Genomic DNA, 56,478 nt, shown 5'->3' on the forward strand with positions numbered 1-56,478 from the left:
GAATTAAATGGGAAAGACTCTAATGACGTTGGTGCTACTTACCCTGCCGGGTATGGCGTTAGCTGCAACCTCAAATAACACTATCAAGTTTCAGGGAGAGGTAGCCGAACAAACTTGCATGGTGGATATCAATGGCACAGCTAACACCCCGGTAGTTTTGTTACCAACAGTTTCGACCAGCAACCTGAATCAAGTTAATGCAGTTGCAGGTAAAACCAATTTTACGATTAACCTAACCGGCTGCAATATTGCCATTCAAGACACCAAGATTAGTTCGGTTTTTCAGGGGATGAACGTCACTTCGGCGGGTAATTTGGGCAATGTGGGTACAGCTCAAAATGTTGCTATTCAGTTACTTGATACCAATGGTGCCCCAATTCGCATGTCTGGTGGCAGTGTTGAAGTACCGGGAATCACCTTGGTCGCCGGTGCAACCTCAGCATCACAGGATCTGGCAGCTCAATATATTACGGAAGAAGGTCGTGCGACCGCCGGGAGCGTTATTGCTTCCGCACAATACGCGATCACCTATCCCTGACTATTCATGAGATCCAAGCCATATCATGAATACGTTGCCAATCGGTAACGAAGTCGAAACAAACCAGAAGTATCAAGGATAAGTAATTGCTATGACACTGATTGCCCACAGAATGATCGCCTGCTCGTTGTTGCTGCTCAGCGGCGTACCCTTATGGACGCAAGCCAGTGTTGTCATGACCGGTACTCGTATTATTTATCCCGAAGGTACGCGGGAAAAAGTAATACAGCTCAGTAACAAAGATGACCATCCGAATTTAGTCCAATTATGGATGGACGACGGTAATAACCAGTCTTCGCCATCAAAAAGTGATGTCCCTTTCACACTGACACCACAGATATTCCGTATGGAAGCCCAAAGTGGGCAAGTGGTACGGTTGTCATATGTTGAGCGCCATTTACCTAAAGATCGTGAATCAGTTTTCTATCTTAACTTCTTGCAGATCCCCGCGTTAAAAGCAGATAAGCAGACCGAAAACAAACTGGTTTTGATCGTTAATAACCGAATGAAAGTTTTTTACCGCCCTGCGGCATTAAAAGAAAATGTCGATACATTAGGTGAAAAGATACGCGTTACTCTGGATGGCACTAGCGGTGATAAAATCAAGATAAGTAACCCGACGGGTTATTATATCAGCCTGCGTGATGCCAAATTGGTCAGTGATGGGAAAACGATTTCGTTCGCCACCAGTGAGATGTTCTCGCCCAATTCGACCACTGATTTAGCCTTACCCGCTGGGGTTAAGGCCAAAAAGGGCGAAGTGCTGACGCTGAACGTGGTTAATGATTATGGCACCAACATTTCCACGAATTATCATTTGTAGTCCAGCCGTGATGATAATCCAGACTGTGCCCAGTTATAGAGATAACCAGTGAGGTTTGCTCCCTGGTTATCCTATTTGCTAACGCACGGTTTACTGGCGAGCCATTTCGTGTCAGCAGCAGAACAGAGTAATCAAGACGAATATGTATTTGAGGATGCGTTAGTCCGCGGCTCAGCGCTCGGCTTAGGCTCCATCTCCCGCTTTAATAAAAAAGACACCTATCAAGAAGGCAAATATCAAGTTGATCTCTATATGAACAACAATTTTGTTGATCGTATAGAAATGATATTTATTGCAAAAAATGATGCGGTTATTCCCTGTTTGTCAGTCGCACTACTGCAACAAGCCGGCGTCACTGAGGAGGCGCTGAAAAACAGCGACCCAAAAGATGACTGTTTGGATTTTAAAACCACCTTGCCGGCCAGTGACTATCGCTTTGATTACGCCAAGTTGCGCTTCGACTTGTCGGTACCACAGCTGTTCGTTAAAAAAGTGCCGCGTGGCTATGTTGACCCCCATAATTTAACCTCTGGGGATACCATTGGTTTCAGCAATTACAACTTGAACCAATATCACGTGGGCTATAACAAAGATGGAATTAAGCGTTCAACCAACTCAACTTATCTCAGCCTAACCAATGGTATCAATGCTGGCATGTGGCGTTTGCGTCAACAGGGTTCATTGCGCTATGACCCTACCCGAGGAGCCAACTGGACCTCTAACCGGCTATACAGCCAACGCGCGCTGCCCGCCATAGGCAGTGAAGTGACCTTGGGCCAAACGTTCAGCGCGGGTCAGTTTTTCTCCAGTCTGGGCTTTAACGGCATCGCATTGGCCACTGATGACCGCATGTTGCCTGAATCGCAACGCGGCTATGCCCCTATTGTGCGAGGGATTGCCAGAACCAATGCCAAAGTCACGGTTTATCAAAACAATCGGTCTATTTACCAAACCACTGTGTCACCAGGACCGTTTGAATTTAATGATTTATCAGCCACCAATTTCGGCGGTGACCTGACGGTAGAAATTCAGGAAGCGGATGGCAGCGTAAGCACCTTTCAGGTGCCATTCTCTTCCGTGCCGGAGTCGTTGCGCCCCGGTTATTCCCGCTATAGCTTCGCCGCTGGGCAAGTGCGGGATCTGAGCAGTAGTGAAGTGTTCAGTGAACTGACTTATCAACGAGGGGTCAGTAACGCCATTACCGCCAATACCGGGCTACGCGTGGCGTCAGGTTATCAGGCCATCATGCTGGGGGGCGTCTTTACCCACTATATTGGTGCCTTAGGGCTGGATGCTACCTATTCGAATGCCAGCCTAGCGGATGACAACAGTTATGGTGATGAACGGCAGCAGGGCTGGATGGCGCGAGCCTCCTTCAGCCGCACGTTCGAAGCTACCAATACCACATTATCCGTGGCGGGTTACCGCTATTCTACCGAGGGTTATCGCGATTTAAGTGATGTTTTGGGGGTACGTGCAGCCCGTAATGGCAAAGTCTGGAATTCAGATACTTACCGGCAACGCAGCCGGGCAGAAATATCGATGAATCAGAGTTTTAACAGCTACGGTTCTCTGTATTTGACCGCGTCTTCACAGGATTATCGCAATGACCGCAAGCGGGATACACAGTTGCAATTAGGCTATGCCAATACTCTGTGGCGCGATACCAGTTTCAATATTGCGGTCTCACGACAAAAAACCGGAGGCGGCAGCAACGAAACCTACTTTGTCGACCCCGGTAGCGGCATGCCAGCGGCCAATGGCGCAAATATTCTTGGCATCAGCGAGACTGTGGTGCAGATGTCGGTCTCATTCCCATTAGGTGGTAGTGCGCATGCGCCGTATATCTCCGCCGGTGCTGTCAACAGTAAGCTCAGTGGCGCCAGCTATCAGACCTCATTATCCGGTGTGATGGGCGAGGACCAATCCGCCAGTTACAGTATGGATTTTGCCCGCAGTGAACAAACGAAAGAAAACACCTTTAGTGGCAGTTTACAAAAACGGCTTCCTGTCACTAGTCTGAGCGGCAGTGCGTCCAGCAGCCCTGGTTATTGGCAAGGTTCAGCCAGCGCCCGTGGGGCGGTGGCCTTCCATAGTGGCGGTGTGACACTGGGACCTTATCTGAGTGATACTTTTGCCCTGATCGAGGCCAAAGGCGCCAGTGGTGCCAAAGTGATGTATGGCCAAGGTTCAAGTATTGACAGATTTGGCTATGCACTGGTGCCAACACTCACCCCGTATCGCTACAACACCATTACGCTCAATCCTGATGGCATGGATTTCAATACAGAGCTTCAGGATGGTGAGCGGCAAGTTGCTCCCTTTGCCGGCTCAGCAGTGAAAGTCACTTTCCGCACCCTCAGCGGTTACCCGGTACTCATTACCGTCCGGCTGGCTGATGGTAGTCAGTTACCTATGGGCACCGTGGTATACAGCACGACGGCCGACGGCGACAACAGTGCTCCGCAGCAAAAGAACGAGGTTGGTATGGTTGGTCAGGCCAGCCAGGCTTATGTTCGGGCTGAAGGAACCCGAGGCACACTCATTTTGGTATGGGGCGATGCCGCCGATGAACGCTGCCAGTTAAATTACGACTTAGGCACACCCAATAACGATAAACAGTTATATAAACTCGATGCCTTGTGTGTCGTTACCCAGCATTGAATCAGAGAAACAGTATGAATCCTATAACGACTCACTACGCCAGGTTATACCGATACAAGCCCCTATTCTCACACTATATGGGGTTATTCTTTTCACTCGCATTACTGAGCATCAGCTTACCCAGTTATGCACAATGTGTTTGGAAAGGCGCCAATATCGGTGGTGATAACTACGGTGCGTCTTTGCAATTAGGCAATATCAATATAACCAGTAATTACATTCAGCCTGTCGATTCAATCCTGGCCTCCAGCATTATCAGCTTGGTACCCGCCCGTTTCTGGTCAGACCCGGAAGCGGTTATCTATGAATGTGATGTGGCCGATAAAGACAGTTTATTTGAAGTTTTTGCGACTAATGGCGACAGTAATGTCGGCGGCTACAGCAATATGGGTGATAACTATTTTCAGACTTTCTTCCCCTATACCGCATTGAAACTGACTCATGTTGATACTGGCGTCGAATTTACTCGCATCTGGCAGCAGGTCCCGTTGAGAAAGTACGACGTAGTCGGGAATAAAATTCAAATTAAGGGTAAACATTTCAGCCAAATCCGTGCTGAGCTAAAAAAAGTAGGTTCTGTAGACCGCACGCCCGGCCCTTCCAGTTGGGGATGTTCTGGTCCTGCGGCTGATAACTATTCGGGTAGCTATTCCTGCAATCAACCCAACGGTTACGTGGTATTCAAAGGGCCCGGCATGCCAGTACCGGAAACCGGCTATGACTCAGCAACCAATTACCAAACATGGGGAAGTGGCCGCTATATGGCATTTGGTATGAATACCTCTCCGGTCTCTGTCCTGACACGCAAAAATACCTGCGTAGTACGTAACGTCACACCTTATGTGGTTTTCCCTATTATCACCGTGAACGAACTTAATGATAATCAATCACGCAGCGCGGATATCACTGTCGATATCGAATGCCAGTCGGGTACGGAATCTGGCATTAATAGTGGGCAAACTGCGCTGGGCATCCAAACTTCATTACCCGGTTATCTGAAAGCACAAGGACTCGGGTTAGTAAACGCAGCCGGCGGCGTGAGTTATCTTTTATCAGACCACTATGGTACTGACAAAAATATAGCCACCGGCGTGGGAATCAGCCTGAGTGACAGCAGCGGCGCGGCAATGAATTTTGTTGGTTGGGGAGGATGTGTCAGTAATTGCAATGCCAATACCAACGCGGGTTGGTACCCGGTACTCACGGGTGCCAGTGCTAATGGCAGCAATGGGGCTGGTTATGATAACTATTCACATCACTTTGTCGCCACCTTGAAAAAATTACCTAACGGCACGCCTACTGCTGGCAAAGTCGATGCGACCGCTTACGTTTTGGTGAAGATACAATGAGACTCCTCTGCCTATTTTTACTGATGTTGAGCATCAGCCAACACACCATGGCCGGTTTAGTGGCCGGTTCAACCCGCATGATTTATCAGCCTGAATCACGTGAGCGCACCCTGATGTTGGCTAATACCAATGATTATCCGGTCGTGGTGCAGACCTGGATTGATGATGGCGATGTGGACAGCACTCCCGATCAGAGCAAAGCGCCTTTCATTGTCTTACCTGCTGTTTTCAAAATGCAGGCAGGAGCGGCTCAAGGGCTGCGCATTATCAATAAAGGTGACAATCTGCCGACAGATCGAGAGTCTGTTTATTGGCTCAATCTGTATGAAATTCCGCCTAAATCCCGGCGTAACACCGATGCTCAGGCCCAGGTTGCTATGGCGATGAATACCCAAATGAAAATATTCTATCGGCCTGATGGGCTAACGCCGAAACCGGCTGAGGCAATGAAAAAAGTCAGTTTTACCCTTAAGAAGAAAAACAAAGAATATATTCTCACTGCCCATAACCCCACACCATACCATGTCTCTTTTGGTCAGATTCAGCTAGAAAACCAACAACAACGCTTTCTGATAGCACAAGAGATGGACATGATGGTCACACCCTTTGCTGAGCGCCAATATCATTTTGAACAGCAGCCTACCTCACTCAATGGTGAAGTAACCTTGAACTATGTTTATTTTGATGATGCTGGCAATCAGCTAAAAAACAGCCAGTTAATAAAAGTGACATTGTAACAAATTACTGTTTTCACGGTTAATCGCAGAGGAATTGCAGCGCTCATGTAATTCCTCTGACAATTCTGGCTACCCGCTACGAAATTATTACCCTATTGAATTTAGGGGATATTTTACACATGTCCCACTTATGTTGCTTATGTCACTAAAACACACGGCTAAAAGTGTCTTTCCTACTGATTAGCGGGTTTAAATACATAACCTCGGCGTGTAATGGGCGCTTTTCGGTCACTACCGAGCCAATCACCTTCCCCAATACAAACGCGCCTCTCAGCCTTATTAAAAATAACCTCATTTGGCGGGATAACTCACGAGAAAATAAACAAGTTTGCTGAAAAACAAGCCAATAAGCTCATTCTCTCAGCAAACGCACATTTTTAGTGTTTTTCTACTTTGACAAACGTCACCACCCTCGCTATTATTCGCCTCGTTCACACGATTCCTCTGTAGTTCAGTCGGTAGAACGGCGGACTGTTAATCCGTATGTCACTGGTTCGAGTCCAGTCAGAGGAGCCACTTTCTATTCCAAGGATGTTTACTGATGTCCATGGAAGCAGTAAGATCAATAAGTTATACGTAAATGTGGTTACACTGAGTTCCACATTGTTACGTTGACTGCCACAACTTTTGGGGGCTTTATTAGGGGCCTGTTCGGTTCGATAATATCGAGGCCCCCAAATGTCAATTTCTGATGTTGTAATCCGAAACACCAAGCCCCAAGACAAACCCTTCAAGCTGAGTGATAGCGCCGGTCTATACCTTCTGGTCAAACCCAACGGTTCAAAACTCTGGTATCTCAAGTACCGCTATGGCGGAAAGGAAAGGAAGCTGGCCTTTGGTGCCTACCCTGCCGTCTCCTTAGTGCTGGCCAGAAAATTACGCGACAACTCACGCTCCGAATTGGCTCAAGATAAAGACCCAGGACAAACTCGGCGTCATGAAAAACAGGCCAGAAAGGTAGGCATTACTCTGGAAGAAGTAGCTCGCACCTGGCACAAGAGCAACCGCACCTGGTCTGAAAATCACTCAAACCGTATATTACGAAGCCTTGAAATGTATCTGTTCCCGCCTCTGGGAAAACAAACTATTTCCGATATCAGCACGGCTGACTTGCTGTATGTCCTCAAAGCCATCGAAGACAAAGGATTTCTGGAGGTTGCCATGCGGCTGCAGCAGCGCATCGTCAACATTATGCGCTACGCCATTCAGAATCAGATGATCAAATATAACCCGGCGCTCGACTTGAGCGGAGCCATTGCCGTACCGAAAAAACGTCACCATGCTGCCCTTCCACTCTCTCGTCTGCCCGATTTCTTTGCCAGACTAAATCAGGATAATGGACGGCTTCTGACCCGTTTGGCACTGCGCTTTAACTTGTATGTCTTTGTCCGTTCCAGCGAGTTACGTTTTGCCCGCTGGGAAGAGATTGATTTTGATAATGCACTCTGGACCATTCCTGATACCCGAGATCCTGTTCCCGGTATCCGCTATTCCGAGCGAGGCGCCAAGATGAAAACTCCACATCTGGTGCCACTTTCTACCCAGTCCATTACAATCCTCAAGCAAATACAGCAGCTATCAGGACACGGTCAATTCATTTTCCCCAATGACCACGATATGTTTAAAGTCATGAGTGAGAACACCATAAATAAAGTACTGCGGCGTCTGGGATACGACACGAAATCTGAAATATGTGCGCATGGCCTAAGAGCCATGGCCTGCAGTTCCCTCATTGAGTCAGGAAAGTGGTCGCGGGATGCTATTGAACTTCAGATGAGCCATCAGGAAAGAAACTCTGTCAGAGCTGCCTATAACCATCTGGCTGAGCACCTTGAGATCAGATATCAGATGATGCAGTGGTGGGCTGACTATCTTGACGCGAATCAGTCAAATTATGTTGCCCCTTACCATTTCTTTCAAAAACAACAAAGAAAGAAAAACATCAAACAGCTCCTCCCGTGTTAGGGATTGAGTGACGATATCGTGGTCAGTGATTTATCTGGGAGTGCGGTCGCGCTGGGTCGAGGACGTAACGCTGATTTATTGGTAGGGACCTGGGTAACAGGAAATGTCTACAGCTTTCGGCCCTAAGTGATGGGTTATGGGGCTGCGACAGCGCCACGGGCTGTTAAGGGACACAGCCAAATTTCCCTCCATTCTTTTATGGTTAGTCAGAGAATTCGATCGCATGTTCTGCTCTAAACTCAGAGATTTGTAGACTTTATAGCTGGCCATCTTTTCCCTCTTCAGGAGGGGTGAGCCGCTATGATGTTTCATCCAGCAGTGCGCTTATGGCGAATTGCCAGGTTCCAGTTGTTGTTTCAGCCATTCAAATGAACGCTTGATCAGCTCAGACCTGTTTCTGATGTAATGGTCCATATCTTCCATGCTTCAATAGATCACATCCACACCGGCCTGCTTTGCTTTTATAAAAATCATCGCTTGATTGAATCAGTGTGTCTTTCACACCAGTCACCATTAGGAGTTTCCCCTGTATATTTTTATGATCTGGCCCAAAGTGGACTTAAAACTATCCAAGAAAATCGGTGCGGTTCAATCTCAGATTTCATTACATTCCGGGCAGGTTCCGAAGTATCTGTAAAGTACAGCGCTTGCACATGACTCGGAGCAATGAAGTGGTTAAAAACGGAGCGCCATAATTTGTCTCAAATAGATAATTTGGCTTACAGCCTTTTGAACCAAAACACCCCCACTTTTCCACGTGAAGTTACCCCCCTAAACCTGTAAGGTGTCTTTGTTTTTACCTATAAATGATAGCTGAGATACCCTATTTTCAGCTCTTGCCAGGCGGTTTTGAATTTATTGATCGGGTACTGATATCGACTCGTTCAGCCAGAAAATCCAGAAAAGCCCGCACACGCAACGGCAGATGACCCCCCTGCCCGACATACACGGCATGAATTTCCTCGATATAGCCAGGATCGCAATCCTCAAGTACGGGTATCAATCGGCCAGCACCGATATCCTCACGTACCTGAAAGGCAGCAAGACGCGCCAATCCTAGCCCAGCCAAGGCTAGACGATGCAATGCCTCACCATCATTGACTTGAGCGTTGCCACTAATGGGTATCACGATATTCTTGTCACCCTGACGCAATAACCAGCCAGGTTGGGCACGCACGTAATTCGTTCCCAGACGATTGTGCTGGTATAAATCCTCTGGCGTCACTGGGACACCATGGCGAACCAGATAATCAGGCGACCCGACAATTATCTTGCATGTCTGACCCAATTTACGCGCCATCAGGTTAGAGCTTTTGAGCGGCCCCGCCCGCACGGCCACATCGGTACGTTCTTCCAGAAGATCGATGACCTCATCGGTCAGCATAATATCCAGCATGACCTCAGGATAACGCTCCAAAAATTCAGGTATCAACGGCAGCAGGAAGTGATGCCCAAAGGGCACATTGGCATTGACCCTTAACCGACCACGTGGCGCAGCGTTTTCACTGGCACAGCGATCTGCCTCGTCCAAATCAGCAAGGATACGCACTACGCGCTCGTAGTAGGCACAGCCTTCTGGTGTCAGTTGCAGTTGTCGTGTGGAACGATTCACTAGCCGTGTACCCAGCCGTTTCTCTAGTCGTGCGACCAACTTGCTGACAGCTGAGGGTGTCATGCCACAGGCGCGGGCGGCGGTAGAAAAGCCGCCTAGCTCAATCACACGCACGAACACTTCTAATTCGCCGGAGCGGTTGACTTCTTGGCGGGCCATATCTGCCTCCTTGATGAGTTTAATTCACAAATGCTATTCCGCTGAACAGTCTATCGTGATTGTGTCTTTGAATTCATAATTAATACACGATTTATTTTTGAGTTCACTAATATGAAAAAGCAATTCAAATCATTTTTAACGACTTCATCTAGAAAAATTATAACTTGGGCCCTTGCAGTGGGTACTGCCATGGTAACCACCACTGCGGTAGCTGCCACACCGTCTTGGGTTGCAACGTGGGGGGCCAGCCCACAGCCTGTATGGGGTTCGAGTTTTCCGCTTCCCACAAATATACCAACCGAACTGCATGATCAAACAGTTCGCCAAGTGGCGCGTATCAGCCTGGGTGGAGAGCGTTTTCGTATCGTGCTATCCAATACCCATGGCAGTCAGCCACTCACCGTGGGCAAAGTAACGTTTGCACAGACACAGAACAACCACAGCATTGCGGCTGATAGCTTACGCACTGTGACATTTGGTGGCCAGGAAGCAGCGACGATCCTCCCTGGCGCTTTGTTGGTCAGCGATCCTGTAACATCACACATACCTGCATTGACTCAGGTTGCCGTGAGTTTCTATCTACCGAAGGCTACCACTATGAGCACCTTCCACTGGGATGGCCGTCAGACTAGCTGGATTGTTCCAGGAGATCAGACCTCAGCCCTGGAGCTTAAGGTGACAGATGCTTCCATTCAGAGCACGACGACACGTCCGCTGCTGGTGGGGGTTCATGTTGAAACTGAACAGGCAGCGCAGACAGTTGTGGTTCTCGGAGATTCCATTACTGATGGTAATGCTGCAAGTCTGGACAAGAATAGCCGCTGGCCAGACTTCCTGGCTACTCGCCTTGCCTCGCGGGGTATCAGTGTTATCAACTCTGGCATCTCCGGTGCCCGGCTTCTCTCTGACGGTATGGGTGTCAATGCATTGGCACGGTTGGACCGTGACGTGTTGGCTCAACCAGGAGTGCAAAGCGTTATTGTCATGATAGGGATTAACGACATTGCCTGGCCGGGTACCATTTTCGCTCCACAGAGCCCAAGACCCACACTCGAGGCGTTAACAGCTGGCTATCGCCAACTGGCTGAGCAGGTTCATGCTCGCGGTCTGCGTGTTATCGGTGCAACACTGACACCATTCGAAGGGGCATTGCCTGGTACACCGATGGACAATTATTACCAACCAGAGAAAGAAGCATTACGCCAGCAGGTGAATACTTGGATACGCCAGAGTGACACCTTTGATGCCGTTATTGATTTTGATACGGTGTTACGTGACCCTGAGCATCGTACCCGCCTGCTGTCGCGTTTTGACTCAGGTGACCGACTCCATCCCAGCGATGAAGGTAACCGTGCGATGGCTGAATCGGTTGATCTTAAAATCTTATTTCCCGGCAACAATGCCTTATTGAAACCCAGCCACTAACAGGAACACCAAACTATGCTTTTACCCTCTATCGGCTGGGCAATCTGGAATTGCTCAACCACATCGTTAACCGTCCATAATATGTGCGGGTGCGGGTAACGTTACTACCGTGATAATGAACGGAGATCATGCACCATGCGCCTCGGGTACCTACACCACTTAGACAAACCTTCGTAACATACACGGATAAAAAGCATCAGATTGGGTTTTTTGTTGGCTATATTCATTTTTTGAATACCTGAAATGAACAGTTTTGTTTTTTAGAATTATAGCGAATCGCCTAAGCTGACAGCCAGTTCATGATTCATGCGCTGCGGCGCTCAACGGAGAAAATGATGAAAATCCTGATGGTATTAACTTCTCATGACAAGCTGGGTAGTACAGGTCATAAAACTGGCTTTTGGCTGGAGGAATTTGCATCACCTTATTACGTTTTCCTCGATGCCGGAGCGGAGATCACCCTGGCTTCCCCCAAAGGTGGCCAACCGCCGCTTGATCCGAAAAGCAGCCAGCCGGATGCCCAAACTGCGTCCACCCATCGGTTCGCATTGGACAACACTGTGCAGCAAGCACTGGCAAAAACTCTGAGACTACAGGAGGTTAGCGCTGATGATTTTGATGCACTGTTTTACCCCGGTGGCCACGGCCCGCTATGGGATTTGGCGGAAGACCCCTATTCAATAGCCCTAATAGAGCAATTCCAGGCGCAGAGCAAACCGGTCGCTGCGGTGTGCCACGCGCCTGCGGTACTGCGCCATGCCAAGAATACGTCAGGCAAACCGCTGGTGATGGGGAAACAAGTTACGGGTTTTAGTAATAGTGAGGAAGACGCCGTAGAACTGACTCAGACAGTGCCGTTCCTGGTTGAAGAAATGCTCAAGGCCAACGGTGGGCTCTACAGCCGTGGCGAAAACTGGCAAAGCCACATTGCGGTAGATGGTTTGTTGATTACCGGACAAAACCCGGCGTCTTCAGACGCTACTGCTGAAGCCATGCTAAAGCTGTTGTAAATCACGGCAGCCAATATAACACCCTAATAACCTGGATGTTTGTTATGCGATTAACTAAATATGTGATTGCCCTGCTGCTTTGCCTGGGTATGGGTGCCACTGCTTTGGCAGCGGAAACCCATGGACGGATACTGGTACTGCTCTCTGGTGAAAACCAGTTACCGCTTAAAGAGGGAAAAACCTATCCGACCGGGTATTATCTCAATGAATTCGGTGTGCCTGCAGATGGCCTGCAAAAAGCGGGATATGAACTGGTGCTGGTTACGCCAAACGGCCAGGCACCGAGCGTTGACCAGCTTTCGGTTGATCCGCTCTATTTTGGCGGTAACAGTACGGAAATGCTGCGTATTCAATCGGTGGTAGCAAATATGCCAGGGATTAATAAGCCGCACAAACTGGCAGAAGTACTGGCTGGTGATCTCTCTCAATATGCCGGTCTATTGATCCCTGGTGGCCATGCGCCGTTGATTGACCTTGCCAATAACCCACAGGTGGGGGAGTTGCTGAAGCATTTCCATTCTGCAGGCAAGCCTACCGCCGCCATCTGCCATGGTCCGATTACCCTACTGTCAGCACAAGACGATCCGCAGGATTTTGAAGCAGGACTGATCCAAGGCAAAACGTCACAGGCAAAGAACTGGATATATCAGGGATATCGCATGACTATTTTTGCGGATGAAGAGGAACAGGTTTTTGAGGATTCACTGAAGGGGGGGAAGATCCGGTATTACCCAGCCAAAGCCATGGCGACAGCAGGCGGCGAGTTGACACAGGCAAAAGCCTGGACCCCGAATGTAGTTGTTGATCGTGAGTTGATCACCGGTCAAAACCCATTCTCTGACCATGCTCTTACCAAAGCGTTGTTAGCGCAGTTGCAAAACGGGCATTAATCCCTGCTTGCGCTGATCAGGTTGCCGCCAATAAGTATCCCCCGTCACAGCCGGGGGTTTTTCATATGCGCCTCTATCTCCGTTGAGCGCCACAACGCGTGGATCAGCAAACTGGCTATCAGCCTGGATGGCTCGCTATAATTCTAAAAATAAAAAGCGATCATTTCAGGCATTCAAAAAATGAATATAGCCAACAAAGACCTCAACCTGCTGCTGTTCTTTCACGTACTGTATCAGGAGCGTAATGCTTCTCAGGCTGCGATCAGGATGTCACTCAGCCAGCCCGCAATGAGTCATAAGCTTAACAAGTTACGGCATGAATTTGGCGATCCGCTGTTTGTCAGGGCACCGCGAGGCCTGGCCCCCACGCCACGTGCCCATCAGCTTGCGACTCAGGTTCAAAAGCTGGTTGAAGATATCGAGACGTTTTACGATCAATGTGAAGGGCGCGATTTTCTTGCACGGGCTGAGCGGATACATATCTATACAACTGACTACATGGAGCAGATCCTGCTGCCGGGTTTATTACCCATCTTGCGGCAGGAGGCTCCCAATCTGGTGTTGATAACCCATAACACGCGTGGAATGCTACCGCGTGACGAGCTTGAAAAAGGTACCTGTGACCTGGCTATTGCCGGTTTTTACGAGCAGCTTCCAGAGACTTTTCATCAGCAGCGTTTGCTGAGCGAGGATTTTGTCGTGCTGGCAGCGGCAGATCATCCTCTGCTGTTACAGGGGCTGGATCTGAACAGCTATCTGGCTTGCGAGCATGTTCTGACAACCTTGACCGGCGATCTGAACGGGCTGGTTGATCGTGACCTTCAACGTCAGGGACTGGCTCGTAAAGTCGTTGCCGGGTTGTCCAGTTTTCTTGCGCCAAGCCGTTTAATCAGAGGTAGTGACTTGTTACTTACCTGCCTGCGTTCGGTGGGGGAAGAGGCCGTTGCCCGCGATCCTGAATTGCGCCTGTACCCGTTACCTTTGGCACTGCCGCGCATCGACATGATGCAGATCTGGCATGAGCGGACACATAGCGATCGGTTACGCCGCTGGTTGCGTTTAAAAATTTACCAACATGCTCAGGCTCTGGCTGAAAGCCGGATTATGCTTGAAATATCGAGCCATCGAACGACTTAACTGTTATTGATTTTCAGCATGACCACCGCGTCCGTGGCCGGCATGTGGAACCGGTGCCGAGCCGCCATATCGAGCTTCTCAATATTCGCGGCCTGGAAATACTTACACGCCCATTTATCATTCACGGAGTAGCTTTACTGTTGTAAATGCGTTTCCATATAGTGTTCTGGAAGGTCTTCGCGCCAGCAAGCAAACCCCGGTGCTGATGTTATCTGCTCGCGGTTCGGTTGATGAACGTGTCAAGGGTCTGCGTCAGGGTGCAGACGACTATCTGCCTAAACCTTTTTCGCTGATTGAACTGGTTGCCCGTATCCAGGCGTTGTTGCGGCGGCGTCCGAGTGATGGCGTAGATGTCACTCAATTGCACATTAACGATCTGCATCTGGACCTGCTGGCAAGGCGTGTCACAAGAGCCGGTGAACGTCTTGAACTGACCGCAAAAGAGTTCGCCCTGTTAAGCCTGTTAGCCAGACATCAGGGAGAGATCCTGTCAAAAATGATGATTGCAGAGCAGGTCTGGGACATGAATTTTGACAGCGATGCCAATGTGGTTGAGGTCGCGATAAAACGCCTGAGGGCGAAAATTGATGCACCCTACCCGGTCAAACTGCTGCATACGGTACGAGGCATGGGATATGTCCTTGAAACCCGCCCCGAACGCCAGGCTAAATAGAGAGAGTTATCATGATTAAGCGTTCTATCTCTGGACGATTGGCGCTGATGTTTGCCTTGGCCTCCATACTGATCGTTTCAGTTCTGGGTATTGTGCTGCGAAGCTCCCTGCATGATTCATTGCAAAAGCAGATGCATAACGAATTGCAGTTCAGGGAGTCGCTGATGGCACCCTGGATCCTCTCCCGCACCACGCTGGACGGCTGGCAAACGCTGACGACCAAATTTACCGATTTGGCCACGGCTGAGGGTGGCCGCGTACAGTATTGGATCCTCAGTGAGGATCCCCGGCTTCAGGTGGGTGGCCCACCACCTAGCGGGGTAACCTGGGCTTCGCTGAGCAAAGGATTCAGCAAAGTTCCCGGTGCCACAGAAGAGTCATGCTCGCTGTTTTTATTGATGTCGGAAATTCCTGCCCAAGGGGAGCACCCCGCTCTGCGCTATGTAGTGGCTATCGACTCCACACCGTATATGGGCACCCTGAATGAATTTACCCGTACACTGATCTTCATCAGCGCAATCGGTGTTTTATTAGTGGCCCAGTTGGGGTTTGTGATTGCCAGAATAGGCATGCGCCCTGTCAACAAACTCAGCGCTCAGGCCCATCACCTCGCACCGGGAAATCACGGGCAGCGCCTGGATACCTCAACGCTGCCGGATGAACTGCAAAAGCTGGCCGTGGCATTCAATGGCGTACTCGAACGGCAGGAAATCGCCTGGCGGCAGCTTGAAAGTTTTAACGCCGATGTGGCCCATGAACTGAGAACCCCGCTGACCAATCTGATGGGGCAAACGCAACTCGGTCTGTCACGGCAACGCGAAACACATGAACTCGAGGAGTTGCTGGAGTCCAATCTGGAAGAACTCGAGAGAATGACCTCTATCGTCAACGACATGCTGTTCCTCTCCCATGCTCAAGCCGGGGAGCATGCAACCCAGTTAACTGACGTGTCTCTTCGTGAAGAGACCTACAAAACCACGGAGTATGTGGAGCCCTCGTTTGCTGAAAAAAACCTGTCTATTCATGTCGAGGGGGATCTCACGGCACGCATTGATCGGCGACTTTTCCACCGCTCTCTGGCGAATTTACTGGAAAACAGCGCCCGACATGCTGTTCCTGGTACCAGCGTGAAGGTGACGATCGGCAGAGAGAATAATCTGGCCTCCATCGCGGTCGCCAACATGGGCGATCCCATCACCGATGAGCACCTGAAACGTTTGTTTGAACGTTTTTATCGTGCTGATTCTTCCCGTACACGCAGTGATACACATCATGGACTCGGACTTTCCATCGTCAGGGCGGTGGCGATCATGCATCGTGGTGATGTGTTTGCCAGTAGCCAGAATGGGATCAATACCTTCGGCCTGACGCTCGCCATAAACAGTGAATTCGCTGAAAAAGAGGCACATCGTTATGTGAGGTTTGGCATCGCAGGTTAAAAATTAAGAACGTCTAATTATGGCTTAACTCGCTTTGCTTAAGGGGTAATAAATCACCGTATAACCTGTATTCACTCGATATTCGCGTTGTCACAGGCCTTCGCTTATCGAAAAAAACCTCCCTTTCCTTTGGTGAAAATAGCTTCAGCACCGATTCTGACAAACTTGTCAGGCAGCGGTCAGCCTGGTGACATGAAGCATTCGGTAAACTCACGTTATCGTCACCGACATAACCCTCCCATCTTTAATCGTGCCGATAACAAAGGAAATGGATGATGAAAAACAAGATTCAGCAGTACCTGCTCTGCACCGCTCTTACCTTTGCCGGTTCAATGGCCACCTTTGCTCACGCGCAGAATGCGGCGAAAAATAAAACAGAAAAACCGTCTCGGGCGCAACAATTGATGGGGGATATCGCCCCCAAGATGGCGCAACTCACTGACGATGTCCTGTATGCCGATATCTGGGAACGGCCACAGCTCTCAAAACGTGATCGGAGCCTGGTGACCGTCAGTGCTCTGGTGGCGATGGATCGTCCTGACCAGTTGCGTTCTCATCTGCGTCTGGCTCGCCAGAACGGTGTCACTGAGGAAGAGTTGGTCGAAACCATCACCCAGCTTGCTTTCTATTCAGGGTGGCCAACGGCAGTAACAGCGATATCCATTGCAAAAGAAGTGTTTAAAGAAGGGAAATAGTTTTTTTCTGCAATGGATTAATGGGTATTTCTCTGGTTAAAGGATTGAATAGATATGAAAATATTCCTTATCACACTGGCGGCGCTTTTACTGCCCGGTACGCAGGCTATTGCCGCAACGCAGGAGGCAGTGACCGTCAGCCCTGCGGGCTCACAACCCACGACGTTGGGTGCTCCAGAGTACTTTACCGGCACGGCCAAGGTTGACTCACGGTTTAAAGGCTCTGCCCCGGCCCGAATTTCTGGGGGAACCGTCTCATTTGAAGCCGGAGCACGAACAGCCTGGCACACGCATCCCCTTGGACAGACACTCATCGTCTCTTCCGGCACGGGTTGGGTACAGGAATGGGAGAGATCGGCCCAGCCAATCAAAACTGGCGATGTGGTCTGGATCCCGCCGGGTGTCAAACACTGGCATGGCGCATCCGCAGCAGAGCCGATGGTGCATATTGCTGTTTCAGAATCACAGGACGGTAACACCGTGACGTGGATGGAAAAAGTCACGGACGACCAGTACCCACGATAATGAAATACAGCTTTTGCATTTTCGCTGAAACAGGGCTGCACTGAGATATTAATGGACGGCAGACAAGTGAAATACACTGAGCTCAAAAATATTATTGATATCAGATGCAAAAAGCCTATCCGTTAATTAGCCCTGCTTATTAACTCATTCGTTTTACCAGCATAGTCATTTGTGAAAATCTCTCTATGATTCAGTTATCCGCGATGACATGAGGAAAATATCTTGAAAACCTTACTGAAAACACTCACCGCCTGTATGTTGGTTGGCGGATTGGTTTCTCAATCTGCCTTTGCTGCCCCCATCCCCCCCTTGGTTATCCAGTCTCAGGGAAGTTTTGCCGCAGGTGGCGCTGTCGTTACGACACCAGGGCAGTTTGATGCGAAAAAACCGCTGGATCCGACAGGCCAGACCTATCATGGCGATCACGCCTCTGTGTTTTATCAGATCCCACAGAACCCACACAAATATCCCATTGTGATGCTGCACGGTGCTGGACAGTCCGCCCGGACATGGGAAAGCACACCGGACGGCCGCGAGGGTTTTCAGAACATCTTCTTGCGCCGTGGTTTCTCGACCTATCTGGTTGATCAACCACGTCGGGGGAACGCCGGTCGCAGTATGGTGGAGGGAACCGTCAAACCGGTTGCCGATGAGCAACTATGGTTTAATCAGTTCCGTCTGGGTGTCTGGCCTGATTTCTTCGAGGGCGTACAGTTCTCCCACGATAAAGAGACATTAAACCAGTACTACCGTCAGATGACCCCCAACACCGGCCCCTTTGATATCAATGTGATTGCGGATGCCATGTCAGCCGCCGTGGATAAATCCGGCCCGGCCATTCTGTTTACCCACTCTCAGGGGGGTGGCCCCGGCTGGTTTACGGCGATGAAGAATGCCAACGTAAAAGGGATAGTCGCGTTTGAACCTGGCAGCAGCTTTGTCTTTCCACAAGGCGAAGTCCCGCCGCCAACCAAGAACGCCTTTGATACCGTAAAAGGGGAATCGGTGCCCCTGGATCAGTTTATGGCACTGACTAAAATTCCTGTGCTGATTATCTACGGCGACAATATCCCGGATAAACCGACGGCTTTGCCTGCACAAGATAGCTGGCGCGCCCGGTTGGCTGTTGCGCGTCAATGGCGGGATGTAGTGAATAAACATGGCGGAGACGTGGCGGTTATCCATCTGCCGGAAATCGGCATTAAAGGAAATACTCATTTCCCCTTCTCTGATTTGAATAACGTTGAAATCGCCGATCTGGTCTCAAAATTCCTGAAAGATAAAAATCTTCAGTGATAAATAAATCGTGGAGTCGTTGGTGACTCCACTATTGCTTATAGCGGAGCGCATTCAACAGCAACGTAAACGCAGGGGAAGTATGCTGCCGATTAGGATAGTAAAGGTGGTAACCCGCAATAAACGGACACCAATCTTGCAGAACGGTGATTAACCGTCCGGCTGCAATATGCTCGCTAACAATATCCTCGGGTATGTAGGCAAGACCGATACCGCACAGTGCGGCATTGAGCCGTAAGGCTATATTATTAAAAACTAACTGCCCATCCACCCGAACTTTAATTTCCCTTCCCTCTTTTTCAAATTCCCAGGGGAAGATGCCACCATAGGTCGGTAACCGAATACTAATACAATTATGTTGAGTCAGTTCCTGAGGATGCTGCGGCACTGGATGGGTAGAAAAGTAATCCGGTGAGCCGACGACAACCATGCGAATATCCGGGCTGATGCGTACCGCGATCATATCCTTGGCTATCTGCTCTCCTAGCCGGACACCGGCGTCATAGCGCTCCGACACAATATCTGACAGCCCGTAATCGACCATCAGTTCGACACGAATATCAGGGTATTCCGCCAGAAACGCTGACAGCGCAGGCTGAACGATATACACCGCTGGGTGTTCCCCCGCAGTTATGCGAAGAGTGCCTGCCGGGCGTTCCTTCTGTGCTTTTAGCCGCGCGATTTCGGTTTCAATTTCCTCAAGTCGCGGCGAAAGCAGATTAAGAATTTGTTCTCCAACTTCTGTGGGAGAAACGCTACGCGTTGTGCGAGTGAGTAACCGCAAGCCCAGTTTATCTTCAAGCACCCTGATAGTCTGACTCAGGGCTGACTGAGAGACACCCAGCTTCGCTGCTGCCCGGGTGAAGCTACGCTCTTTGGCGACTAGTGCGAACGTGGCCAGATCATTGTAGTTTTCCATTCTATTTATTAGTCCAACTAATAAAGGCATGCAGATTATAACATCTAATCTTATTACAGCGCGTGCGCTATCCTTCTTGGAACAAATACATAAGTACAGGACAAGACCATGAACACGGTAACATTGAATAACGGTATTCAAATGCCGTTGCTGGGATTTGGTGTTTTTCAGATGACAGACCCCGCCGAATGCGAGCGGGCTGTTATTGATGCCATAGAGACCGGATATCGTCTAATAGATACTGCCGCCTCTTACCAGAATGAAACACAGGTGGGTAATGCCCTGAAGCAAAGCGGCATTGCACGCAATGAACTCTTTGTCACCACCAAACTCTGGTTGCAAGACACCAACTATGCAGGTGCAAAAGCACAATTCGAGCGATCACTGAATCGTCTACAGCTTGATTACGTTGATTTGTATCTGATTCACCAGCCCTACGGTGACGTTCATGGCGCGTGGCGTGCAATGGAAGAGTTGCTTGCTGCCGACAAAATCCGCGCGATTGGCGTCAGTAATTTTCATCCCGACCGCCTCGCGGATCTGATGGCGTTTAACACCATTCCCCCCGCAGTCAATCAGATCGAGGTTAATCCGTTTAACCAACAACTTCATGCCGTACCGTGGATGAAAAGTCGGGCTATCCAGCCTGAGGCTTGGGCACCTTTTGCTGAAGGCCGCAATGGTCTGTTTCAGAATCAAATTTTGACAGAGATTGGCAAGAAATACGCCAAGAGTGTCGGCCAGGTCGTCCTGCGCTGGATCTATCAACGTGGCATCGTTTCACTGGCTAAATCCGTTCGCAAGGAACGCATGATTGAAAATTTCAACATCCTGGATTTTGAACTCAGTGCGATGGAGATGACACAGATAGCTGCAATGGATTCGGCCACCAGTGCCTTCTTCTCTCATCGCGATCCGGCAATGGTTGAGTGGCTGGCCAACCGTAAACTGGATGTTTAAGCATCCACACACTCATAGTAGTTCTAAAGTGAATAGTCTCTCCATTATGTAGAAACACTGGGCTCTCACTGTAATGTCACCATTAAAATGAGATATCCATCACAATTATTACATGCAAATATTTTAGGGGCTTTATTGGGGGATTAGTCATCAAGAACCATCAATTTAAAATAATAAAATCAAGTAATTAAAGCAAAGTTTGAGCCAAGTCAGAGGAGCCATATTTATGTTTTCATGCCTCTTTGCGAATCTTTATACAATTTAGATTCAACGAGTTAGTGTGAAAAATCTTCCCGCTGCATTTTCATTTCCCCCTCCGCATCGGGCAAGATTGGTGGTCTGATTTGGGGTCATTTCAGTTCGATTATGGAGTGACCACCCAATGTCTGTGAACGACACTAAAATCCGCAGTCTCAAGCCTTCTGAAAAACCTGTCAAAGTTTCCGATTCACACGGTTTGTACCTTTTGGTCAATCCAGGTGGTTCACGTCTCTGGTATCTTAAATATCAAACCGAATCAGGACCATTGGCCACGGATGCCATGGCCTGTAGTGCCCTGATGGAATCTGGTCTGTGGTCACAGGATGCGGTTGAACGCCAGATGAGTCATCAGGAACGCAACAGCCTGCGGGCGGCTTACCCCCATAAAGCAGAATATCTCAATGCCCGTAAAGCGATGATGCAGTGGTGATCGGATTATCTGGATATGAACCGAGAAGGATATGTTGCATCATACGTTTATGCGCAACATAAAACGGCTGGAACAGCCTGATCGATAACGCTTTGATAACAGCAGCCCCTGATAGATGAGGCTGTAGTCCCAGTCCCCATGAATTATTTAGCGAATTTCTCAGCTTCTTCGTGAGTCGTGATGAAGCTTTCGCCAAAACCAATCGCAATCAAAACGCCCACGATATAGCCTGCTAGCTTACTGTTTAGAATTTTCTTGAGCATCAATCCCCCAATTCAGAGAAGTCATTATCCTATACCCTTTTAAAATATTGGAGAAGACCCACAATAGTGCAGCCCTATAATTTGAATTATCTTGCAAAAATACACGCACTTTCAGCGATAATGAGTAAATGACATGGTCAAAAGGAAAATTGCCCCATGAATACCGGATTTATCCTGCTCTGCATTTACGGAATTGGGGCTATTGTCTCTACCCTCATCATCTTTCCACTAACACGTGATCAGAGCTTAGCAGTAAGGTGCTTATCATCATCTCTTATCGGATTAACGTGGCCCTTGAGCCTGCCCGTTGCCTTACTGCTTTCGATATTCTGATTAATAATACAGATGGATAAATAATCAGGCCGAATCACTAAGTGCCTGATCCAATGCCGAGAATATATTTAATTTACCCCTCGTTCAGTTGATAGAGCATCCCACTAGTTTGATTCCGGCCATTTTTCTTTGCCTGATACAATTGCAGGTCAGTTTGACGCAGAAGTGCAGTTGACATACCGATGCTTTGATTTTCTTTGCAGCAGACCCCAAGGCTAATGCTAACAAAGGGGTAAACTGTGGAACCAGAATGTTGAATTTTTTGCTCAAGAATTTGCAGCCTGATAGTTTCTGCCATATCCATTGCTCCGGCTAACTCGGTGTCGGGGAGCAGACAAACAAATTCTTCGCCACCATAGCGGGCCACCAAATCCGCAGGGCGTCGGAGAGCTTCCCGGATAACTTTTGCAATACTCCGCAAACAATCGTCCCCTGCCTGATGCCCATATAAATCATTATATTTTTTGAAAAAATCAACATCAATCATGATCATGCTAAGTGGAGTCTGGTTACGATTTGAGAGTTTCCACTCCAATTCTAACTGTTTATCAAAATAACGCCGGTTATGTACTTCGGTTAATCCATCTAAATAAACTAGTTGGCGTAATAAGTCGGATTGAGCTTTAAGCAATAAGTGTGTTTTCACTCTAGCCCGAACGGTGTTCCTGTTAATAGGTTTACTGATAAAATCTACGGCACCTTCGCTAAAGCAGCGAGTTTCGGTCTCTTCATCAATATGCGCAGTGACAAAGATAACAGGAATATCCTGAGTGTCTGGCGATGCCTTGAGTCTGGCACAAACCTCAAAACCATTCATACCGGGCATTTCAATATCCAGTAGAATCAAGTCTGGATGTTGACTAATACAGACGTCGAGTGCCTGTTTACCACTGGTGGCCATACACACATGATAATCGGAAGAGAATGCTTGATAGAGCATCTGAATATTTATCGGATGATCATCAACAATAAGGATCTTGGGCTTCCCCGTGCCGGGTAGATCCAAGGTCAAATCTTGCGAAAAAGAATGGATTATAGTCATATCTTCTTATCTCTCTGAGTAGGAAGATTAACCATCAAGGCTTGGCATAACTTGATAGCGTTGGCAAAATCTAGTTGGTTTACTGCATCATTTAGGGGAGATAATTGTCCATTAAGTTGCTTAGCAAAAGTCATCATCAATTTATTCATCAACTCTAACGCAGCCATATCTGAGTTTTGTAATAACAGCATCAAACGATTCAGTTCCAACTCGATAGGTTTTATATCAACTGCCTCTTCCACGACATTATTAGTGTTATCTTTCGATAGCATTGGGATTAGTGTCACTATCCCAGATTGTATAACGGAGACTTTATTTCGCATCTCGCTCAGTAATTGATTAATCGTATCTGCCGTAGGTATCGCGCCCTGGCTAAATAACTTCTCCCCCTGCCCCGCACTCAAAGAAAGACCCGTGGCCCCCAGCTGTGCGGCAAGCCCTTTGATGGTATGTAGCAGACGAGATGCCGACAGATGGTCACCTTCAGTCAATAATGTCTCCAACTGGGTAGGGAAATTAGCCAAATCCTCACTAAGCAGCGATAACATTTTTTGGTACAGCGTAATATCGCCACCTAATCGATTAAGGGCGGTATCAACGTCAATTCCTGCCGTTGCCGCGACATTTTTCAATTCAGCAGATAACAAAACAGGCGTTAGATGGCTAACCGTAGCGGCAACATCAGTTTGCCCACTGTATTTCCGTATGACGTGTATTAGATTATTCAAGTCAAAGGGTTTACCAATATGGTCATTCATTCCAGCAGCAAGGCAGGCATCACGATCAGAGGCCATCGCATTAGCTGTCATGGCTATAATCGGTAAGTTTTTTAACCCAAGACTTTTTCGAATATATTTCGTCGCATTGTAGCCATCCATGACCGGCATTTGTAAATCCATCAATATCAGATCAAATGAAGACGGATGATGTTCTAATATCTCAATTGCCTCTTTGCCATGATTGGCAATACTGACCTCTGCTCCCTCATCCTCAAGTAACTCACGGGCTATTTGCTGGTTATTCAAGTTATCTTCAACAATTAATAGCCTTATACCAGACAGTCGGTGTAAAGATTCGGTTATTGCCGGTTTCGCAACATCAGGTTGTTTGCGTTCGCTTAATGCATCAATCACTGAATCCAACAACATCGATGCGGTGATCGGCTTAACCAAATAACCATCCAGTAATGCCTGCTCTTCTTCGCTGCGCTGTAATAACATTTCGCGATCATGGGCGGTTATCATGACAATCATAGGGCCGTTATCTACTGGCATCAGTTCACGCACACATTTACTGGTCTGCCAACCATCTAACCCCGGCATTTGCCAGTCAATAAAGAGCGCCCCGTAGGTAATACCACTATCATGCTGCTGTCTCATCAATTGCAATGCATCATTGCCACTGGTTGCGACATCAACGGTCCATTTTAGTGATTCCCCCATCCGTTTGATCAGGTCACAGGCGGTCGGATTATCATCAACAACCAAGACTCGTAAATTATTCAATGCCTGTGCTCTGTTTACCAAAGTGTTTGGTGTTTCATTATTAATAACCAGATTGGTAGAAGAAGGTAGCGACAGCGTTATGGTGAAATGAAATAGGCTCCCTTTACCCGGTTCACTTTCTAAGGTGAGTGTCCCGCCCATCAGTGCAACAAAGCGCTGGCTTATCACTAGCCCTAAGCCCGTGCCACCAAACCGGCGCGTTGTCGAGGCTTCTGCTTGTGTAAAACCACTAAAAATACTTTCTTGATTTTCTGGTGCAATGCCAATTCCGGTATCGCGCACCCCAAAATGCAACGTAACGTGATGGCTATCCTGTGTGATAACTTTGATGAAAAGCACCACCTCACCAAATTCGGTGAACTTCAGCGCATTGCCCCCCAGATTGGTTAATATCTGCTGGAGTCGCATGCTATCGCCTTCAACAAACTGGGGTAGTGAAGGGTCAATATCAAATAAGACCTCAACCTTTTTAACCTTCAGATTGCTCGATAAGATAACCGCCAAATCACGCAACATCACATGAATATCAAACGGGATACATTCCAGTTCCATTTTACCGGATTCGATTTTGGAGAAGTCCAGGATATCGTTCAGCAAGCGCAGCAAGGTACGCGTGGCGGCTTCACTTTTAACCGCATAATCAGCTTGTTTCCTATCAAGACCCGTTCTACGCAGCAATGTCAGCATGCCAAGGATGGCATTCATCGGGGTCCGTAGCTCATGACTCATATTGGCCAAAAATGCAGATTTGGCCTTATTGGCTTCTTCAGCAGCTTCTCTGGCTGTTTTCAGGATATTCTCGGCCTCGCGTTGTTGAGTAATATCCCGATTAATCCCCATCATCAACATTGCTTTGCCACTTTCATCCCGTTCAACCGTTCCAGTTGATTGAATAAAGTGGACTTCATTTCTCACCACAATACGGAAAACCTGGCGATAGACACTTTCATTTTCTAACGCCGCTTTTATTGCACTTTTAACGTCGGGAATATCCTCTGGATACAAAAGGCTATACCAATACGTCAACGAGATATTGGCATTGTGTAACTCTTCAGGGATCCCATAGATATTATTCATCCGCTCATCGAAAGAAAGCGTGCCGTCTGGAATGTTCCAGGTCCAAATACCTAACTCAGCAACATCCGCCGCTCTGACTAATTGATTTCGAGCAATAATCAGATTGGCTTGCTGATTTTTATTGGCTGTAATATCAACTTGAATGGAAATATATCGCTCAATCTGGCCAGTACTATTGTTAAACGGAGCAATCGTGGTATCGACCCAATATAAAGAGCCATCTTTAGCTTTATTACAGATTTCTCCACGCCACGAGATCCCATTAGCAATGTCATGCCACATCGATTGCCAAAAATCAGTCGAATGTGTATGAGAATCAACTAAGCGGTAAGTCTGCCCTATAAGTTCTTCGCGACTGTAACCACTGATAGTACAAAATGCGTCATTAACATCCGTGATTATCCCATCCCGGTCTGCGGTAGAGATAATACCGTGTAAATTAAGGGTGCTGAGTAAGGCATTATTTTCACGTAAGGCCGCTTCAAGACGTTGATAAGTCGCTTTACGTTCACTGATATCCGACTCAATAGCCATAAAGCCGATAAGTTCACTCTTATCGTTATAACGCGGTTGAATCTCCAGCTCAATCCAATATTCTTGCCCCGATTTAGCGCGATTGACTATTTCACCTTTAAATGGCTCTCCGGCATCTAACGCAATTTTCATCTCACTTGCTACGCCTTGGTCTGTATTACTGCATTGCAGTAATTTCCCCGGCGACTTGCCGAAAGCCTCGGCTAGACTGTATCCGGTAATACGTTCAAAACCCTCGTTAACCCAGACAACTTTACGGTTTACATCGGTAATAACGACGGCGTTAGAGGTATTCTTGGCCACTAAAGCCAGACGTTCAAGATCTGCAGTCATATTCCGCGCCAGCATTTCTGCCCGATTACGCCCACTGATTTGCTGGCGAATAAGTAAAGCCAATGCCGAACTGAGCAAAAGGCCAAAAGCAAATAACAACCAAGGGACATAACGCTCTATTTGTGCTTCAAACACCGGGGTACTGCTGATTCGCAGTGTCATTTCTCGGCCTGGTAGTGGCAAGATGCTGGTACTGTAAAATATTCTGGCGGCTATTGCTCCATCATGACCCTCTTCATCGGGTATGAAATGTAGCGCGGCGATTTTTTTTGCACAGATTAACGACCATTTTTGCATAAGGTCGCCGCGCGATAATTGCCAATTCTGCATAATGTAAAATTGAACGCTAGAAGTTTCTAATGATTAATTCGCTTGCCTGCTTCTTGTTGTCCCCTAATGAGTATTTCAGGCTCACAGTGTCGATATGCAATCCCTTAAAGACTTCCCGCATCTCAGGGATATCATTGACTGAGATTATCATATTCCCCTGAATAGAACGCGCCAACTCAGCCATTTTGGCATATTGGTCAAGCCCGAACTCAACACCGTATCCACAGGTCTGCCAGTAAGGTGGATCTAAGTAAAACAATGAGTGTGGACGGTCATATTTTTCCACACAATCGGCCCAACTCATGTGCTCTATCATTGTGCGGGATAATCTCAGATGTGCCGCTGATAGCGTCTCCTCAAGGCGCAGCAGGTTCAATCCTGCTTGCCTAGTGGTTGAGGTGCCAAATGTCTGACCATCAACCCTACCGCCAAAGGCTGTCGTTTGCAGATAGTAAAACCGCGCCGCCCTCTGTATGTCAGTGAGTACCTCTGTCGGCGTGGCTTTTGTCCACTCAAATACCTGACGACTGGTTAACGCCCATTTAAACTGTCTTACAAACTCCTCTAAATGGTTCTTAACTACTCGATAAAGGTTAATTAATTCACCATTGACATCATTAATAACCTCTACTTTAGATGGCTCTTTGAGAAAATATAGAGCCGCACCACCACAGAACGGCTCGACATAGCATGCATGTGGAGGGAATAGCGGCAAAATATGTTTTGACAACCGGCGTTTACCACCAACCCAAGGAACTATAGGGGTACTCATAAATATATGCCTCGCCTAATGATCGTTTTAACTGATTATTAATTGGTATTCGATCGGTAAAATCGATCAAATCGAATTGGATACTAAAAAAGCCGCATAAGCAGCTTTTTTAGTACTGTTGGTAAATACTTATTCTGGTGATAGTGGCCACTCAATATCGGGCGCTTTCGATGTGTCTATACGCATAAGAAGAACGCGATATTTTTTCCATGCTTTCAGTTGTGCGATTTCTTCAGTTTTAGCCATTTCCAGATCAACGGCATCTTGCAGTATGCTGATTTTCTCTGATGCTATTTGCATGAGTGATGATTTTTTTGCGAATGCCATCGCAACAACTTCATCATGAGTCGGCTCCGGTTCTGGCGGCGCAGTGAAAGTGCCATCAGCATAAGACCAGCCGATGCCGCATCCAGACCCACCACCTACGCCACTACCTCCACCACCGCCAAGCGGGCCGGCAGGTATCGCTTCTCCCTCATTTGGCACCCACTCTGTTACACCATCCCACGTCACAATATTAATTACTAAGCCATTAAGCACTACAGCATACTTACTCATTAAAAATACTCCCACACAACACAGTAACCATCGGCACCATTTGAGCCTGCATAAGTAGTACCTGCCGCCCGATAATTACCCACACCGCCGCCGCCTTTCGTTGGTAGCGTTATCGTGTAGCCGGTACCGACATAATGACCACCACTGCCCAGCTTACTCGAACCGCCGATCCCGCCCGTGCCGTTCAATTTCAACTGAATCCCTAAGCTACCTTGATCGCCAGCGCTCGTTATTAAACCCGTACCTACAACGCCACCACCGCCGCCATTTGAGCATGCCGTGTCTACAGTTCCGACAGCCACCGCCCACCCCGCCGACAATCCGCCACGACCACCTTTTGCTGTAGCTAAAGAACCGAATGTAGTATCTCCGCCTGCCGAACCCGCAGCGGGCGAACTGTTTGCAGCAACAACCCCCATTGCACCGCCCGTGCCAATTGTTATTGTTGTTGCTACTGGATTTGTGATAATCAGGAGGCTATACCCGCCAGAACCACCACCACCACCCGCGCTCGCACCTGTTGCGTCAGCAAGATAACAACCGCCACCACCACCACCCGCTGCAACAATTTCGGCAATGGCTAACTTGCAACCTGCGGCTGGAGTGTATAGTGCAGAGGAATTGAAAATTTTCGGTGTGCCCATCAGCCGCCCAGCAAATCCAGATGAATCTACTGTTTGAACTTCACGGACTGTAAACGTTCTGGACCCAGCATACCCACCGGAACGGACATCGAATATTTTAAAGTTTGTGCTTGATACAGTGCTGGGCTTTATCGTTAATCCAATCTGTGTGCCAGTGGCATAATCAACTGTTATGCTGATATATAAACCCGTGGGGTAACTCACCCCGCTTGGGACATTTATCCAATCTGAAGAAGAGGCCAAATAATTTGCACCAGATGTGAATGCAAAATTCTGAAAATCAAAATTAGGGATGACAGTCATGCTCGGCAAGCCAATGCCAATATCAGAAAGGTCACTGACAATCTTTCCTGCGGCGTCACTGACAGCTTTCACGGCCTTGGGTGTCGCTGCGAGTGTTTCACTGGCGCTCGTTGTGGAACTGTTAAGCTGAACAATCCCTTTAGTAAGAAGACTCGCAGCGGGTGTTTTATCTGAAATTAATTTTTGAATTGCGAGAAGTAACTGATTATTTTGACTCTCATCTATGTCGATTCCGGCGGAAGTTAATACTGATATTAATTCCTGCTGAATATTTCGAGTGGCATCTTGACTATTATTCAGCCACAGGCCCGGAACAATCGTACCTTGCTCACCCGTAGCTGGATTGCCATCATGGAATGCATTGTCAGGGGTATTAATCGGCGGCATGATATTCTTCATTATCAGCTCTCCTGGTAAGTGAAATAACAAAAGGTATGGGCTGGTTTGAGATTATTAAATACGGTCTCAATCACCGAGTCTGAAAAGGAAGATAAGCGCTCACCCGCTGCCGATATGCCCGCTCTAAATCTGAATGTTTGGGTCTTTGAACCGAACACATTCACTCGCCATACCCAGATAATTTCTGGCACCATGAGTGTGTCACCTGCGCGATTAATGCCCGCCCTGAACGGCTCCAACTCATCAATGGTTATCTGATATCCGGCACTGGCGGCAATGCGTTTAAAATAGGGAATACTGAGCCCACCAGACTCGGACAACTTGATAAGCACAACTTGCAAACGCTGTTGATAGCTGGCTTCCGGCTCTGCCGTAATATCCAGAACGCGCTCCCAATCAGCAAGCAGGCTATTGGCATAGAATGGAGTGACGCCCCCCAATACGGCATTAGCCAAAAGAGAGGCGGCATCAAGGGCATTACCTTCAGCCTGAATTTCGGCATTGATTTTTGGCTGTTGCGAGTCATAGGCAACAGGGGGCAATAGCAGACCTAATAATGTTGAGAATTTCATAGCAAGGCCACAGTGATCGTGCCGACACGCAACCACTCAACCACAGTGCCGTCGACTTGCGGGATAACGTTATTGATAGGGGAAATTATTTGTCGGTCAGTAACGCCAGTAATAAGGGAAACCAACATTTCAGCCTGGCTGCGAATAAAGGACTCGCCGGGCATCAGGCGGTTTACATAGTTATTTAATGTCTCTTTAATTAATGTTTCCGCTACATCGAAAGTAATACCACTCAATGTGACGTTAACGTCGATATCAAATGTTTTAATCGTTGGTGCCATCACCAATGAACTCTTGGCCGTCACCGGACGAACGTCATCAATATGGGCTTGTGTTGCGGTAATAATAGCTTGAGATGGTAAACCATCGGCAGAGGTGATCACGATATCAACGGTACCTAAGCCACGGCGTAATGGATAAACAAACGCTGCCGTTACGCCAGTGACTTCCAGCGCCCAGCGCTTATAGTCATATTTATTACCGCCAGCAGGGGGGCGACGAATAATATCGAGCAACCGTGCCAGCAGGTCTTCCGGGCTTTCCTGGTCAGTACCGCCCCGCATAACACCAATGATAACGGTGCTATCCAACCCGTCAGGTGTTGACGACAACGTGCCAGACATTACCTGCGCCGTATTCCCTGCCGTTCCTGCAATAGATGCCTGCGCTGTCACGGTTAACTTGCCATCAAGCCCGATAGTCGCCTGCTGCGTGGTCACAAATGAGAGTGTGTCGCGCGTTATCGTTAATCCACTGGCCACGGTGGCATTAGGCTCACCGGTGAGATCAATGGTGCCGGTTGCGGTATTTGCGGGCTTGCGAACGATGCCACGGGTACGACAATGCAACTCCAGAAACTCAATATCAGCAGTGTCGGGGAATATCTGACGAACAATCCAGCCTTGATCCTGATATATTCCGCCCGCACAACTGGCCACAGTTGAGGCCCGAATATAATAATCACTGTTTTCAGAAATATCAGCATCGGCTAATAAGTTACGTATATCGCGTAAGATATTGGAACGGATAACCTCGACGGTGGGTGTAATATGCGGCATCAGGCAACCCTCACTGGATGGCTAAACGTTTCAGATTGATTAGATGCGGTTTCCACCACAATATGCAGCAGTAGCCATCCGGGACGTAATCGGGTGGACGTCACAGTAATCACGGTTGCACGACTATCATCAATCAGGCGTTGTAATGCCTGTTCAGCATATTGGCGAGCCAGGGTATAAACACGGGGGATATCTTTCTCGCGAGCCAGTTCATGCAAGCGTGAGCCCAGCGTGGTATCGGCCCACCATGAGCCCAGCGGCACCATGAGGCATAGGTAAACGGCATTGGCCAGCGTATTGATACGTTCGCCAGTGTAGTCGCGGGTTGAAGGGTCAATTAGCATGTCCATGCCGCCACTATGGCGGCACAGAGCAAGAAAATTCAGGTGAAGAGGTTCAGTGGGTTAGGCTTTGGCGGCCGAGGTATCACCGCTCATGCTGTCAATGTGATGATGTCCGGTCAGGGATATATTACCCGCTTGCACATCACCGTTCGTGGTGTAGTTGCCTCCGGTCTGCCCGATATTACCCTCAAACGTTGCCCCAGCGCCACCCTTGATGGCCATACCGCCATTGCCGGTAATTTTAGCCTGGGCGGTAACTTGTTCACTGGCATTCACCATTGGAGTATTGAAATCAGCCTGAGTATCCGCATTGACTTCGTAGTTCTTACACGTCACGCGGTAAGTATCGCATTCAACATCAATGATGCGTCCACGCTTGAGAACGATTTTAGCCCCCTCATCGGTATAGAGTGCCACTTCCCCGGATTTTAGCCCTTTTAGCCGATAGGAACCATGTTCAGTGGCAATCACAATACCATGCGAGGTTGCCCCGCCGAGGGGCAATATCACGGCCATCGTGCCGGGTAAGGGATTGGAGGTAAAACCGTAGTGCTGGAACAATTCATTATCTTGCAATTGTTCACCCGCCAGCGCTCTGGCCTGCACAGTTTGAACCTGTCCGCCACTGTTAACCCGTGTTAACACCGCCCTAAATGCCTTTCGAATACGGTTTAACGCCGCATTAATTCGCCCATCGACACTATTCCACATCGACTATCCCCAGTTCAGTATTCTTCTTACCCTTTCTTTTCCGGCCTTTTTTCTTTTTCGGGAAGGCGTCCGGTATCCAGATCCCATCCTCTTTTAACCGTAAGGTGGTGGTCTCGCCCTCGGGACGGCCACCGATGAATTCACGCCCCATCAGAAAGAAAATGGCGTCAATAGCATGGGGTTCACTGCGGACATGAATACGCTGGCCAGGCTCCCATAATATGCCATCAGAGTTACGATGACCGGCAACCACGGCGGTCAGGCTGTATCCTGCAAGGCGGGCATCTGCCATCGCCTTACGTCCGCGATAGCGCACCTGATCCAGATTATCTGCATCACCCACCACCATAATTTGCGGACGGTAATACGGCACTGAAGGGTCTTTTATCACCGTTTTTAGGCCATGAGTGCCTGTTTCTGCGGAACCCGCCCCCTGGCTTAAGTCGTCGTCCTGGTCATCGTCTGAAACATCACTGGTCGCACTTTGGATGCTGGCACCTTCGACATCCACAATACCTAGGTCGGCAGAGGATTTAGACCCCTGACCATGGCCCTGCGCCAAAACAGTGAGCTCGGAGAATGAGCCATTGATTGACGAATTATCATTGAGTGACAGCAGATTATTGCCTTCGCCATCAAATCGCATAATTAACGTGGCCACCGGGGGAGTAGTGTAATCCGGGCCACCAATGACTAAAGTGCCGTCGGGCTCAAACCATGGCCATAATCCACGGCCAGCAGCTGCACGGACTAACGCATCCCAGGCGCGTTCGCCGGGCTCGATGCTCACTTTATCGTTACGAATAGCACTCTCGGCATTAATCCGAATCTTAGTGATACCCAAGGGACGCACGATATTGGCGATCACTTCTTCCAGCCCCAACTGGCGGGAGGTGAAAATAGGTGCGGCGCAATCCACCAGGATGGCGGCACCATCGCGACCCGACAACGAGAGCGTGCATTGCTTGCGGGCGATGTTTCGCTGGATGCTGTCGATACGGCCCACCATGACGGTATCTGCTCCGACCTTCACCTGAACGGGGACGCCGCGAGTAATGCCTGGCGGAAATACGCCATCAGGTAGGCCCAACGAAACAGACCAGGCATCGGCGGGGATCAAGAAATCAGAATCAATCTGATAGCGACTCCACGCGCTATGGACTTTGCCATTAATCAAAATGCTAACGCGGTTGTCCTGCTCTTTCTCAGATGGCGTAGGCATAGAGCACATCCCCTGGCTGAAGGTTGTTCGGGTTACGCAACTGAGGGTTGAGACGCTGCAACTCAACGGCACGACGATAGTCACCGTACCAACGGTGAGCCACTAAATGCAGGTTGCTGACGCTATCAACCCGACGCTGTATCAGCGGTGGGCGGGTGGTTATCATGTTTGCGGCTAACTGCTGTACGGCCAGTGCAATATCTTTTAAACCCTCGACCACCGGTTGCCAGGCAATCCCCAGCGCAGTTGGGCTCGAACTGACTTCTTGTGTGGCATCCGCATACTGATCGCGGTGCTGGTCAATGGCCGCTTGAATAAACTGACGGGTATCATTAGCAATACGTTCAATCTCAGTCGGGGAAAGCAGACTGTTGATGTCTTCATTACTGAAGATATCAGCGGCGTCCTGCGCCAGTTCGCCAGCGACCACGATAGTGACCATGGCAATCAATTCAGCGATATCTGCGACTGATACACCTGCTGGCATGTCGACAGGCGCGGTCTTTTCCCCTGAGACTAGAGCGGTAGGTAAGTTGGCAATCTCAGTCAGTTGGCGATGAGACTCGCCCCAGTCAGACATTGTAGCGTTTGTCTGGCTGATGGCACTGGCAGCAGAAACACTGCTGCCACTTGAGGTGGCATTCTGCGAGGTCAGGCTGACCGCACTTTGCAGGTCACTCATAAACGCGCCAGGGTATTGCACAAAATCAGTTGTACTGCCGACAAATCCAGTTATCTCACCACGAAAAATGAGCAGCATATTGAGTGCCGCAGACGCCAGCGCCTTAGATTTTGACATCAGTTTTTTAGCATCACGCAGCGGGGCTAGCGCGTTATCCATCAGACTCTGCTCGGCATCCATGAGCGACTGCACCTGATTAAAAATGACATCAGCCTGGGCAGTGGGATAGTCCTGGCTGAAAAAGGGGTTACCGGTTTTTGACTCAAGAAATACCAGTTCAACGGTGCAATAATCCACATTCTCGGCATCGTGACCGACCTGGCACTCGATGACCTGCATATTCGGCATCGAGCCGTAAATAGGGTGGATAAGTTCACCTGCACCGCGCTTATCCAGCGCTGCAATAAAGGATTGCAACCGGCTATCGTAATCATCCCCCCAAAACAACGCAGATAAACGGATGTTACGGGCTTTGCGGCCCATGTCCTGAACATCCGCCCCATCAATGTAGGGGTACTCATGCTGCGCAATATCACGGCTCCAGCTATCGCGAGCATTGACCACATCAAATCTCACGCCACGAAATGAGGCGTCTAAGATGCTATCTGACCAACTCATTGAGGGCTCCCTGTTGGGCCGCGCACGGCTTGCGTACCGTTGTGGTCATTGACAATTTCGGCAAGCACACGGCCATCGACCTCTAATTTAGTGGTGAGCTGGATGGGCTGATTCTTTTGCCCCTGTTGGCCAGCAGACAGATAGGACGGTACGCCAAAGCCTGCGAGGTTATTGGCTTGCGCATTAAAGGGATTAACATCGGCAGTGGTAATGTTGGACGGAACTGAGATTGATGAGCCTTTTTTGCTGAATCTGTCCTTAACGACTGACCAGGCTAAATCAACAAAGGAATATCCCGAGGTGCCGGTTGATATGGAATCCACTTTCCCCGCCATATCTTTCTTGGCAAAATCTTCACGCAATGCATCTCGTACAGTAGAGATGGCGACAGAACCTGCGGTAATATAGAGCAAAGGCACGGCAATACTGTTACCCGCCATTTTCCCGAGCGTACCAGGTGCACTAATCCCACCGTTACCTGCTGGGCCAGTGCCACCACCACCCATAAGGAAGCGAAGACCGGCAAATGCCGCTGCCGCTGCGCCCATAGCCTTAATACCATCAGTTGCACCGACAACGGCTGTTGTGAGCCCAGGGTATTCTTTAGAATAATCGGTTAAGTTTTTGGATAATGTGCCGAGAATATCTGAAAGCGGCTTAATGGCATCCATCTCAGCAAAGTCTTTCGCATTATTAAACTGCTCTGCTTTAACATCATTGGCATTAGACATAACTGAGAAATTAATATCACCAGCTGATTCGCCTGCATTTAAATTCCGTTGCTCATTACTCTTGTTCACAACGTCTTTTGCATAATCTCTATTAGCTCGATAGCCAATTAGAGCCTTAAGCGCCTGCTGGTCGGCAATTACCTTACCAACAGATGAGCCTTCCAGAATTTTAGCCATTGACTCTAATATTTGAGCCCGCTCACCCCCTTTTGTATTACGGAGTTGATTCTGTAATTCCTGATACTTTTTATCACCCGAAACGACTTTATCGACAATACCTACAAAAGCATCAACAGAATTAATACCTTTTTCTTTCGCATGAGCGAGAGAGCCAGGGAGATCAATACCCTTACCGTTGTACTTTATTTTTGCCAACGCCATGGAGGTATCGCGGCTATTTAATTTAGCCAGCAGGTTTGCAGTGTTGTTACCAGCCTCATCGCTGTTACCCGCAGTAATAGCTGATGTCTGATTCAGGGCAAGCAGGGTTGAAAAATCATCTAATCCACGCATCCCAGCACTTGAAGCTGATGCAAGTTGTCCTGGCAAATACTTAGCCATATCAGCTAATTCAAAACTACCTTCTTGACCAGCAACAATTGCCATATTCAATGCTTTGCCAATATCCTCATCTTTAACATCAAAGGTCTGCTTTAAGCGAATAGCGATGTTTGCCAAGTCTTTTGGGTCAGCTCCTGTTGCAGTTGCATACTTCTGAATAACAGGTAATAGCGTTTTTACCGAATCCATACTAACTGCACCCGATGCCAGCATGGCGTCCAAAGTATCAGCAGCCGATTCTTTTGTACCACCACCGGTTGTTACTGCATTCCTGACCAGACCACCAAGCTCTTTTTTACCCTCTAGTCGACCTTCAACGCCTCTCTCTGCATAAGCTGTATTGGCCATCATGGATATACGGCGGTCATAACTCATCTGGTTACGAACCGGTTGAGCCAAAACCGCACTGGCGGCAGTAATACCACCCACCACGGCTGCTGCACCCGAGCCCAGCATTCTAGCCCGCTGTAAGCCTGTCATGCTGTGGTTAGCGCCATTCAGTTCATTCTTTAGCCGACTGACTTTATCGGTCATGGCACTGAATGCGCGAGCCTGCTCATTAGCAGACATCACACCACTGCGGGTTAAGCGAAGATAGGCGGCTTGAGTTTGTTGGATTTCGCGCTGAATATCCTGTTCAGAACGCACACCCAATGTGGATCTGGCAGATGCCTGGCGTTTCAATTCAGCTTGTAGACTACGGGAGGCTTTAATACCCTTTTCAGCACTCTTTGAGTCGGTATCACCCAACTTCTCAGAGGCTTTCGCTGCATCGGCGGTTTGTTTTACCGTATCTTGTAGGGTCTTTTTGAGTACTTTAGAGGCGTTATCGCGGGCGAATAACGTCAACGCCAGATTGAGTCCACGTGACATTTATCGTCCCCGCTTTTGTCGTTTGGATTTAACCCGCTGGGTAGTGGTTACCTTGTTATTCCCGGCTGACGTTTTCTTGCCATTCAGCCGGGCTAATGCGTCAAGATGACCATCTAACTCGGTGTGGGTCATTGCATTTATTTGTTGCTCACTGACTCCGTGTTTACCGAGGACGAGGGTAATAAGTCGGTATCCGGCAAGGAGCTGTTCGCGGGCAACCGCTTTTTTTTAATGGCGGCAATATGAGCATCAATAATATCGAAATCATCATCGGTTAATTCATTCAATAATAATTCCGTGGTGATATCTTCTTTTGGCATATTTCCCAGGCTAATTAATGCTGACGCTATAATTGCCACTTTATAATACAACTGTGCAGCCGGGCCTTCTGTCGTACCTTGAGAATCCTGAGTATCGGTTAATGCAGTAATAGTGTCTTTTACTACCGGCAACCGGATAGAGAACTCACGGTGAATAACCTCACCAACTGCAACCCCGAAAACTAAAAGCCCTTGTTCCGTCATTATTCAATTACCTCACGCAGAGCATTCATTGTGATATCAATCATGGCTTCATTATCCACCGTGTATTTAGCGCCGGTTTCTGTCGTGAAGCAGTCCAGATAACTGGTGCGTTTACCACCGCTACCATTGAGCGGGTATTGCGTGACTTTGGCATTCTCAATAGCAGCCCAGTCAATGTTGCCATCTAACGGAACGACAGCAGAAAGGCTGAGTTTGTATTCCGCAATGCCCCGACTAAAGCCTTTGGCTCGTCCGGTCTTGTTCATGGTTTTAACTAACTTACGGCCCGTGGTGATATCGACATTCAAAGACGTGACTTCAATTTCCCGCCCGTCGATTTCCAACACAATCGAGCCCACATATTCATCTGCTGCCATGGTGATGGCTCCTTACAGTAAGAGGTCAATGCGGCCAGCAAAGACATGCAGGCCATTAACGATATCGACAGGAATTGCAGCGTTGAGTCGGTTGTCGTCCTGAGAATCTCGTTCAACAATCAGACCAGATTTGTTCGCGCTGACCTCTTCGACTATCTCCAACTCTTCCAGTTTTAGCAGCACGTCCAGCAATTCACTGCGTACCTTTGGCCCCGTTCTGGCGCTCAGCTTGTCGCGAGGGAAGCGCAAGTCGATACGCTCCCGGCAGGCTTTACGCACATAATCCAGGGTACGAATGGTGGTGATATCCAGCAAGGACACATCCGGCGTTCCTGCAAGGTTTTCGGTATAGGTGCTGATAGCACGGACGATCTGCACGGTATTGCCAGGGCCGACTTCAAACGGAGTTAACCCATTATGCAACGCGTTTTCCTGTTCATTACGCCCTGGGCGGTCAGCAAGTGCGGTCACGTCCAGGCTGCTCATCACCAGCGTATTGAGTGGCCGTGCCGGGTCTTCTTCACTCGCAATCACCGCCGCGTAAGCCGCTGCGATTTGTCCTGGCAATTTAACTGACCCGTTATGCCAGCCCAGCGTGACACGGCCACCATTGATATCCCCGCTCAGCGTGGTGCCAGTAGATAAGGACTTAGCCCAGCCTGCAACACCGAGGGCTCCGCGCTGCTCTAGTGGCCCACCGACTTCATCCAGGTGGTTACGCAACGCCGTTAATGCTTCTGGTGTTGAGTACGGACAAACAAGGATGTTATGGCCCGCCGCAAAGACAGCCGCTAATGCGGGTGCAATATCAGGGTCTAGTTCACCCCCAGCCATGGCAGTGATAGCGGTGGTGACACCCGTTGCCGTGGATTGGGCGCGTAACTTGATATCGTTACCCAGCGCACCTTTATGGCGGCAAGTAAGTGTGATAACGCCTGCGGCAGACGCAGCGGTCACAGGTAAGCTGGTCTGACTGGCCATCGCGGCAATCAGATTGCTGGCAATCTCATCAGGGGTGTCTGTTGCGGCCACGGCAACATCAATGCGAATATTGCCAACCAACAGACTGACCACGCCGCTGGTCGCCGCTGTACCCGTCAGGGTTAAGGTGCCTTTAGCTGCCTGACCTGCTGTGGCATCCGATACACCGATAATCTGCAATTGCAGATAGCGATTACTGGTAATGGCATCGATGGCCATCAAATGGGCTTGCGAGCCGTAACCGAACAATTCAGCGGCCTGCGCATCCGAAAACACACTGGTGGCCACAAGCGGTAACGCGCTACCCGTTGACAACATCTGGCCGATAATCAAGACCAGTTGCTGATTGCTGGGTAACGAGCGAACCGCCAGCCGGGTGTTGAATTCAAAGTATTTACCCGGTTTGCGGATGCTCGACGGAATGTTATCAAATGCGATATTAGGACTGGCCACGGGATGCCTCCGCTTTGGTTTTGGCTTTCGGTTCAACTGCATCGACAACGGTCTCTGTCACCGGCGCATCTTCAGTCGCAGGGGGAGACTTACTCTCCGCCACGATAATCAGGTCACTGGCGGCGATTTGACGCAGGTAATAGGCGGTGTTGGGGACATCTACAGTGTCGCCCACAATATATTTTCGGGCATTGTGCTGATAGGGAACACGAACCCCTTCAGCCGCTTTAACTTTCAGTATGGTCATGATGAATAATGTCCTCAGCATCCGGCGAGAGTGGGGTCTGCGGGATGTCATAACTAAGACGGGTGGTAAGCCAGTCAGCATCCGGCTCACTTTGACTGCCCAGATAGCCGTTAAAGATACTGTCAATGGAATCAGCAGGCGGATTAACAACAGGGAATAAGCCATTCTCCAGCGCCTCTTCAATCCAGTAAGTGTCGAACTCGCAGGCGAAAACAGACAACGCCGCATTATCCACTTTGGTGTTAAACAAGGTGCGAACGCGCCCCGGCACCAAATGCGCAATCCTGAGCCCCAAATCCTGACCGGATAACAAACGGCGCACGGCCTCGACCATTTTATAGGTGCCAACCTCTTCCAATCCGGGGCCACCCTGGCGCGTTGCTTCCTCGCTGCGCACGTTACGCTCCCCAACAATCACCACAAAGCGCCCATAGGTTTTGTATTTACGCTTGGTGATACTGGTGTTTTCAGTCTTCTGGATACCGCCGAACGTCACCCAAGCAGCAGGTAAACGGCGGTTAACTTCAGCGGGTTCTGCGTCCATTTCCCCCCCGTATGAATGAACACCCTGAACCATGCGACCCATGCCCTGGCGTAACCGTTCACAAATGGCCTTTTCCGTGAGTGCAATAATCAAAATGCGCCCCCATTAGTCGAGTCACGGCCAAAGTTACGGCCCGCAGAAGAGAAGCGAATACGTGGGCTGGACTCGACCACTTCCCCGTTAGGCAATTTACCCAGGGTAATTTGCCCGGCAGCGACACGCTCCAGGTAACGGATAGCATCTTCATAACGCTCACGGATTTCGTCAGTGCTTTGGGTTCCGGCACCGCACAAGAGATAGCGGGTGATATCACAGCAACGGCCCACAAGAATGCCAGGCGTATCTGGCCAAGGCGTTGGATAGCGACCCGCCAGATAACCGTCAATTTCAGCGCTAGCTTGCGTCAGCTTGACGTCAATCACATGGTCATCAATCTGACCTGTAAAATTACGGTCAGTGAGGGCGACACACTCTTTCTCACCGAATGCATCCACCATATTTTGACGAGTCGCATACATGGTGCTTTACCTTATTTAGTCGTTTTGGCAGGTTTAGTGCCTTCGGGCTCTTTGGACTCCGTATCGGGAGCTGGAGTCAGGCTGGCAATCTGCGCGTTGAGAGCGTCGATTTCCTGTAACTGGTCGGCAACGGTGGCGTTAGCACGCTCATTGTCTGACTTCAACGCATCAGCATCTTTCGAAAGCTGTTGCAGGCTGCTTTCCAGTTCCAAATTACGGGTCTGTAGCGTTATCATGCTGTCCTTTAACTCTATAATCTGGCCTAATGCCTGCTTTAACGCCTCGCTTTGGTCTGTATTTTCTGCCTGACCATCAGGCACATGCGACACAACAAGCATGGGCTCAGCCTTGAGCTCAGCGAGAACCGAGGGACTAAAATGACCATCAGCGTAAGTCTGGGTTTTATCGCTGTGGGCCATGCCACAACGGCGGAAACCATCCCGTTTGGCGGTAATTTGAATCGGCATTATGCAGCCTCCCCAGTTGAGCCATACGCCATCTGCCAGAAGCCGTAACCACCCGCCGCACGCGCTTCAGCACCGAACAGAAACTTCTTGCGCATGAAAACGCTATCGCTGTCGTAGTCCGTTTGCTCAACGAATACTGGTTTTTTACGCTCTTGATAGATAAGCGGTTTGACCGGGCGAGTTGTGTCCAGAAGAAACCACGCGGTATCTGAGACTAGCTCTGGAACCACTAATACCTCTGCCGTTCCTTTATAGGTGTTTGGCGTGTTATCAGGGAACCTGTCCGCTGTCATCAGGTAGTTAGCGGCATCCTCCAACGCAGGGGGAACGACCAGGATGGTTGGACGAATTTTGAGTGAAGAACCTTCCTCATCTTTGAAACCGCGCATCGCGGTACGGGCGGCACCGTAGCTGGCTTTGGCGGCGGCAAGGGTATCCACTGACAACCGCTTAGTGCCTTTATTTGAAACGGATACCCCTCGCACAGGGTGGTCTGTATCAAAGAAGGGCTGACCGTCATAACAAAGGTTGTCGAATCCTTTACTCAGCAACTCAAACACGATATCAGAAGGCAACTCTGCGGCGGACTGACCGGCGGCAGAGGCTTGCTGGGCATAGCCCAACAGTTGATCGTCTTCAATATGATTACGGTCAACTTCAACGGTGGCTTCAAAATCATCATTGACGACGCTGTAGTTAAAGGCTTCAAGGGCTTTAACGACCTTGTCACCAATCCACTTGCGCATTTTGGGGAAGCGACTCAACCAGCTATAGTCGTTTTGTCCGCTGGTTGACGGTACCAGCATGGCCACTTTTTGCCAGTCGCTTGGGGTCTGATCAAAGGCATTCTGAAAGGTGGCTTTCAGATTGACGAAGATCTGTTTAACGTTCTTAAAGTTTACAAGCACGGTATTACTCCTTAAATCAGAACCCAAACACCGTCAGAATCAACGATGATCACTTTACCTGCGACAGGACGCTCATCAGTTGCACCATTGCTTTTTGCAACCGTCTGACTGTCCGCAACGTAACAATCTTTACCTACATCAGCCTGCGTTACGGCATCACCCGCAAAGTTAGCGAAACACCAGGCTTTCCCACGGCGGACGAGTGCGTCAACATCGCCGTTAGCACCCGCGCGGTTATCGACATAACCATCGGAAACGCCCAGCGTAGTCTGTGCCGCCACTGCCGATGCCATCACCGCAAAACCACCGGCATTGCCACCAATGATGTGACCACCAAAGATTTCAGTTGCCTGGGCGACAGGAACGGGGGACAGCTCACCATCACGCCAGGGCGTATTGCGGTCTCTCATTTCTTTTCTCCTTTAATGAATTCAGCAATTTGCTTAGGGTCTGTACCGAGAAGCGAACAGATAGCCGTATCAACTTCACCGTCATCTTCCTCATGGGCTGCTGGCGGTGAACCGGCTGGCGGTTTGCCTCTGGTCTGAGTTTGGGTGAGCGCGGCAATTTTTGGCGCTTTATCCAAAAAGCTCTTCAAGCTGTCTGGATTAGCCTTGGCTAATGACTCGGCCCAACCTTTCTGTGCCGGGAGTAAGCGCCCGTCAGACAATGCGGCGGTAATGAGGCCATCACATTGCTGACTGGCCAATGCGGCAATATTCGCTTGAGCCTGAGTGACCGCTTCACTGACGGCCTGGTGCATAACATCGACAGAAACCCATTTAACCGGGTCTGGCGTGTCGAGCTGTGCGGTCAGTGCGGCAATTTGCGTGTCGTGTTGGTCGAGCATTTGGAGTAAGTTCACCGATGCCGCTGCTGTCCCTTCATTATTTGAAAGGCGGTTAATCAGCTTCATCAGTTCGGCACTGACTTCTTCCTGCGTAGCAGATAGCGGCAGATTGAGCATCCAGCGCAATTGTTCGAGTAGTTCGTCCATTCCGGCGTTACCCTCAGAGGTTGAGTTGATGGCCAGGACAGATGCGGCAGCTAACATCACCTCATCCATATCATCCAGAGCCGGTGTGTTAGTCAGTGCTGCATGGAGTATGTGCACCACATGACCGGATTTGTTGTAGCTAAAAACAGGGGAAATAAAGCGGTATTCACCCGCAAGGATCATCGCGGCTGCGGCGTCAGTCCATTGCACATTGACCGCAAACAGACCTTTTTTGTCTCGCCATTCGAGCTCTTTAAACCAACCCGAGGCAGGCGCAGGCTGGCCGTTCTCGACGAGACGTAATGTCTGGTGTTCGTAGTCAATGACGTAAGGTGTTGACCTGGCGTTAGCCGCATCAATGAGCCGCTGTGCAATCTCAGCATTCATCAGCCAGTGATCGCAGTCTTTAGGGCGACCATCTACCGCCCGGAATTCACCAGCGGGAAAGAGCTGGATGGTTCCGAGGGTCGCTTTTTTGATTTCGATTGCCAGAGCGGCGAATAATGTTTTCATGCCACCGAGAATACGGGGCCGTTAAAAGGGTATTCAGTGGAAGGGGTTCAGTGGATTACATCGAGGGATAACGCGCGGATCATCTTGCCACTTCACTCAACACATTAGCAATGGCGTTAACCCATTTTTAAACACGATTTAAAAACTCGGTGGTGCGATTAAGACGGGTAAAGTCCGGCGAGAGTGTCAGTAAACGATTAAAACGCCCTGCGTCGATTACAGGACGTTTACGGTTACGAATCAATAACACGGCGAAAGTAGTCTAAACCGGTGTTTTCCATGGCTTCCACATCCTGCTCGGTCAGGTGCAGAAAAGGACGCGCGGGCATCTTGATGGTATAGGCACCCACCGCCGCTGTTTGCACAAAATTGGACTTTGACTTTTTGACGAACCGGTTGCCGACTTCACCATTTTTATGCTGCCTGAAGTGCATATCCTGCTTACGGGCCTTACGTTTGATTTCCCCGCCGAACTGGTGAATAGCCGCATAAGCCACATTGCTGCCGACGCTGGCGCTGTCATTATCGCTTTCCGAGACGATGCTCGCCGCCAGTCGTCCCGACAACTGTAGAATCTGACCACCGGCGCGTTTCTTCGCATACGCTGGACTCCATCCCATCCAGTCGGGCCGCCCCTGATTTTTAAAGTTCTCTTCAACCGCATCACTCATCGCTGCCGCGAGTTCACGCATCAATGGCCCCCGGTGCTCAAGCTTGCTGATAAGCTCACCCAGGGAACGCTCAAAATCAGTCACATTGAACTTGATACCGATACTGCCACCCATCAGAGACTCCCCGACAGCACTGTGAGGTTAGCCAGCTCATTGCGTTGAACCTCAGACAGCACCGCGCCTTTGTGCATCAACTTGACCGCCAGACCGGTATTACCGGCGCTGAACGGAACAGTCACGCCATAGTCACTTTTTCCCTGGCGAACGATGTAGACCAGTTGCTCATCATCGAGCAATGTCGCCACCGGACGTTGCAATAGTTCCGGCAACTCCGCCCATAACGGCCCAGGCGCATCCAGTACCGCATTATCAAACGCCGTTAAAGTCACAGAGCCAGGCGCTTGCCCGCGCATCTCCAGTTTGGTGAGTGTCTCGGGTTCAATAGCGCCAAGATGACGCAATGAGCCTTTGGGTTTTGGCTGGAGTGACACCTGATTTACCCAGCGTTTAACATCGGCTTTAACGGCATTTAACAGCGTGTTATCGCTCAGGGTTTCTTTGACGGCGAGGGATGCCAGGCGCGGAGACGCCACCGCAGATTTATCCATTAACCGTTGCCCCAGAGCGGACAAATTACCCTGGCCCGGATTGTGACCAAAGCCCGCATCAGGGGTATACAGTTCGCCATTGATACGAAAAGCCTGAACTGAGCGCGTATCATTTGGCCCCCATGCCTGTTGCACGGTCTCAATTCTGTCCTGGCTGGATTGCACGGTGATGCTATAGCGGTTGATATCCGCCTGAGAACGCGCCCGAACGCGGCAGCGGCAACGGTAACCATCCGGCGGATACATAAACTGCCAGACCGGATCATCATAACGGGCGGTAAAGCCATTTAACGCGGCATGTTTAGGGCGAGTTAGCCTGTCCATCACCGCGATCCGCTCCCAGTAGGGACGAAACTCGGCGTTGGCGAGCTGCTCTTCATAGCGGCCCGCGTTATAGGCTGACTGCATATTGGTCTGGAAGATGGTTTTCAGGCGGCGCGGGGTGAGCTGCTTACCTTCAAGAACACCATCCGCATCGGCCACCAGTCCTTTCCCCATCCAGCCTTTTTGCTCCAGCACCGGGATCAGTTGCTTTTTGAACTGCTCAAAGGTGGTGCCGTTACGCAGGCTGTCATTCAGGCTATGGCGAACATCTTCCAACACATCTTGCTTCAATATCCCTGCCACGGTGAACGCCGTGGCATGGGCGCGGGCTTCAACGTCATGCCAATTAAAACCGATGGTGTAGCCCTTCGACTCAAAATAGCGAATAGCCTCTTCTGGTTTAAGCGTCATCGCCTGGGCCAGATTGACATCAGCTTTCGGCATTGAGATGCCCCCAGATATCAGCGACAAATATGGCCTGGGCCAGCAGCTGCTGGAGCTGATTATCATCCAGCGCCGGATAACTGGCCGCGATGATATTGATAGCTTCGTCAGGCGATTGCCCCTGACTTAGCGCAGCAACCAGCGGCGTTATGAGTTTCTCCATAGCCTGATTGATGGCTTCAGGCACTGTTTGTGCCTCATCAAGAACCACCTGCGCGGGGTCATCACTCTCCGGGTTCGCGGTCAATGCCACAAAAGATTTAAACTGTTGTGGGTTGGATGCCAAAGACAAACTGGCTGACATCGGCGTGGGTTCTGGCGCGGTCAACACATCTTCGCCTTGTTGCGGCACAGGGATACCGAGCTTCTTATGTATCCACGAGGTCGGAATGGTCTTTACCCCGGCGCTCACCAGGTTAGATACCCCCTCAGAGAAGACTTTAATATCCTCAATATCACGGACATCAAAGACCAGCTTAGGCTGGCGACGGGTGCTAACTTCTTTGCCATTGAGCGCCAATAACATCCGAATAAAGCCCCGGAAGAATCCCTCAAGTTGGCGGGCATCAGAGACCAGAATGTCATGGCGCACATCGTTATGGACATTGCCCAGGGCATTGGTTGAGGATTTGCCATCGGCCTGGCTGGTTAGTGTTGCACCCAGGATAACTTTAGACTCTGTGCGTTCCGCCCAATCAATCATGGCTTGGAACGGGTCAGACTGACCAACGGCCGCAGACTCAAACTCAATCGAACTGCCATCAGGAATGATACCCGCCGCATCATGGCCCAGCGTTACCAGCGCATGAAGCAAAGAATCTTTTTCTTGTTCAGTGGCTCCTGGCATGTATTTACCAACACGCAACGGCAGTCCGTAAATTTCCAGAAATTCCGCCATATCACGTAAGGCATAGTTCTTAAACAGATAAGGCCAGACCAGCACGCGGTATAAACCGGACTGCGCAATAAATCCGGGCTTAGCGTTATGCGTATGTACCAGCCAGCCGAACGGCCAGAGTTCAGCGCCATTAAAGGTACCGTCATTGAGGCGTATTTCGTCGTTGGTCTCCGGGGTGGTACTGAACCAGCGATGGGGGCGCAACACCATCTTGGTGGGCAACCAGACATTTCCCTCCAGTTCCCAGGTCTCAATTTCCTGCGCGGCAAAACCATGACCGATAGCATCGGCGGCATTGAGAATGATATCTTCCATATCGGGGATGGATTTCAGCCAGGAAGAAACCACCACCGCCAGTTCTTTTTCGGCAGCAGTCGCATTTTCCGGTGGCTCAATGCTCCAGTCCAGCGTCAACAAGGCATTCTTGCGCTTGGCCATCTCCGAGAAAATATGCCCGTCACGCTCCAGCATATCCTCAAACAAGTCCGCCTGCGCGGACAGGTCGCCCCGTTCTGCGGCCTCAAGGATATGGGGCAATTTGCGAATGCTCAGCCCTTTGGACGGGTGCATTGGCCACTGGCGGTTAAGCTGTGCGACGCGTGAAGTCTGGGATTCTTTCAGGACTTCACGTTTAAGCGGACGACCATACTGGTCAACGATTTGTCCCATACTACCAACCTCCCGAGCCGAACCGACTGCCGCGATCATTATCTCGGCTACGCGGTACCGGCGTAAATTCAAAGTGACCCGCACCGGAAACGGCCAGCGCCCACAACATGTGCAGGGCGTCCGGGCCATCATCATGATCGGCTTTGGGGAAATGACGTAATTGTTCAATCAACGTGGTCTGGCTGGAGTGCAGGCGGATCAAACCGTTCACCATATGCGGCTGCAATGATTCGATACGTAACAGTTTATCGGTGTGAGGAATAACGGCGCGGGCTGGCACCGGCACACCGGCAATGGCTGAACGCTTGATGAGCTCGGTGCGCAAGAACTCCTGAAACTGCACGGCTTCAATGCTCCACACCAGGCAGCGATAAACTTTCTGCAACTCGATAATGTCCGAGATTATTTTATCGGGCACCCGTTTGCGGATGGCGGCCTCGACCACATCCAGAATGCCGGTGTGACGGTTAAAACCACCGACCAATAAGGCGGAAGGGTCACGGCTGGCACCCTGTTTACCCAGGCTGGGGTCACAAGCCCCGAAGAAAACCCACTCAGCAAGCCGGTTAACCCAGAAGTGGAACACCCCTTCACCGGCAAAAATCGCATCTTCACCGCTGACCGGATCATTCTGATATTCAGCGTCAAATGTGGCATGACCATCACGCGCACGAATGAGCATCAAGGCGAGGATAGGACGGGCTGACCAGGACACAATGGCCCCTTCGTCCATCTCTTCACGATGTTGCTGGTAGTAGGCATTGGCCAGCATCTCGCCATCCTGTCCGTTGTTGCGCAGGATCTCTTCCCATTTGTCCCACAGCGACATGTTATCTGGCCAACGTATCAGGGCTTTAAAGCGGGCGACACGCCACAGCGGATTTTTGAGTGTGCGGGAAAGGACAGAATCATAGTGCAGGATAGTCCCGATGTAGATCACATCGAGCTTACCGCCCGCCGTTCCCAGCGGTAACACGGTTTTCTTCAGCCAATTCTCCAGCTTCTCGCGTTGTTCCGGGCTGCGGACTTGCTCGTCATTCTCGATATCATCCAGCACCACCAGATCAGGACGGTATGGCCCATGACGCAAACCACGCAGTTTCTTACCGGAACCGGCCACCTGAACTTTAATATCGTTGCGGGTCAGGATAGTCCCCATCTGCCACACACGACCCGCGCCACAGACATCAGGGAAGTCCATCAACAGACGCGGGTTGTACACCAGTTCGGCCTTGATGGCTTCAAGCATCGGATACGCCTGATCAATCGAGTCCATTACGATGACCGGGTAATGCTTGATGCCACAAATGATTGTCCACAGGACAAAGAGCTGACTGACCAGAGTGGATTTGGCTTCGCCACGCGGAGCCGCTATTGCATCGTTCTCACCCTTGGGACTCGCGACAATTTCCGGCAGGCGACTGAACAGATATTTATGTAGTTCGCTCTTATCTTTATGGCGCACATAATGCGGGAAATAGTTCTCGATAAAGAACTCATAGCCCGTCACGGGGTCTTTTACCTGCTGGTGACGCTCAGCAATAGCCGCCGCCGAGGGGTCAAAGCCCACATCCTCGGCCTCAATGGTTCTGCGCAGGCTGGCGGCAAGGTCTGCCAGTTCGCTGGCAAAGTCACGCGCGGTGAATTTCTTCGCCATAGGGCTATTCCAGCGCCTTATTAATTTCGTTAATCAGACGGTCATGGGCTTGATAGGTCAATTCGCCATAACCCGCATCCGCGTGATGCTTCCCTGTCGATGTCGTCACAACAATGTAGCCATTGCAGTTAACTTCTACGCCGAGAATATCGCTGGCCATAACGCTGCTATTAGCGGTCAAACGGATTAATTTATCAGCCATAGTGCTTCTCCACTTCATCACCAAAGGGTTCTAAGATTTCAACGAACGCCGCTAAATGCTGAGGGTGCTTCTCAGAAATAAAGATGCTGAGTTTCTGGAGAACATCCAGCGCAATGGCCAGTTGACTGGTTTCCGGCAATATCTTCTTACTGGCGGATATCGCCTTGTTAAAGGCATCAGCCAGACTGGCCAGTAATTCGACCCGCTGTTTTGCGGGAAGCTGTGAATCACCGTTGAGCTGCTCCAGCGTGGTCTGGTATTGCGTGACCAACCCGGTAAGAACTGCTCGGCCAATATCCTCCAGTCCACCGCCTGCAATGACGTGAGCGGCCCGCAATTTATCCCAGTCATCCCCGCCGTCCTGCGCCTCTTTTTTCCAGCGGCGGGCGGTAACAAAGGGGATGCCCGCCTGAGCGGAAGCGATTTCCAATGACATTTGGCCGAAAATATACGACCTACGCAGCCTGTCCCGTGTTTCCTGCGGATGCGCCATCGTTACAGCCCCAAACGGGCTTTAATAAGCACGATAGCCGTCGCAATAAGCCCCCCGGACAAACCACCGGCAATGGCTCCGGCCACCGCACCACGGCGGGTCGCTTCGACCTGAATTGCCGTCATATTGGTTTCTATCCGATCAAGTTTTAAATTGATGTCAGTTAATATCTCCAAGTCCTGCCCCGGAATAATGAGCTGGTCTAATTGGGTGCTGATTTTTTTCAGCGCACTGACTTCATTTTCAACGGCATGAACACGTCGACTCCTGCGTTTCTGGCGTGATTTCATTTGTCTGCCTTCTTATCCAATTTGCCATCAATACGATCAATCGCGCTTCTGACATCACGTAATGTCGTCATCATGAGGTCAAAGTGTGTTTTTGCATCTTCACGCCGTTGATAGTCGGTTTTTATATTTTCAACCGATTTTTCCAACGCGGTAATATCCTTTTTGAGTTCGTTAATCCATAAACCAAAAAGAGTAGAAACCAATCCCAAAATAATTTGAAATGCCATCGCCAGGTCAAATATCACTTAGCACCGCCCGAATAATATTTATTGATATTTATTAATTGCGTTTCTAATTGCTGGCACCATTTCCCGTAGTCTGCGGAATGGGCGAGAATATCTTCTGGTGGTAGCCCGCTATGGGTGGGCTGGGTTTCACGGGCAGTTGGTACAGAACCGCTGGCGGTGGGTTGCACTCGCTTATCACAATCGGCGTAGCCAAGGGCTGACTGGTAGACGCACAGGCTGTTAGGCCCAAGACCAGTATAGGTAGCGCCATCTTTTTGAGTCGCATCATTGATTTGCCTCTTGAGTCTCTGGTTATCGCTATAAAGTGCATCGATTTTGGCCTGCAACTCAGCAGACAATTTATCGCCCAGTTGTTGAGCGGCCTTCAGACGTGCCAGAGCAGCCGTCAGGGCGGCACTGGCGTCATTAGCAGCCTGAGTTTTTTCCTCCGACCAGGTGGTTTTAGCATTGCTAAAAGCCAGCCGCTCATCAGAAAGCTGTTTGCCGTAAATCAATGCCGCCAGTGCAAACCCCGCAGCGGCAGCAACAAGCATCGCTAATAAGGGTTGCCAGTAGGCTTTAAGGAGTTTCAGCATTATTGCCACTGGAGAGCTCCTTATCGCGTTTTAGCGCCTGGTATTTTGATGCCTGGTTCTGAGTGACCCAGGCGGCAAGATAAAGGCTGAACCAGATATCACCGGACTGGCCAAAGATGGTGGCCCACATCAGCGCAAGAGAGGACACGATAAACGCCCCCACCAGGGTGGTATCTGATGTTGATAGCCGCCCAGATGAAGGATTGGTGATTAATTCTTTGAGGGTTTTTAATATGCTCATAATTCCACCCGAGCTTGTACCCAGCCATATAAGAAAGTTTCATTAGCTGGGCGGCCTTCAGCCAATTCAAGGTAACGATGCCCCTGTGAACAATTAAGAGCTTTGAGCAAGACTATTTCGCCTTCTTTCCCTCTGGATTTTAGAAATGCAGATAACGCTACTATCGTTCGATTACCGATAACGCCGTCAGGAATTAGGTCTGGATAGAGTTTTCCGTTTTGATTAAAAGCAGAAAGCCAGCGCTGTAATAACTTATTTTGGAAGGCAGGCCCCATATTGACACCAGTATCGCAAAGCTCATTGGCAATAACGGTCGAGACCGTGGCAATTTGGTCAAAGCGAGGGCCGTACCAATAATCTTGCTCTAAAATTTCACGGGCTTTATCTCGTGACAAATTACGCATATCACCGGTATAGCCATTGGCGCGGGCTGTCTTCTGAGTGACACCCCAGCGGGTTGGGCCGCCAGCATCATCAGGGTTATCAACATAGCCACCTTCTCGCCCGAGAATACCGTCAATTACCTGGTCTTTATTCATGGCAATTACCCCCGAATTTTGGCGGTAAGCGCAATAGATATACTGCAAGTTGGGATTGTGATAGGGAGATTTGCATGACACCATCCAATGGGTTGGGATGGTGTCAGTATTGCTATGGGGGCTTTATATAATCAGTGGAAGGGGTTCAGTGGATTGGATTGAAGTCTATAAATCATCCTGGACTGCTTTTGACTGTATTTTCAGTAATTCTTTTTCATATTCAGGTGATGTGTAAATTAGAAACCCATCTTCTTTACCTGTCGAACGGTTCTTCTGACCTCGCATATAGACAGTGTCGTGATCAAATCTAACATAGATAGCCTCGCCAGAAGTTGATGCACGCTCCATCTCTTCGGCAGTTGATGCGGAGGACGGCGCACCATATTTCTTAATTAAGCCGTCTAATACTGACTCAGAGTTCCGATTCAGTGATATAGCGAGTCGTTGGAATTTTCCGTCTAAGAAAAATGCCATTGCGAAGGTTTTAGCTCCAGAGAACTTGAAGTCTTTGCAAGCATAGGATATTAGGCCAGGTGTATCACTATTATATTTTTCAAATGAACATATATTGGATTTAAGTAAGGTATCTACATTTGAACCAAATTTCACCCCCTTATATCCATCAACAGCTAATACACTAGACGACATTACAGCTAAAGTTAACCCAAGAGAAATTATTCTAAATTTCATTTTTTTTCCTTAAAAAAGATCCTGCTGTGTAATCAAAATGGCAGCTTTACTTTCGCTCACTAGACCCCAAGCAAATCTATCAGAGAATCCATATTTAGGGCATAGCTGAGTCATCACCATCAGTGAAGAGACGCCACTGTTACGCAAGTGCGCAAATTCAGCCAGGAACGAACGGTTACGCAACTCACGCAATGCCCGATCACAACGAGGGAGGTAAAGAACCTCCCCACCAAAGTGCTTGACCAATAGCTGCGCGTTCACATCACCAATGGTTTCACGTAACAAGGTGGCACGGGCTGCGCCAAGTGCACGCAACCCTTTACCGATTGGGAAGGTGGTGCCGCCCAACTTATCGAGCAGGCGAGCTGTGGCTGGATAACCGATCAACTCGGCAATCTGCTGTACAGACTCTGGCAATAGCGCTTTAACCTGCTCAATATCCATCATGATTTCCCTCGACGTTTGGCATCGATAATCAATGCCTGCATCAGTTTTGTCAGTTGATCCAGCTGCAACCAATCAACATATCTTACCTGAAACATATGTTGCGCCATAGATTCAGCATAATCCCATGGTCGGTTTGCGTCAGCCAGAAGTGCCTCAATCTTACTGAGTATCGTCTTCTTACTGGCGGGAACGCTGGGGCGACGTCCGCGTTTTGGGGTCGGTTTAGGCTCAAATCCATGAGCCCGCATATAAGCCACAATACGTTCTTGCTGCTCGATGGAGCAATGAGCCGAGCTGGTTTTACCGGTAAGTCGATAAATAACATCACGGTAGGTTTCATCGTCCCAGGCTAAAGCAGACTTCCCTACATGAATCAGCTGGATCAGTTTTCTGTCCATAGCGCCTCCAGTTGCGTGCGTAAGGTGTTACTGACATTGGTGGCCAACCCTAAGCGGATAAGCCACTCAGACAGTTTACCCATTGCCGCCGCAGGAGAGTTACGCCCAGGGAACTCATCGAGTGCTATCTGAGCCGTCCATACACCACCTTGACAAGTCAAAGTCACCAGTTGCTCAAGGACTGCTCGTTGATTCTGATGTGTTACCTGCACACCAATCAGAGCAGTAGAAGCGAGCGTACGTCGCAGGTCACGGCATTCAAACTTAGTGATGTATTGGGTTAATTTCCCGCAGCCAGTTAGTAAATCAGCAGTATCCGCTGGCGAGTAACCGCCCAATTCAAGCAGCTTTGCCCGCAAGGCGGTAATCTCATCAAAAGCCGACTGGAGCACTTGCAGCAGTTCTTCGCTGTAGTCTTCACCCAACGCTAGGTGACTTTTTAACAAACCCAAATTAGTCATTTTGCACCTCATCCCACTGAGCGTGACCGGTCACATCTGTAAGATTTAAAGTACGTGACTCACGATAAAACCAACATTGTGATTCACCTACAAACGCTGTATTGCAACCCGCAGGTAATGGCAAATGACAGTGATTGCAATTACCCAAGGCCGCCTCTTGCCGCTCCAGTCGCTCCCCATCACAGAAGATTAACAGCTCAACATACTCGCTAGGGATGTATGGTTTACGACCCGGATTGCGGCGCTTACAGCCATCAAGCAGCATTTTAAACCCACGGTCAGAGATAACTATTTCAATACGATGCTGGCCGAACTGCGACTTTGCACGGGCGCGGGAGAGGCGCTTTCGCGCCGCTGCCTGCTCTTTACTGCCAGGGTTAGTCATTTTAACCCCCAACGCTTAATGCGATACCAGATTGCAAATAACACAACCCCCAACTTATCGCCAAACCACTCACACGATTTTCGCCCCATAATTGCAGCATATAAGCCAACATAACCACCAAAGCCTAAAGCCATCCCAATACCAATGAGAACCCAGACAGAATCAATATTAATCGTCATAGTCACCTTCCTCGGCGGCAGTAAGCCTCTCTTCAAAAACCATTAAACCTACAGGCCAAAACAGCATGGTTAATATGAAAGCGATACGAGGAGTGCTTTTTCTCATCCAACCCAGCCGACGCAGAATGCTGGCCCAGCAATAACCAAGGTAGATGTAGGACGCTACTGCCCAACAGATTAAGGTGATTTCTCTAATGGTCATCATGCCTCCTTAACCAACTCTGATTGTTCAAACCCTGCCTTTACAGCATCAACAATGCGGGATAAATATCGATAGGAAGGGTTTTCTACCATCGGCCAATTAGCGTAATAAGGATCATCTCCCAGCAAATCAGAACCCGATAGCCATTTGCAAACATCCGATTTGACATCCTCAGAGGAGACAGCCGCATCCCAATATTCACGTGCTTTTTCTTTCGTAATGTCATTTGCGCGAAGTAACCTGATAATCTCCCGCTTCACAAAAATAATATTATCGTTGTTATCACCATCAATTTGCTGGTCAAGCTGCGGGGATAAATAACCGATTAGATAATCATTGCCACAACGCCGGAAAAACTGACTGATTGTCTGGCCTGACATCGCGAACCACGAGGCTGTCCATGCCTTTCCGTAGCAAGTGATGGTAATTTTCCCTTTGCCTGGCTCGTAGTCATCAACTAGAACCTCAACAGGGTCAAGACGTTCCAGACCAGAGAGACGCATTTTCACTGATTGGCTGATTTCAATTTCCATTAGACTCTCCCACAGATGCAATGGTTGGTTTCAGATGCTCAATGCTCAGGCCACCGGCGCGGCCATTAACGCTAACCACCACAGCACCATGCCCCAATGCCCAAGCCTCAGTGCGGGTGACCACCTCAACGCTGTCAGGGATACCCCTGTTAGGGAAATAGTTGAAACTGCTACCCACAGGGTATTTTTGATTGAATCTTTCAGCTGACAACCCTTTCAGAAAATGGCTCATGGTTTCACCTTCCATTGTTTTTTATGGTGTTCAACGGCTTGCTTCATGGCAACGCGCTGCTGGTTCTTGTGAATAGAATTCCCACGACTATCAAAGAAGTTTAAACGCGACTTACCTGGCAGATTGGGATACTCGATCACCACGCTGCCATCCGTCAGGGTGTAAATACGCTTATTGCCGTTATCCTGATATTCCCGGCTGCTGACATGGGCTTTCATGAGCGGTCTCCCCAGCCTTTGAACCTGGCCGCGTCACAGAACCGGGCGCGGGTAAAACACCATTGCTCATTGACGGCCAGCATTGAGGCGTCGGCGGCTGCCCGCCAAACAGGTAACGCGTCGGCATATTTGAACTGCTTTTCGAGGGCTGCGGCTTTCAGCGCCAAAGACATAAACTCGGGGTTGGTGACACCCAAAGGCAGGCAGCGCAACTTTTTGGTGCTGACTTTTTTACTGGCGAGTGCATGTTTCCAATGAGACAAACGGGGGGTACCCGGCGTTTTTGGCGTGACACCGGCTACCCCTGCCATAGCGTAGCAACGCATATTACCGTTCCAGCACCGGCTAACATGGCCTTTGCTGATATCTTTGGCCAACAGTGCGCCGACACGCGCAATGGGTAAGCCAGTAAAGTTGGCTAGTTCGCGGCCAGTGGCAGAACCCAGTATTTTCAGTGCCTGGCGCAAAGAATCGGTTTTAGACAGGCTTTCCATTATGACCTCCCAATCAATGCAGGCTGAGAATCAGTACCATTAACGCCATGGAGCAAGCTGGCATCTTTACCCGCTCGATATCCAGTATTCGAAGCATCATCAGCCCCTCGACACTTTTTGGCTTCTCGCATATCGCCTGATTGCAGCCCAATATCTTTCTGCAATTTACGATGGTAGGCAGTGATTAAGGTTGCCTCTGTATCTGTAACCGTAAAATCTTTAATGACCTGATAAGCGCCTATTACCCACCCCTCACAGAAGGTATCCCCTCGGGCTATTTTGGTGCTGGCTTTAATGCTCTTGCGCATTGACGCGGTATATTCACGGCGGGCTTTCATCATTTGGCGAGAGAGTACGTCAAAGGCATAAGCTGCTATTTGTGGGCGTTCATTCGGGCCGTAGAAAATAACCTGACGCTGAGCGGTAGTGTAATAATTACGTTTAAAGGTCATATAACACTTAACGCCGAAAGCCCGACAGATGATATCTGCCAGCAGCCCCATATATTTAGGGACAGCCTGAGCATGAGAGGGAGCGCCTTTACTGCCTGCCTCGTTGATTTCCATCAAGTCGATATCAATGGATGTCAGACCATGCTCACGCATCAGGTTTTGAGCCTGACTCATCGCATTGGCAGCTTCATTGGGATTGGTACTGTGCTTAGCCAAATTCAGCAGTTTCTTTATTTTGGCGAGATACTTTTCTTTATTCATGATGATGGTTTTCCATTATTTTGGCGTAAGCGCGCCCCAGCGGGTTTACGCCATGTTTAAAGATGATTTAAAAGCGAATTAAATTAGCCCGCAGGCGTTAATGATCCCGTATTAGCAAAATAAGGTTCTTTATTAATTTCCACGACAGTTGCTGAATCAAAATCAT

64 protein-coding genes, 1 tRNA gene and 3 pseudogenes (1 of these 68 only partly in view) are annotated in these 56,478 nt (G+C 49.4%); 20 read left to right on the plus strand and 48 right to left on the minus strand.

Going from position 1 to position 56,478, the window contains the following annotated elements:
* Positions 1–7 precede the first annotated feature (7 nt).
* The 7 genes from V2A85_RS01410 to V2A85_RS01440 all read left to right on the plus strand — a co-directional run bounded on the left by V2A85_RS01410 (position 8) and on the right by V2A85_RS01440 (position 8,076).
* Positions 8–538: a fimbrial protein gene (locus V2A85_RS01410; protein WP_372558556.1), complete on the plus strand. Its 531-nt coding sequence runs from the start codon at positions 8–10 to the stop codon at positions 536–538.
* A gap of 91 nt (positions 539–629) precedes the next feature.
* On the plus strand, positions 630–1,361 hold the full coding sequence (locus V2A85_RS01415; RefSeq protein WP_420070766.1) for a molecular chaperone: 732 nt from the start codon (positions 630–632) through the stop codon (positions 1,359–1,361).
* 48 nt (positions 1,362–1,409) lie between these two features.
* Complete coding sequence (locus V2A85_RS01420) at positions 1,410–4,025, plus strand: fimbria/pilus outer membrane usher protein (RefSeq protein ID WP_372558554.1); 2,616 nt, start codon at positions 1,410–1,412, stop codon at positions 4,023–4,025.
* Between the two features lie 14 nt (positions 4,026–4,039).
* On the plus strand, positions 4,040–5,374 hold the full coding sequence (locus V2A85_RS01425; protein ID WP_372558553.1) for a fimbrial protein: 1,335 nt from the start codon (positions 4,040–4,042) through the stop codon (positions 5,372–5,374).
* Complete coding sequence (locus V2A85_RS01430) at positions 5,371–6,111, plus strand: molecular chaperone (RefSeq protein ID WP_372558552.1); 741 nt, start codon at positions 5,371–5,373, stop codon at positions 6,109–6,111. Before V2A85_RS01425 ends, V2A85_RS01430 begins: the two co-directional genes overlap by 4 nt.
* A gap of 440 nt (positions 6,112–6,551) precedes the next feature.
* Positions 6,552–6,627 (plus strand) — tRNA-Asn (locus V2A85_RS01435).
* A 162-nt stretch (positions 6,628–6,789) separates the two neighbouring features.
* A complete protein-coding gene (locus tag V2A85_RS01440) occupies positions 6,790–8,076 on the plus strand; it encodes a tyrosine-type recombinase/integrase (RefSeq protein ID WP_420070767.1) in 1,287 nt (428 codons plus the stop codon).
* Positions 8,077–8,905: 829 nt separating this feature from the next.
* Here V2A85_RS01440 and V2A85_RS01445 read toward each other — a convergent pair.
* Positions 8,906–9,847, minus strand: a complete 942-nt coding sequence (locus V2A85_RS01445; protein ID WP_260514215.1) for a LysR family transcriptional regulator — start codon at positions 9,845–9,847, stop codon at positions 8,906–8,908.
* A 189-nt stretch (positions 9,848–10,036) separates the two neighbouring features.
* On the opposite strand from V2A85_RS01445, the gene V2A85_RS01450 reads away from it, so the two are divergent.
* The 9 genes and pseudogenes from V2A85_RS01450 (at position 10,037) to V2A85_RS01490 (ending at position 18,937) form a co-directional block, all read left to right on the plus strand.
* Positions 10,037–11,272 carry an SGNH/GDSL hydrolase family protein gene (locus V2A85_RS01450; protein ID WP_372558537.1) on the plus strand — a complete coding sequence of 412 codons (1,236 nt, stop codon included), beginning with the start codon at positions 10,037–10,039 and terminating at the stop codon, positions 11,270–11,272.
* 335 nt (positions 11,273–11,607) lie between these two features.
* Positions 11,608–12,282: a type 1 glutamine amidotransferase domain-containing protein gene (locus V2A85_RS01455; RefSeq protein ID WP_420070809.1), complete on the plus strand. Its 675-nt coding sequence runs from the start codon at positions 11,608–11,610 to the stop codon at positions 12,280–12,282.
* A gap of 44 nt (positions 12,283–12,326) precedes the next feature.
* Positions 12,327–13,172 (plus strand): type 1 glutamine amidotransferase domain-containing protein, encoded by an 846-nt coding sequence (locus V2A85_RS01460; protein ID WP_372558536.1) that lies wholly within the window; start codon positions 12,327–12,329, stop codon positions 13,170–13,172.
* Positions 13,173–13,352: 180 nt separating this feature from the next.
* Positions 13,353–14,309 (plus strand): LysR family transcriptional regulator, encoded by a 957-nt coding sequence (locus V2A85_RS01465; protein ID WP_261466630.1) that lies wholly within the window; start codon positions 13,353–13,355, stop codon positions 14,307–14,309.
* A gap of 157 nt (positions 14,310–14,466) precedes the next feature.
* Positions 14,467–14,982, plus strand: a pseudogene (locus V2A85_RS01470) (winged helix-turn-helix domain-containing protein); the annotation flags it as partial.
* A gap of 11 nt (positions 14,983–14,993) precedes the next feature.
* Positions 14,994–16,421, plus strand: a complete 1,428-nt coding sequence (locus tag V2A85_RS01475) for a heavy metal sensor histidine kinase (RefSeq protein WP_420070768.1) — start codon at positions 14,994–14,996, stop codon at positions 16,419–16,421.
* Between the two features lie 272 nt (positions 16,422–16,693).
* Positions 16,694–17,116 carry a carboxymuconolactone decarboxylase family protein gene (locus V2A85_RS01480; protein ID WP_420070769.1) on the plus strand — a complete coding sequence of 141 codons (423 nt, stop codon included), beginning with the start codon at positions 16,694–16,696 and terminating at the stop codon, positions 17,114–17,116.
* A 54-nt stretch (positions 17,117–17,170) separates the two neighbouring features.
* Positions 17,171–17,641 carry a (R)-mandelonitrile lyase gene (locus tag V2A85_RS01485; protein ID WP_420070770.1) on the plus strand — a complete coding sequence of 157 codons (471 nt, stop codon included), beginning with the start codon at positions 17,171–17,173 and terminating at the stop codon, positions 17,639–17,641.
* Positions 17,642–17,863: 222 nt separating this feature from the next.
* A complete protein-coding gene (locus tag V2A85_RS01490; protein ID WP_420070771.1) occupies positions 17,864–18,937 on the plus strand; it encodes an alpha/beta hydrolase in 1,074 nt (357 codons plus the stop codon).
* 31 nt (positions 18,938–18,968) lie between these two features.
* Here the strand turns inward: V2A85_RS01490 and V2A85_RS01495 are convergent, their stop codons facing one another.
* Positions 18,969–19,856 (minus strand): LysR family transcriptional regulator, encoded by an 888-nt coding sequence (locus V2A85_RS01495; RefSeq protein WP_420070772.1) that lies wholly within the window; start codon positions 19,854–19,856, stop codon positions 18,969–18,971.
* A 108-nt stretch (positions 19,857–19,964) separates the two neighbouring features.
* Between V2A85_RS01495 and V2A85_RS01500 the strand changes: the two genes are divergently transcribed.
* From V2A85_RS01500 to V2A85_RS01515, 4 genes and pseudogenes are all read left to right on the plus strand, one after another.
* Complete coding sequence (locus tag V2A85_RS01500; protein ID WP_420070773.1) at positions 19,965–20,816, plus strand: aldo/keto reductase; 852 nt, start codon at positions 19,965–19,967, stop codon at positions 20,814–20,816.
* 382 nt (positions 20,817–21,198) lie between these two features.
* Positions 21,199–21,324: pseudogene (locus tag V2A85_RS01505) on the plus strand (Arm DNA-binding domain-containing protein); the annotation flags it as partial.
* A gap of 30 nt (positions 21,325–21,354) precedes the next feature.
* Positions 21,355–21,588: pseudogene (locus tag V2A85_RS01510) on the plus strand (integrase); the annotation flags it as partial.
* Between the two features lie 338 nt (positions 21,589–21,926).
* Positions 21,927–22,103 carry a GhoT/OrtT family toxin gene (locus V2A85_RS01515; protein ID WP_372558534.1) on the plus strand — a complete coding sequence of 59 codons (177 nt, stop codon included), beginning with the start codon at positions 21,927–21,929 and terminating at the stop codon, positions 22,101–22,103.
* A 73-nt stretch (positions 22,104–22,176) separates the two neighbouring features.
* On the opposite strand, the gene V2A85_RS01520 is transcribed toward V2A85_RS01515, so the two are convergent.
* The 46 genes from V2A85_RS01520 to V2A85_RS01745 form a co-directional block, all read right to left on the minus strand.
* Positions 22,177–23,145: a diguanylate cyclase gene (locus V2A85_RS01520; RefSeq protein WP_372558533.1), complete on the minus strand. Its 969-nt coding sequence runs from the start codon at positions 23,143–23,145 to the stop codon at positions 22,177–22,179.
* The gene (locus V2A85_RS01525; RefSeq protein ID WP_420070774.1) at positions 23,142–26,891 is read right to left on the minus strand and encodes a response regulator; all 3,750 of its coding nucleotides are present in this window, start codon (positions 26,889–26,891) and stop codon (positions 23,142–23,144) included. Before V2A85_RS01525 ends, V2A85_RS01520 begins: the two co-directional genes overlap by 4 nt.
* Positions 26,892–26,940: 49 nt before the next feature.
* Positions 26,941–27,696 carry a DNA adenine methylase gene (locus tag V2A85_RS01530; protein WP_420070775.1) on the minus strand — a complete coding sequence of 252 codons (756 nt, stop codon included), beginning with the start codon at positions 27,694–27,696 and terminating at the stop codon, positions 26,941–26,943.
* A 129-nt stretch (positions 27,697–27,825) separates the two neighbouring features.
* A complete protein-coding gene (locus tag V2A85_RS01535; RefSeq protein WP_420070776.1) occupies positions 27,826–28,254 on the minus strand; it encodes a tail fiber assembly protein in 429 nt (142 codons plus the stop codon).
* Positions 28,254–29,600, minus strand: a complete 1,347-nt coding sequence (locus tag V2A85_RS01540) for a phage tail protein (protein WP_420070777.1) — start codon at positions 29,598–29,600, stop codon at positions 28,254–28,256. Before V2A85_RS01540 ends, V2A85_RS01535 begins: the two co-directional genes overlap by 1 nt.
* A 2-nt stretch (positions 29,601–29,602) precedes the next feature.
* Complete coding sequence (locus V2A85_RS01545; RefSeq protein ID WP_420070778.1) at positions 29,603–30,172, minus strand: YmfQ family protein; 570 nt, start codon at positions 30,170–30,172, stop codon at positions 29,603–29,605.
* Positions 30,169–31,230, minus strand: a complete 1,062-nt coding sequence (locus V2A85_RS01550; RefSeq protein ID WP_420070779.1) for a baseplate J/gp47 family protein — start codon at positions 31,228–31,230, stop codon at positions 30,169–30,171. The genes V2A85_RS01545 and V2A85_RS01550 overlap by 4 nt, the downstream gene beginning before the upstream one ends.
* A complete protein-coding gene (locus V2A85_RS01555; protein WP_420070780.1) occupies positions 31,230–31,580 on the minus strand; it encodes a phage GP46 family protein in 351 nt (116 codons plus the stop codon). Before V2A85_RS01555 ends, V2A85_RS01550 begins: the two co-directional genes overlap by 1 nt.
* Positions 31,581–31,634: 54 nt before the next feature.
* Positions 31,635–32,285: a phage baseplate assembly protein V gene (locus V2A85_RS01560; protein ID WP_420070781.1), complete on the minus strand. Its 651-nt coding sequence runs from the start codon at positions 32,283–32,285 to the stop codon at positions 31,635–31,637.
* Positions 32,275–33,507 carry a phage baseplate assembly protein gene (locus tag V2A85_RS01565; protein WP_420070782.1) on the minus strand — a complete coding sequence of 411 codons (1,233 nt, stop codon included), beginning with the start codon at positions 33,505–33,507 and terminating at the stop codon, positions 32,275–32,277. Before V2A85_RS01565 ends, V2A85_RS01560 begins: the two co-directional genes overlap by 11 nt.
* Entirely contained in the window at positions 33,491–34,807 is a 1,317-nt protein-coding gene (locus V2A85_RS01570; RefSeq protein WP_420070783.1) for a DNA circularization protein, read from the minus strand. Before V2A85_RS01570 ends, V2A85_RS01565 begins: the two co-directional genes overlap by 17 nt.
* The gene (locus V2A85_RS01575) at positions 34,804–36,972 is read right to left on the minus strand and encodes a phage tail tape measure protein (protein WP_420070784.1); all 2,169 of its coding nucleotides are present in this window, start codon (positions 36,970–36,972) and stop codon (positions 34,804–34,806) included. The genes V2A85_RS01570 and V2A85_RS01575 overlap by 4 nt, the downstream gene beginning before the upstream one ends.
* A 137-nt stretch (positions 36,973–37,109) precedes the next feature.
* Positions 37,110–37,496 (minus strand): hypothetical protein, encoded by a 387-nt coding sequence (locus V2A85_RS01580; protein WP_420070785.1) that lies wholly within the window; start codon positions 37,494–37,496, stop codon positions 37,110–37,112.
* Positions 37,496–37,873 (minus strand): hypothetical protein, encoded by a 378-nt coding sequence (locus tag V2A85_RS01585; protein WP_032898430.1) that lies wholly within the window; start codon positions 37,871–37,873, stop codon positions 37,496–37,498. The genes V2A85_RS01580 and V2A85_RS01585 overlap by 1 nt, the downstream gene beginning before the upstream one ends.
* Before the next feature lie 12 nt (positions 37,874–37,885).
* Positions 37,886–39,307 (minus strand): phage tail sheath C-terminal domain-containing protein, encoded by a 1,422-nt coding sequence (locus V2A85_RS01590; protein ID WP_420070786.1) that lies wholly within the window; start codon positions 39,305–39,307, stop codon positions 37,886–37,888.
* Positions 39,294–39,554, minus strand: a complete 261-nt coding sequence (locus V2A85_RS01595) for a DUF2635 domain-containing protein (protein ID WP_420070787.1) — start codon at positions 39,552–39,554, stop codon at positions 39,294–39,296. The genes V2A85_RS01590 and V2A85_RS01595 overlap by 14 nt, the downstream gene beginning before the upstream one ends.
* Entirely contained in the window at positions 39,535–40,191 is a 657-nt protein-coding gene (locus tag V2A85_RS01600; protein WP_420070788.1) for a DUF1834 family protein, read from the minus strand. The genes V2A85_RS01595 and V2A85_RS01600 overlap by 20 nt, the downstream gene beginning before the upstream one ends.
* Positions 40,188–40,616 carry a gp436 family protein gene (locus V2A85_RS01605; RefSeq protein ID WP_420070789.1) on the minus strand — a complete coding sequence of 143 codons (429 nt, stop codon included), beginning with the start codon at positions 40,614–40,616 and terminating at the stop codon, positions 40,188–40,190. Before V2A85_RS01605 ends, V2A85_RS01600 begins: the two co-directional genes overlap by 4 nt.
* 11 nt (positions 40,617–40,627) lie before the next feature.
* Positions 40,628–41,083: an HI1506-related protein gene (locus V2A85_RS01610; protein WP_420070790.1), complete on the minus strand. Its 456-nt coding sequence runs from the start codon at positions 41,081–41,083 to the stop codon at positions 40,628–40,630.
* Complete coding sequence (locus tag V2A85_RS01615; protein WP_263816201.1) at positions 41,083–41,991, minus strand: Mu-like prophage major head subunit gpT family protein; 909 nt, start codon at positions 41,989–41,991, stop codon at positions 41,083–41,085. Before V2A85_RS01615 ends, V2A85_RS01610 begins: the two co-directional genes overlap by 1 nt.
* Positions 41,992–42,002: 11 nt before the next feature.
* Positions 42,003–42,401, minus strand: a complete 399-nt coding sequence (locus tag V2A85_RS01620) for a hypothetical protein (protein WP_420070791.1) — start codon at positions 42,399–42,401, stop codon at positions 42,003–42,005.
* Positions 42,398–43,501 carry a phage protease gene (locus V2A85_RS01625; protein WP_420070792.1) on the minus strand — a complete coding sequence of 368 codons (1,104 nt, stop codon included), beginning with the start codon at positions 43,499–43,501 and terminating at the stop codon, positions 42,398–42,400. Before V2A85_RS01625 ends, V2A85_RS01620 begins: the two co-directional genes overlap by 4 nt.
* Before the next feature lie 233 nt (positions 43,502–43,734).
* Positions 43,735–44,286 (minus strand): phage virion morphogenesis protein, encoded by a 552-nt coding sequence (locus V2A85_RS01630; protein ID WP_263699397.1) that lies wholly within the window; start codon positions 44,284–44,286, stop codon positions 43,735–43,737.
* The gene (locus V2A85_RS01635; RefSeq protein ID WP_420070793.1) at positions 44,286–45,548 is read right to left on the minus strand and encodes a phage minor head protein; all 1,263 of its coding nucleotides are present in this window, start codon (positions 45,546–45,548) and stop codon (positions 44,286–44,288) included. The genes V2A85_RS01630 and V2A85_RS01635 overlap by 1 nt, the downstream gene beginning before the upstream one ends.
* Entirely contained in the window at positions 45,535–47,115 is a 1,581-nt protein-coding gene (locus V2A85_RS01640) for a DUF935 domain-containing protein (protein ID WP_420070794.1), read from the minus strand. Before V2A85_RS01640 ends, V2A85_RS01635 begins: the two co-directional genes overlap by 14 nt.
* 1 nt (position 47,116) lies before the next feature.
* Complete coding sequence (gene terL / locus V2A85_RS01645) at positions 47,117–48,772, minus strand: phage terminase large subunit (protein WP_420070795.1); 1,656 nt, start codon at positions 48,770–48,772, stop codon at positions 47,117–47,119.
* A 4-nt stretch (positions 48,773–48,776) separates the two neighbouring features.
* On the minus strand, positions 48,777–48,974 hold the full coding sequence (locus V2A85_RS01650) for a hypothetical protein (protein ID WP_420070796.1): 198 nt from the start codon (positions 48,972–48,974) through the stop codon (positions 48,777–48,779).
* Positions 48,967–49,467, minus strand: coding sequence for a DUF1804 family protein (locus V2A85_RS01655; protein ID WP_420070797.1), 501 nt, complete (start codon positions 49,465–49,467; stop codon positions 48,967–48,969). Before V2A85_RS01655 ends, V2A85_RS01650 begins: the two co-directional genes overlap by 8 nt.
* A 2-nt stretch (positions 49,468–49,469) precedes the next feature.
* Positions 49,470–49,757 (minus strand): hypothetical protein, encoded by a 288-nt coding sequence (locus tag V2A85_RS01660; RefSeq protein WP_155967694.1) that lies wholly within the window; start codon positions 49,755–49,757, stop codon positions 49,470–49,472.
* A complete protein-coding gene (locus tag V2A85_RS01665; protein WP_420070798.1) occupies positions 49,754–50,002 on the minus strand; it encodes a hypothetical protein in 249 nt (82 codons plus the stop codon). The genes V2A85_RS01660 and V2A85_RS01665 overlap by 4 nt, the downstream gene beginning before the upstream one ends.
* Positions 49,999–50,580: a hypothetical protein gene (locus tag V2A85_RS01670; protein ID WP_420070810.1), complete on the minus strand. Its 582-nt coding sequence runs from the start codon at positions 50,578–50,580 to the stop codon at positions 49,999–50,001. The genes V2A85_RS01665 and V2A85_RS01670 overlap by 4 nt, the downstream gene beginning before the upstream one ends.
* On the minus strand, positions 50,564–50,821 hold the full coding sequence (locus tag V2A85_RS01675; RefSeq protein ID WP_145546537.1) for a hypothetical protein: 258 nt from the start codon (positions 50,819–50,821) through the stop codon (positions 50,564–50,566). The genes V2A85_RS01670 and V2A85_RS01675 overlap by 17 nt, the downstream gene beginning before the upstream one ends.
* Entirely contained in the window at positions 50,818–51,360 is a 543-nt protein-coding gene (locus tag V2A85_RS01680; protein ID WP_057631312.1) for a glycoside hydrolase family 108 protein, read from the minus strand. Before V2A85_RS01680 ends, V2A85_RS01675 begins: the two co-directional genes overlap by 4 nt.
* A gap of 165 nt (positions 51,361–51,525) precedes the next feature.
* Complete coding sequence (locus tag V2A85_RS01685; protein WP_155967680.1) at positions 51,526–52,050, minus strand: hypothetical protein; 525 nt, start codon at positions 52,048–52,050, stop codon at positions 51,526–51,528.
* A 9-nt stretch (positions 52,051–52,059) separates the two neighbouring features.
* On the minus strand, positions 52,060–52,494 hold the full coding sequence (locus V2A85_RS01690; RefSeq protein WP_420070811.1) for a Mor transcription activator family protein: 435 nt from the start codon (positions 52,492–52,494) through the stop codon (positions 52,060–52,062).
* Positions 52,494–52,895, minus strand: a complete 402-nt coding sequence (locus tag V2A85_RS01695; protein WP_420070799.1) for a gp16 family protein — start codon at positions 52,893–52,895, stop codon at positions 52,494–52,496. Before V2A85_RS01695 ends, V2A85_RS01690 begins: the two co-directional genes overlap by 1 nt.
* Positions 52,880–53,356, minus strand: coding sequence for a hypothetical protein (locus tag V2A85_RS01700; protein WP_420070800.1), 477 nt, complete (start codon positions 53,354–53,356; stop codon positions 52,880–52,882). The genes V2A85_RS01695 and V2A85_RS01700 overlap by 16 nt, the downstream gene beginning before the upstream one ends.
* Complete coding sequence (locus V2A85_RS01705) at positions 53,349–53,741, minus strand: hypothetical protein (RefSeq protein ID WP_420070801.1); 393 nt, start codon at positions 53,739–53,741, stop codon at positions 53,349–53,351. Before V2A85_RS01705 ends, V2A85_RS01700 begins: the two co-directional genes overlap by 8 nt.
* Complete coding sequence (locus V2A85_RS01710) at positions 53,738–53,920, minus strand: hypothetical protein (RefSeq protein WP_071666730.1); 183 nt, start codon at positions 53,918–53,920, stop codon at positions 53,738–53,740. Before V2A85_RS01710 ends, V2A85_RS01705 begins: the two co-directional genes overlap by 4 nt.
* Complete coding sequence (locus V2A85_RS01715) at positions 53,910–54,125, minus strand: hypothetical protein (protein ID WP_420070802.1); 216 nt, start codon at positions 54,123–54,125, stop codon at positions 53,910–53,912. The genes V2A85_RS01710 and V2A85_RS01715 overlap by 11 nt, the downstream gene beginning before the upstream one ends.
* The gene (locus tag V2A85_RS01720; RefSeq protein WP_420070803.1) at positions 54,122–54,655 is read right to left on the minus strand and encodes a hypothetical protein; all 534 of its coding nucleotides are present in this window, start codon (positions 54,653–54,655) and stop codon (positions 54,122–54,124) included. The genes V2A85_RS01715 and V2A85_RS01720 overlap by 4 nt, the downstream gene beginning before the upstream one ends.
* The gene (locus tag V2A85_RS01725; protein WP_050148599.1) at positions 54,645–54,887 is read right to left on the minus strand and encodes a hypothetical protein; all 243 of its coding nucleotides are present in this window, start codon (positions 54,885–54,887) and stop codon (positions 54,645–54,647) included. Before V2A85_RS01725 ends, V2A85_RS01720 begins: the two co-directional genes overlap by 11 nt.
* Positions 54,884–55,105: a hypothetical protein gene (locus V2A85_RS01730; protein WP_420070804.1), complete on the minus strand. Its 222-nt coding sequence runs from the start codon at positions 55,103–55,105 to the stop codon at positions 54,884–54,886. Before V2A85_RS01730 ends, V2A85_RS01725 begins: the two co-directional genes overlap by 4 nt.
* The gene (locus V2A85_RS01735; RefSeq protein WP_420070805.1) at positions 55,102–55,599 is read right to left on the minus strand and encodes an ANR family transcriptional regulator; all 498 of its coding nucleotides are present in this window, start codon (positions 55,597–55,599) and stop codon (positions 55,102–55,104) included. The genes V2A85_RS01730 and V2A85_RS01735 overlap by 4 nt, the downstream gene beginning before the upstream one ends.
* Positions 55,599–56,312 carry a DUF2786 domain-containing protein gene (locus tag V2A85_RS01740; RefSeq protein ID WP_420070806.1) on the minus strand — a complete coding sequence of 238 codons (714 nt, stop codon included), beginning with the start codon at positions 56,310–56,312 and terminating at the stop codon, positions 55,599–55,601. The genes V2A85_RS01735 and V2A85_RS01740 overlap by 1 nt, the downstream gene beginning before the upstream one ends.
* 83 nt (positions 56,313–56,395) lie before the next feature.
* Positions 56,396–56,478, minus strand: partial view of a hypothetical protein gene (locus tag V2A85_RS01745; protein ID WP_025377236.1) — the end only. 109 nt of this gene lie beyond the right edge of the window; 83 of the gene's 192 nt are visible here — the last part of the coding sequence; the start codon falls outside the window, past its right edge; the stop codon is at positions 56,396–56,398.

Source organism: Yersinia sp. 1252 StPb PI, from assembly GCF_048593885.1.
Classification (GTDB): domain Bacteria; phylum Pseudomonadota; class Gammaproteobacteria; order Enterobacterales; family Enterobacteriaceae; genus Yersinia; species Yersinia enterocolitica_E.

Coding starts and splice junctions, on each gene's coding strand:
- V2A85_RS01410 (WP_372558556.1), top strand. CDS start 8: ATGGGAAAGACTCTAATGACGTTGGTGCTACTTACCCTGCCGGGTATG.
- V2A85_RS01415 (WP_420070766.1), top strand. CDS start 630: ATGACACTGATTGCCCACAGAATGATCGCCTGCTCGTTGTTGCTGCTC.
- V2A85_RS01425 (WP_372558553.1), top strand. CDS start 4,040: ATGAATCCTATAACGACTCACTACGCCAGGTTATACCGATACAAGCCC.
- V2A85_RS01430 (WP_372558552.1), top strand. CDS start 5,371: ATGAGACTCCTCTGCCTATTTTTACTGATGTTGAGCATCAGCCAACAC.
- V2A85_RS01440 (WP_420070767.1), top strand. CDS start 6,790: ATGTCAATTTCTGATGTTGTAATCCGAAACACCAAGCCCCAAGACAAA.
- V2A85_RS01445 (WP_260514215.1), bottom strand. CDS start 9,847: ATGGCCCGCCAAGAAGTCAACCGCTCCGGCGAATTAGAAGTGTTCGTG.
- V2A85_RS01450 (WP_372558537.1), top strand. CDS start 10,037: ATGGTAACCACCACTGCGGTAGCTGCCACACCGTCTTGGGTTGCAACG.
- V2A85_RS01455 (WP_420070809.1), top strand. CDS start 11,608: ATGAAAATCCTGATGGTATTAACTTCTCATGACAAGCTGGGTAGTACA.
- V2A85_RS01460 (WP_372558536.1), top strand. CDS start 12,327: ATGCGATTAACTAAATATGTGATTGCCCTGCTGCTTTGCCTGGGTATG.
- V2A85_RS01465 (WP_261466630.1), top strand. CDS start 13,353: ATGAATATAGCCAACAAAGACCTCAACCTGCTGCTGTTCTTTCACGTA.
- V2A85_RS01475 (WP_420070768.1), top strand. CDS start 14,994: ATGATTAAGCGTTCTATCTCTGGACGATTGGCGCTGATGTTTGCCTTG.
- V2A85_RS01480 (WP_420070769.1), top strand. CDS start 16,694: ATGATGAAAAACAAGATTCAGCAGTACCTGCTCTGCACCGCTCTTACC.
- V2A85_RS01485 (WP_420070770.1), top strand. CDS start 17,171: ATGAAAATATTCCTTATCACACTGGCGGCGCTTTTACTGCCCGGTACG.
- V2A85_RS01495 (WP_420070772.1), bottom strand. CDS start 19,856: ATGGAAAACTACAATGATCTGGCCACGTTCGCACTAGTCGCCAAAGAG.
- V2A85_RS01500 (WP_420070773.1), top strand. CDS start 19,965: ATGAACACGGTAACATTGAATAACGGTATTCAAATGCCGTTGCTGGGA.
- V2A85_RS01515 (WP_372558534.1), top strand. CDS start 21,927: ATGAATACCGGATTTATCCTGCTCTGCATTTACGGAATTGGGGCTATT.
- V2A85_RS01520 (WP_372558533.1), bottom strand. CDS start 23,145: ATGACTATAATCCATTCTTTTTCGCAAGATTTGACCTTGGATCTACCC.
- V2A85_RS01525 (WP_420070774.1), bottom strand. CDS start 26,891: ATGCAAAAATGGTCGTTAATCTGTGCAAAAAAAATCGCCGCGCTACAT.
- V2A85_RS01530 (WP_420070775.1), bottom strand. CDS start 27,696: ATGAGTACCCCTATAGTTCCTTGGGTTGGTGGTAAACGCCGGTTGTCA.
- V2A85_RS01535 (WP_420070776.1), bottom strand. CDS start 28,254: ATGAGTAAGTATGCTGTAGTGCTTAATGGCTTAGTAATTAATATTGTG.
- V2A85_RS01540 (WP_420070777.1), bottom strand. CDS start 29,600: ATGAAGAATATCATGCCGCCGATTAATACCCCTGACAATGCATTCCAT.
- V2A85_RS01545 (WP_420070778.1), bottom strand. CDS start 30,172: ATGAAATTCTCAACATTATTAGGTCTGCTATTGCCCCCTGTTGCCTAT.
- V2A85_RS01550 (WP_420070779.1), bottom strand. CDS start 31,230: ATGCCGCATATTACACCCACCGTCGAGGTTATCCGTTCCAATATCTTA.
- V2A85_RS01555 (WP_420070780.1), bottom strand. CDS start 31,580: ATGGACATGCTAATTGACCCTTCAACCCGCGACTACACTGGCGAACGT.
- V2A85_RS01560 (WP_420070781.1), bottom strand. CDS start 32,285: ATGTGGAATAGTGTCGATGGGCGAATTAATGCGGCGTTAAACCGTATT.
- V2A85_RS01565 (WP_420070782.1), bottom strand. CDS start 33,507: ATGCCTACGCCATCTGAGAAAGAGCAGGACAACCGCGTTAGCATTTTG.
- V2A85_RS01570 (WP_420070783.1), bottom strand. CDS start 34,807: ATGAGTTGGTCAGATAGCATCTTAGACGCCTCATTTCGTGGCGTGAGA.
- V2A85_RS01575 (WP_420070784.1), bottom strand. CDS start 36,972: ATGTCACGTGGACTCAATCTGGCGTTGACGTTATTCGCCCGCGATAAC.
- V2A85_RS01580 (WP_420070785.1), bottom strand. CDS start 37,496: ATGACGGAACAAGGGCTTTTAGTTTTCGGGGTTGCAGTTGGTGAGGTT.
- V2A85_RS01585 (WP_032898430.1), bottom strand. CDS start 37,873: ATGGCAGCAGATGAATATGTGGGCTCGATTGTGTTGGAAATCGACGGG.
- V2A85_RS01595 (WP_420070787.1), bottom strand. CDS start 39,554: ATGACCATACTGAAAGTTAAAGCGGCTGAAGGGGTTCGTGTTCCCTAT.
- V2A85_RS01605 (WP_420070789.1), bottom strand. CDS start 40,616: ATGTATGCGACTCGTCAAAATATGGTGGATGCATTCGGTGAGAAAGAG.
- V2A85_RS01610 (WP_420070790.1), bottom strand. CDS start 41,083: ATGCCGATTCAAATTACCGCCAAACGGGATGGTTTCCGCCGTTGTGGC.
- V2A85_RS01620 (WP_420070791.1), bottom strand. CDS start 42,401: ATGAGAGACCGCAATACGCCCTGGCGTGATGGTGAGCTGTCCCCCGTT.
- V2A85_RS01625 (WP_420070792.1), bottom strand. CDS start 43,501: ATGAAAACATTATTCGCCGCTCTGGCAATCGAAATCAAAAAAGCGACC.
- V2A85_RS01630 (WP_263699397.1), bottom strand. CDS start 44,286: ATGGGTGGCAGTATCGGTATCAAGTTCAATGTGACTGATTTTGAGCGT.
- V2A85_RS01635 (WP_420070793.1), bottom strand. CDS start 45,548: ATGCCGAAAGCTGATGTCAATCTGGCCCAGGCGATGACGCTTAAACCA.
- V2A85_RS01640 (WP_420070794.1), bottom strand. CDS start 47,115: ATGGGACAAATCGTTGACCAGTATGGTCGTCCGCTTAAACGTGAAGTC.
- terL (WP_420070795.1), bottom strand. CDS start 48,772: ATGGCGAAGAAATTCACCGCGCGTGACTTTGCCAGCGAACTGGCAGAC.
- V2A85_RS01650 (WP_420070796.1), bottom strand. CDS start 48,974: ATGGCTGATAAATTAATCCGTTTGACCGCTAATAGCAGCGTTATGGCC.
- V2A85_RS01655 (WP_420070797.1), bottom strand. CDS start 49,467: ATGGCGCATCCGCAGGAAACACGGGACAGGCTGCGTAGGTCGTATATT.
- V2A85_RS01660 (WP_155967694.1), bottom strand. CDS start 49,757: ATGAAATCACGCCAGAAACGCAGGAGTCGACGTGTTCATGCCGTTGAA.
- V2A85_RS01670 (WP_420070810.1), bottom strand. CDS start 50,580: ATGCTGAAACTCCTTAAAGCCTACTGGCAACCCTTATTAGCGATGCTT.
- V2A85_RS01675 (WP_145546537.1), bottom strand. CDS start 50,821: ATGAGCATATTAAAAACCCTCAAAGAATTAATCACCAATCCTTCATCT.
- V2A85_RS01680 (WP_057631312.1), bottom strand. CDS start 51,360: ATGAATAAAGACCAGGTAATTGACGGTATTCTCGGGCGAGAAGGTGGC.
- V2A85_RS01685 (WP_155967680.1), bottom strand. CDS start 52,050: ATGAAATTTAGAATAATTTCTCTTGGGTTAACTTTAGCTGTAATGTCG.
- V2A85_RS01690 (WP_420070811.1), bottom strand. CDS start 52,494: ATGGATATTGAGCAGGTTAAAGCGCTATTGCCAGAGTCTGTACAGCAG.
- V2A85_RS01695 (WP_420070799.1), bottom strand. CDS start 52,895: ATGGACAGAAAACTGATCCAGCTGATTCATGTAGGGAAGTCTGCTTTA.
- V2A85_RS01700 (WP_420070800.1), bottom strand. CDS start 53,356: ATGACTAATTTGGGTTTGTTAAAAAGTCACCTAGCGTTGGGTGAAGAC.
- V2A85_RS01705 (WP_420070801.1), bottom strand. CDS start 53,741: ATGACTAACCCTGGCAGTAAAGAGCAGGCAGCGGCGCGAAAGCGCCTC.
- V2A85_RS01710 (WP_071666730.1), bottom strand. CDS start 53,920: ATGACGATTAATATTGATTCTGTCTGGGTTCTCATTGGTATTGGGATG.
- V2A85_RS01715 (WP_420070802.1), bottom strand. CDS start 54,125: ATGATGACCATTAGAGAAATCACCTTAATCTGTTGGGCAGTAGCGTCC.
- V2A85_RS01720 (WP_420070803.1), bottom strand. CDS start 54,655: ATGGAAATTGAAATCAGCCAATCAGTGAAAATGCGTCTCTCTGGTCTG.
- V2A85_RS01725 (WP_050148599.1), bottom strand. CDS start 54,887: ATGAGCCATTTTCTGAAAGGGTTGTCAGCTGAAAGATTCAATCAAAAA.
- V2A85_RS01730 (WP_420070804.1), bottom strand. CDS start 55,105: ATGAAAGCCCATGTCAGCAGCCGGGAATATCAGGATAACGGCAATAAG.
- V2A85_RS01735 (WP_420070805.1), bottom strand. CDS start 55,599: ATGGAAAGCCTGTCTAAAACCGATTCTTTGCGCCAGGCACTGAAAATA.
- V2A85_RS01740 (WP_420070806.1), bottom strand. CDS start 56,312: ATGAATAAAGAAAAGTATCTCGCCAAAATAAAGAAACTGCTGAATTTG.